Consider the following 57,378-nt stretch of genomic DNA (forward strand, 5'->3'; position numbering starts at 1 on the left):
CGTGGCGATCGACGGGCCACCGAAGCCTCCGGTCGGCAGAGCGCGAATTCGCTTCGCGACCGCTACGGCGACGCCTACCGGACTATCCGTGACCCGGCTATCAAGGAAGCCATCGAACGAGTCAAGACGCAGTACCTCCCGCCTGTGTGCCCCAGTACGTTTGCCGACCTCGCAGGGCCCGGCGTCGAACTATCAGATGGCGAGATAGTGAAACGGATGTACGACTCCAAGGGCGGTGACCGCAGGCGCCGATTGTACGAAGGCGACAGCTCGATGTGGGGGTCTCCAGACGCCGACTATCCGAGCCAATCCGAGGCCGATATGGCGATGGCTCACACTCTCGCCTTCTGGACCGGAAAAGACCCCGATCGGATGGACGCGCTCTTTCGCAACTCCGGGTTGATGCGCGAGAAATGGGACCGCCGACACTACGCCTCGGGTGCGACCTACGGCGCCGTCGCCATCGCCCGTGCGCTCCTCCGAGTCGACGACTACTACGAACTCCCCAGCGAGGAGGGTGTAACGTTCTCGAAGGCCGACGGGCCAACGCGCTCTGCCGACGAGGGTAACGAATCCACCGCCCCCTCAATGAAGTGGACCGACCCCACCAGGGAGTTCACCGGTGAGCCCGGGAACGGGGGCGGAAGCGACACCTCAACCGTCAATATCGTGCCCGGCCTCGACGACGACCAATCCGAGGCCGCTGCTCAACCAGCATCCTCTCAGGAGCCACAGGAGGCCGCTGGTGACGCCGGCGCTTCCCCTACGAATGATAAGTCTTCCCAGTCGGAGCCCGCTCCGAGCGACTCGGGCCCGCTGGACACGAACGAACGGAACGGCCAGTCAGTCGACGCCGACATCCTCACCGACCTCGCCGATGACACGGCTACAGCCACCGGCCACGACGTGAGTGCGGCATCGTCGACGACCACGCCCGACGCTACCCCCGACACCACCACTGCCGGAGACGACAGAGTGTCCAGTCTCGAGACGGGGGCCGCCCAGACGGGGACCGCGACGACGTCGACAACTACGGACACTGAGCCTGCCGCGCCGACTGGGACGGACACCAATCCTGACCTCAACGAGAGCACCCAACGGATGATGGCCGAATCCGTCCAGGCTGCCGGCCCCAAGTGGTCGCGAACTAACCCGCGTCTCGACGACGCCGAGAAACACCCCACCGATTGGACCGTCGGGCCGATTCAGGGCCGAACGCCCACCGCCCAGGCAATGAAAGTCGCTCGCGAAGACAACCGCGTGCTTGCACGGTACCAGACCCGCCTCGAAGAACGGCTCACCGACCTCGCCGATGTCGAGGACGAGCGAGACCGCTACAAATTCACTGCCGAGACCTATCTCAAGGCGATGGATGAGCTGATGGGCGAGCGCGAACGCTACCGCGCCCAGCTCAGGCGAGCCGGCCTTCTCTCACCCGAGGACGCCGATCTCCCCGAGGACCCCGTCAAACACCTCGAGCGGATTCTCGGCCCGATGGTCCGCCGCGAGGATGTCGCGACCGTGAAGGAGACCCTCTCCGGGCTCGACGCCGTCCTCCGCGAGTACGAAGAAGCGAATGAACGTATCCAGGCCGAAGAACGCGAACGCCGGCAACAGGGAGGCTTGTTCTCCTGGTTGTTCCGTTAAGCAACCTGAGCCGGGACGCATCTGCTTGCTGCTGTTTTCGGTCTGGCGACCTTGGAACGCTCTCTTATCACGAATCCGGCTCTGTTGAAATCCTCAATCTGTGATAGGTTTCAGAAGCCGTGCTGAATACAGTGCGCGAGTCGGTCACTGAGCAAGGCCGAAATCAACACTTCCCCAATTATTAGATGAAGAGGGGGAGTGCAGCACGACAGCTGCGTTCGCTTCACCCCACTGGTTGAAACAGCCGGTAGGTACACTTGCCATTTCAACAAAGGAAAACAAGTCAGTTACTCCTCATTGACCGCGTCACTGAAAGGTTTGGTTAATGAGACAACGAAATCAAACTCCGTTGACTCTGTTGTCAGGTTAGATCTACATTCCGACTTCAATATGGTGGCGAGAATTGGAGTCTCCGCTACCGGGGTCGCCATTCAATCAATCGATGGGATAAATTATATCCCCTTCAATAGTCGCCACCGGATACTTTATATCTTCACCATCATCATTCTGAATTGTCTTGTAAATTTTGCCTTCTTCAATAGTCGCCACCGGATACTTTATATCTTCATCATCATCATTCTGAATTGTCTTGTAAATTTTGCCTTCTTCAATAGTCGCCACCGGATACTTTATATCTTCATCATCATCATTCTGAATTGTCTTGTAAATTTTGCCTTCTTCAATAGTCGCCACCGGATACTTTATATCTTCACCATCATCATTCTGAATCAGCTTGTAGACCTTTTCGTCTCCAATAGTGGCGCCCATCAAACTCGCTACTGGATCACCTCCACTACCGGATGTCGACTGAGGACTACCGTACTTATCATCAATTGCGCTTCCAGAATCCAATTTCTTCACATATCCACTACCCCCACAGTGCGTGCAAGCGCCGGCCCCCACTCCCCCACCTGGTTCTCGTGCTGGTTCAGTCCCTTGCCCCTTACAGACAGGACATTGTTCTTCATCGCTATCTGACCATACCATATCGTTGAATACCCCTGTCACGTACTTAATTATTATCCGAAGTATAGACCACTCTAGTGACTCTATACTGGCACATATTTTTGCAACACTTGCACACTTACTGAGCAGTTGATTCACCAATAACGGCGTGAGATCACAGTGGCCGAGTGCTGCATAGACCCTCTATAGTCAGCACGCCGTTCCTATCAGCTACAGAGGGTTTCAACAGAGCCACGGATTCCGAAACACCCATTCACCGTTCTCTGTAATCTGTAATCAGTACCGAAATGTCCCGCACCTCAAACCAGGCGAACGGTGACCTCGTCCGCGAGTTCCTCTCCATTGCGGACCTCCTCGAGGAGCCGCGCCTCGCGCAACTCTACGCCTATCTCGCGCGTGAGGGTGACGCGACCGTCCAAGAGCTCATGGAGAAACGAGGCGGATACCCGCACCTGAAGGCGCGGGAGGAAGCCGCCACTCACGGGACACAATCCACGCACAATGGCGGGCTGACTCTCCCGAGGTTTATGAACTATCAAGGGTACATGTGACGTATGGAGGTGCGACGGACTGTCCCGATCACGCTTGCCGTGGACAGTGACGACTCCGCACTTCTCCGCGACACCGTGGATGAGTTTTTGTGGGCAGCACAGTATGTCACCGACCACGCGTTCGATGGTGAGTACGTCACCACCAGCAAGACGACGCTCAACGACGAGACGTACGACGATGTCCGAGCCAACACACGACTCCACAGCAACCATGTCCAAGCAGCCCGCAACAAGGCCGCCGAGGCCTGCAAGAGCGTCGTTACGCGGTGGAAGAATGGGAAGAAGGCATCAAAACCCCAATTCACCAGTCCACATGTCGTCTACGATCACCGCTCGGCCACGTTCCACGATGACTACGTGAGCCTTGCCACAGTAGACGGGCGTCTCGAAGCCGACTACGTGTTGCCTGCGGATTCGGATGGAACACCCCACGACGAGTACCTGTCCTCCGATGCGTACGAAGTGACGGGCGCAGAACTCCACCACAAACACGGTGACTGGCAGCTTCACGTCCACTGTAAGACGGTCGTGGAGACTGACACGCCGGAACAGGAGACCACCGAGAACGGAACGGTTCTCGGGGTCGACCTTGGCGTGAATCAACTCGCCGTCACCTCGACGGGTACGTTCTGGACTGGCGCGGAGTTCGACCACTGGCGCAGAGCGTACGAATCTCGGCGTGGTGACCTCCAACAGTGTGGGACGCGGTGGGCACACCAGAACATCCAGTCCGTCGGTCGCAAAGAGGACGGTCGGTTCAAACAGCTGCTCCACCGGATCAGCAACGAACTCGTCTCTGAAGCCCGAGAGAACGGATGTTCGGTAATCGCGTTCGAGGACTTGACTGATATCCGCGAACGGACTGGCGCCTCGTGGGGGCACAAATGGGCGTTCGACCGCCTGTACGACTACGTGGAGTACAAGGCCGAAGCATACGGTATCGACGTAGAGCAGGTTACTCCCGAGAACACGAGTCGGCGGTGTTCAGAGTGCGGGTTCACGCACCCAGACAACCGTCGTGGTGAGGCGTTCGAGTGCCTGAAGTGCGAGTACGAGAACCACGCGGACTACAACGCGGCGAAGAACATCGGTTTGCGGTAACTCCGCCGGAACCAGACTGGCTCCGGTGGAGGCGCACCCGTAGGCGTGCGCTTGAACAGCGGGATGCTGAACGCGAACGGCGACTATTCGTCTGCCGAGGAATCGGCTAGAGCGGGAGTCCACGCTGAATGCCACGGCCTTTAGGCCGTGGTAGCTTACCCTCCAAGCGCTCCGCCCAGTCGTCCACGAACACCTCGATATCGAGGAGCGCGGTGGGTCACTCGCTAACATCCAGGATGCCGACACTGCCCTCGACGAATAGACTTGGGTAACGAGGACTACGTTGCCTCCGCTACCGTGTACTGTTCCTATCTCCCGGTCCCACAGGTATTGGTACCCGAATGGGGTGAGGGATTTGAGATGAACAACATCCACCCCGACGAGCGGTGCATCGACGACAACCACGCGGACAGCGACAGCGGCGCGGTGGCCCAACGCCGGTCCCCGGTCGGCGTCGAATTCAAGACGGCCGAGGCAGTCACGTCCCCGACGCCCGACCACGACCCGCACGGCACCGGTGAGGTCTCCAGCGAGTTCGTCGTCTCGACGTGCGACACCCCAGGGTGCGAGATGTCTGGTCTCGTCTCCGTCTCGCCTCTCAAAGACGCCGACGGCTTCTACGGGTGGCCGCCGTTCGACGTCATCTGCGAGGACTGCGCCGAAGCCCACGGCCACGACGACTACACCTTCTAGTTCCTGTCCTCGTGGCCCACTGCGACGTATCGACGATTGACCAGTGCAACTCGGACGATGGAGGATCGGCAGGCGTCGATCTCCCCACTCCCAACTTCTCCCCTCGTGGGTATTGGTTCCCAAATGGGATGAGGGAAGTTGAGTCGGAGAGCGAGGAGGCGGCGACGAGCGCCGTCCAACTCCCGATCCGTCCGAAAACCCGAGGTGCGAGGCAGTGCCGGTGTGGTAGTGTGGTGACGAGGTCAACTCGTCATCCGCCGCTCTCGGTTGTCCTGCTCGCGCTCCCGAGTGTATTTGCCCCCGAAGGGGGGCGAGGGGGTGCGGGAGGGGCGAGGCCCGACTCGAGTGAGTCGGGCCTGTCCTGCCAGTACCTCGAATCCCCTCAGAGAGATTACCATGAGTGCAAACTCCAACCTCAGCGTGGAGCAGCGTGCGGCGAACATCAGCGGCGAGTTCGGCGAGATGGGTATCGACGTGCCCGCGGCCGACGTCCAGGCGGAGTTCTCGCAGATGACCGAGTTCAAAGTCCCCGTGGCGGACGCCGAGCAGTCCATCGTGCGCCGCGTCATCAACGAGAACGACCTCGAGAACAGCGACCTGGCCGAGGGCGTCGCAGCCCTCGCTGGCTTCGGCGGCAACGCGAACCCGGGCTCCCAGGCGTTCGAACCGACGCTCCTTGCCGATGTCCCCGCCCTCGGCGACGAGGAGTGGGTGGATGTCCGCGCCCAGGTCACCGACCTCTGGGAGGTCAACCACGACTCCATGCGGCAGGTCGGCCTCATCGCTGACGAGTCCGCACAGATGAAGTTCGTGGTCTGGGCGAAGAACACCGACGACCTGCCCACCCTCGAGGAGGGCGTCACCTACGACCTCGCCTCGGTCATCACGAACGAGTACGAGGGCAAGTACTCCATCTCGCTCAACAAGGCGAGTACGGTCAGAAAGTCCGAGGAAGTCGTCGAGCCCACCGACGGGAAGACCCGGGCGACCGGCACGCTCGTCGCTCTCGAAGAGGGCAGTGGCCTCATCAAGCGCTGTCCCCACGAGGACTGCTCGCGCGTTGTCCAGAACGGGCGCTGCTCGGAACACGGCGCCGTGGACGGCGTCTTCGATCTCCGACTGAAGGCCATCCTCGACGACGGCTCCCGTGCCATCCGCGCGCTGTTCAACGCCGAGATGGCCGAGCAGGTCACCGGTGTCTCCCTCGAGGAGGCCAAGGAAATGGCAGCCGAGGCGTTCGACGCCGGCGTCGTCGAAGCGGCCTTCCGTGAAGCCCTCATCGGCACGACGTTCGACGTTCGCGGCCCGGTCATCGGCGAGTACTTCCTCGTCGATGAAGCCGTCGAGACGACGTACTCGTCGGAGAACCCCGGCCTCGGTGACCCGTCCCTCGCTGATGCCGTCACACAGCGCCAACCCGCGAAGCGCGTCTTCGCCCAGGAACTGAACGCAGCCACCCACTCGTTCACCAGGCCCGAGGATGAGGGCGACGACCGTGCGCCGAAGTTCACGCTCCTGCCGAGTGGCGAGGCGGCCAACCGCGTACTGGTCGTCGGGACTCTCATCGAGACCTCGGACGTTGGCAGTGACTCCGAGTTCTGGAAGGGGCGCGTGATGGCCGCGAGTGAGGCCGTCAATATCTACGCCGGGCAGTACCAGGCCGAGGCGATGGACGTGCTCCGGTCGGCTACCACGCCCGCGTACGTCGCCGTGGTCGGCAAAATCCACCACTACGAGACGGACTACGGCGTGAACGTCTCCATCCAGCCCGAGCACATCTCCATCGTCGGTGGCGAGGCGCGCGACTCGTGGGTGGCCGAGACCATCGACGCCACTCAGCAGCGCCTCGGAGCGCTCGCCAGTGGCGAAGCCGACGCCAGTGATGCCGTCGCGACTGTCTACGGTGAGGACATCTCGGATGTCGAAGCTGCGGTCGAAGCGGCGGCCGAAGACCTCGATCCTGAACCCGAGGCCCGGGCCGAACCCGTCCAGTAAGGCGAGAGAGCCTCCCTTCACTCCCCGAACGGTATTTGACGCTCGATTCACCCAGCGAGGACGCTCATCGTACCGTGCCCGGCGGCGTGCTTCCCCCCTGGTCCGGTCGCTATCGGACCCGAGTGTTGGTCCCCGAAGGGAGGTGAGGGAAGCGAGCAGGCGCGACACTCGAGCCGCGTTTGTCAGCGGCGCGTCTGTGCGCCGCGTTCCGGTCGGACCGTCCCGATTCGGCCCGTTCCGACTCGGTCGGATTTGGTTCGCAACGCCTGCTCCGTCCATTCCTGACCTGACCATCCATGCTCCGCTACAGCACGTCCCGACTGAATGTACTGAACCTGACCATCGCCGTCGTCATCATGTTCTTCACCGCGTATGTGGGCCTCATCTTCCTCGCCACCGACCCGGCCTTCGTCGATACCGGCCTCCACACCCTCTGCATCGGCGGGTTCACTCTCTCACTCGCCTACGTCGTCCTCTCGACGACCAGTCGAGCGCTCAACGCGATATTCGTCTCGGGTTGGTAGGCCTCCCGCTCCCCCCGGCTCGACCCATACCCTGCCACCCCGAGCCTCGCGCCTTCGGCGCTCGGCTGGTTACCGTCGCCCAGCAGCGCGGCTCTGTGCATCGAGCACCTGAGACGACGGTCGAATCGCTAGCGGCTACTGAGCCGATCTAACACTCGACACTGGGTGATGAGTTGGGTATGCTCTTGAAGCTCAACGTGGAAGGGGGGTCTTCTATCCGAAATCCGCACCCTGTGTCTCCGAAATCTCGGCGGATTCGTCCACTGACTTGGTTCCTAACACTGTCAGAGGAATATCCTTCATCCGAACGCCCAACTCCCGTTTCGTCACCCGCTTACTCTCCTCATCCGACCTCGCCGCTATCTCGACAACGACCGTTAGAACGACCAACGCGAAATCAGTCGTACATAGTGCCGCATCCATCTCATAGCCGCAGGACGGACACGCGACCTCTTGAACAATGATCTCTGAGGACCGCGCCGATGTCGCGTTCACCCGCCTGCCAACCTCCGCGACCGAGATGTTGATTGCGTCCTGCACGCCTCCCGCGCCTGCTACTACCCATGGAACCGAGACTCGCACCTCGAACCAGCTATCATCGGCAGCCGAGCCATCGCTCGAGAGCGGTACCTTCATCGGTCACTTCCCCCCCGACAACGCGTCTCGGGTGACTGCTTCCGCGCTGCCCGTGTGCATCGCGTTCTCAACTGTCCGCTCAGAGTGTGGCCGTGTGTTAGCAACATCATAGTCATCGAGGCGGGAATGGAGGGACCGCCCGTGGAGGGGTGACTGTCGCGCCAGCGGGGGAGCCGCACCGCAATACCGTGCCGTCCCGCACGGCACCGTATCGTATTCGTCGTACGCTATCAGCGGATATGAGAGTTCGCGGTTTACACCCACCACATCACCCACATTCACCACATTCTGGCCGTCTCGCAGACCGCTCACGAACTAGCGGCCCCTCGCTCTGTATCGACCAGGACACAGGCCCTGGGGAAGGAGTACCGAATCGGTAGAGACTAGAGAGCAACAATATCTGAGCGGGGCCGCATCGGGACGAACACTGCTTCAGCAGTTCCGCTCGTCAGTCGACACGGATTACTCATATCGGGGGTGATGCTCGGAGAAGAACTGATTAGTTGGAAGCGTGAAACGCCGAATTACGATGGGCTTACTCGAACTGCTGCGTGGGGACACAGCGGGCCCGACCGTAACTCAGTACGAGTGCCGGAACTGTGGCACGACCCTCTCGCCGAACGCCGAGGAGTGTTCCACGTGTGGCTCCAACGAGATCGCGGAGTACACGCTCTAAGTGCCCTCAAAGCCGATAGACCTCTTACTCCGTATCGGTACGGGGAAGGCCAATCACGGGCCGGTCGCTCTGGTGATGAGCTTGATCGAGAGGTTACCCGAGAGAAACTGCATGAGGCGGCTCCCCCCCACGGGAGCAGTGCGCAATAGCACTCGCCTCCACCTCCGCAGCGACCGCCTCCAAGATGGCAGCGACGAGTCCTTTCGGGTGCGGGTAGTCCCACAGCATCGGACTGGTGGACTGCTGGCCATGCCAAGTGGCCGTTACCCCTATCCTCAACCGTGTATGGCGTCCCGGTGTTGTTTTTGCCAGCGGGACGCCGGCAGGCGTTAGCAGAGTCGGTATCGTAGTGCTCGCTTTGAGCAGTCGGCACAGACACACTCTTCTGGAATGTGGCGTTCACCAACTGTTCTTTCGGAGATTGTCTTATTACGTGGGCGGACAGGCCGCCTCCGGAGGACAGTTCGGAATCCGCTCCGTTTCGACCGATTCCTACATCATCTAGGGTGGCCTATCACTTAAACGTCAGCGTGAGAAACTCGGGGCAGGCATTTGAACGGTAGTCTGTTTCTCCGAGGGCGGCGCGAGCCTTGTTTAGGCGCTCTTGAAGACGTCTGCCGGTGATCCTATTGCCTACACAGAACCCATCGATGAGTGCTTATCCTTCCGATTTCGTTCTTTGAGCACGACCGTAGCGGACGATCTACACCGCGTCTAAACAGGGCCGACGGCGCGTATCCACGCCGTGAACGACATGGTATTGCGCCTGTTCAGCCTATAATCCTTGAGTGGCTCCGCGCCGTCGCTGTCGCTCGGGGACAGTTGGAAAGGAAGTATATGATTCTGAGTTCGATCGGTGTGAACTCGGGGGGTGCTAGGGTTCGTTACGTTTCAGTCCGACAGTACGACCGAACGTTCGGGGTAGTACCGTCGTCGAAGTCCGAGGTGGTGTCCGAATCTGAATCAAAATCCGAGATACTTCCAGCTCGAATCCGGGACCTGGACACCTGCTCATGTCGATTCACCCTGCAGACGCTTGAGCATCAGTTCGCCAAGCGTGGGGTCGCGCATACCAACGAGCTCCGCTTCGATGAGTGTCTGTACCTTCGCTGACTCAGGCCAGGAAGTCGAGACATCACCGGCGTAGTTCGCAGCAGCGCTTCGAGGCACAGCTTCACCCACATTCGACGAGCGAGACGACCGACCAACACGCTGTGGTGTGGCGGGCATCTGGCAGTCAGACGTGGGGCTGATCGGCGCACGGTCGAGAATCTCAATTTCAGACTCCCACCGCGAATCGAGCTTTGGCTGGCCCTGGTATGTCCGCTGGTGCTTCAAGTATGGGAGCTTGAAGTCAACGAGACGAACCAGGTCACCTTCGTTCGGTTCGTCGATGGTCTTCTTCGAGATGATGACGCGTCCATCGGCATCGTCCGGGTCAGCCGTGGATGCAGTCTGTTCTCTCTCACTTGATTCCCAGACAGCGACGCGGACCTCATCCTCGCGGCGATTTCCATCCTTGACGATCAGGCCAAACTTCAGGCCAGGGACGTCAGCATGGTAGACCTTCTTCACGACACCCTGTGTGGTGACGTAGCCTTTCGAGGGCCCGAGGTTCGCCGTCAGAATCGACCGGACTCTGAGGACGTTCAACGGGTCAGCCTGTACCTGCTCAACGAGAGCGAGGAAGGCAGTCGTGAGATCAGCGCCGTCCAGAACACGCTGTGCGAGACTGGATGCAATCTCGACCGGCGAGGACCGAAGGTCGTGAACCAGGTCTCCATCAATCACCCGGCGTGCTTCACGAAGAACCTCATCACGGAGTTCGGGGTCTCTCTCACCGAGCTCCCGAAGGGGCGCGGCGCGGTCGTAGATGATCTTCCGCAACTGCTGGCGCTTCTGTTCCCGACGGTCAGGAATCGTGCGCTCGTGCTTGATACGGTAGTACTCAAGCCAGGCAGTGTGGGAATCCAACGTCGCAGCGAGACCAGTCATGTGACCGTCCTCGGCGATACCAGCAGACACTCGCTTGATCTCAGCATCCAACGCTAACCGGCGTTCGATACCAGGAATCGACGAGCGCGAGTAGTCCTCGGGATTCGGAACGAGCGTGCGAAGCGGGACGATTGCTCCACTGGGGAGGGTTACTTCCAACTCCTGCGTGCTCAGACCCTCAGCCTCGCCTGGCGTCTGCTCATCCACGGGGATGACCTTCAGCTCGCGCAGGCGACGGGTGTGTTCATCGAGATCCTCGAGGGGGACGAGTTTCGTGCCTAACTGCACGGGGACGTCAGCCGAACTGACGGGAATGTACTCATCGGGGCCAGACGCCGTGCCCGTCAACTGATCGCCAGTTGGGTCGGTCAGGCGGTCGTGTCCGATGTAGAGGTACTCTCCGTGCGCGATGGAATCAGGCTCAGAGATCGCATCAGCCGGACGGCCGTGTGCGTTCATCTCAGCCCTCCGCTCGTCACTCCGAGATGCAACCATCGGCTGGCCGTAGAACCATCCGTAGTCGCTCTCTCGGAGACTGTCGTCGCTCTCGTCACCAACGAGTGCGATGCCGATGTTGTCGGCGTGTCCGTCGTCGTTCGTGTGCTCGAAGGCGTGAGCAACATCAACACCCGATTCCGTGCCAGCCGCGCGGCGCTCGTGCGTGGATTCGTCATCCAGGCCCAGCTGCCGGCGAACCATCGGTGACTCCACTCCGGCGTCGAGACGGCGGAACTCCTCTGGGGAGGACCCTGAAAGGGCCGGGAGATCATCGGTGAACGCCTGGTCGTACAGACGTTCGAGGCGGGACGGGTATTCATGTGCAGCTTCGATTTCGGTGCTACCGCTCGTCGTCTTGTGACCCACCTTGAGAGGGAGGTCACGGTCGTTGTCGACACTCATACAAAGTTCAGAAAGCGCCGTGCTTTCCACGCTCAGAGAAGCCAAAAGTGGCTATAACTGTATCGTGGCAATCCCGGGGATGTATAGCGATTTGGGCTGAAACCCCCAGAATCCCGCCCCGATTCAACGAGACGGGAGAAGGGCTGTTGGCACGGGGACAACCAGATCACCAGTCGTGCCCTCAGATCCACTTGACGCAACCAACCGAAAGCCAGCAATAGACAGCGCAACAGCTCATGAGTATTGGAGTGGAAGGCGAGTGCGCCTTCCGAACTTTGTATGATGAGCCGTTCAAGGCTCATGCCCTCCTACTTCTCCGGTTGATATAACGATATCGACCACCCTCCTTGAGGATGGTCGTTCTATAAATATGCAAGGCGAGTGCCCCGGGGTTTGTCCCTGAGGTACTTCACGAGCCGTTCACCGTTCAGGACGCGGGGCTGACTCGTAGCGCTCAATCTCGGCGGCCTTCTCTACCCGGTCGTAGATTTCTCGGAGCGTCTCTTCGGCGCGCAGGAGCTTGTGGTCCTTGAGGAATCGACGCCCCTCCTCGCTGATTCCGTAGAACGTGTACGGCAGATCGTTCTGCCGGTGGTCCTCAGGGAGTTCGACTTTCTCGACGATACCCGCGTCAACGAGTCGCTGCAGATGCTGGCGGATTGTTGTTTGACTCCGGCTCGGATTGACGTAGTCCAGCTCCTTCAGCGTCGGCAGCCCCGACGGATGCCCGAGGATATCCTGGACGAGCGAAAACCGCGTCTCCTGGGTGACGACGTTGAGTCGCTCACGGACGGTGTCAAGATCGCTCGTGGCCTCGTCGGAGGTACTCATCGTCCCTATCTTCGTGGTAATCAGGCTAAAGTGTTTCGTCAAAATACGAATCGGTCAAAAGCGATACGCTAACTGTCTCGGTCGACACATTAAAATTGGTGGATGAGACGCCCATCAAATGAGCGAGGAGACGGTCACTGCCAAAGATATCGCCGATCGGGCCGAGGCGTACCTCCACGAAGCCTCGCTCACCCCTGAGGAGTACGAGGCGCTGAAACAGAGTGTCGTCGAACTATCGCCGATCTTCTCGGCCGACCGGGCGTATTTCGTTCTCGGAAGTTACGGACAGCCGGAGATTCGTCGGCTCCAGCTCGTCAAAGACCGGCTCAACCGACGGCCCGACGCCTACGCGTTTCTGATGGTCGACATCCGCAGTGAATGGGTCAACACGTATCTCAAGTTCCGCTTGCTCGCCGATTACACCGACTACATAGTTGGTATCGCTGAACACGCACAAGGCGGCTTCCTCGTCGAACAGGGGTACTTCACCGCCCTCAAGCAGTACTTCGCAAAAACGCACGTCTATAAGCGCGAGTACGACGGCCTCGATTCCGACGATGTCGATACCGGCGTCGATGTCGAAACTCCATACAGCGGGATGCAGACGGCGATCTTCGAGATGCTTGAGGACCACGGGCGACTCTATCGGTGGACCACCGAAGACGACCTCGTTGAGTGTATCGAAAGCCTCCCGTGAACCGGGATAGGTAGCAATATCTCGGTCCTAGAAACCGCGGTGAGTCAGCTCCCCACGACTGAGGTCGTGGGCTTCCGGCCTTGCATCTATGTGAATCCGGAGGAGCGGCAGAGAGATGCTCCACTCACGGGTCCACGAAAGTGGCGTAACCAATAGATGGGTTCCTAGACTGCCGTTGAGGTTTGACTCCGTGGCTAAGACTATCCAATAGCTTGAGGGCAGCTGTTCTCAATATGCAAATATCTGAATATTCCAAAGATATATTGTGAGGATACACCTACAGTCAGATATGACCAAGTTCGATCCAGCCCCTGAATCCAGGGGGCAGCCCAAACGATGGCAGGAGGGAACAGACACGTTCGATCGTGTCTACGACGTGCTTCTGGGCGTCACCTCGCCGACGGCGTATACTGACATCGCAGACCTCGCAGACTGCTCGCCGAACGCCGCTAAAAAGCACCTTGACCGCCTCGTGGAGATGGGAATTGCCCGGGGCGAAACAGAGCGCGGTCCGGCGACGTACGAACGCAATGAGGGTTACCTCGAATGGCAGGATGCTAGCCGAATTGCAACCGACCTCTCCGTCGAGGAAATCGTTGAGCGTGTGGAGGCTCTAGAATCCCGGCGAAACGAATACGAGACGGAGTTTGGAACAACCGACCCAACGAACGTCTCCGTGTTCGACCACGAAACACACGACACCATCCACGAGCGGATGGAGGCCATCGGAGAGTGGCAGGGTGTGATTCGAGATCTTCGTCTCTATGAACTCGCTCGCCAACTCGCCCAGAACGACGGGCACCTGATTCCCGCGTAGATGAGCCAGCCATCGGGTGATTCGGGCGACCATTCGACAGGCCCTCCGGATCGGCAGACCTTGCGCCTCCTTGAGCGCCACCTCGCCGCTGACTCACTCGTCGCCGAGACCGCGTTCGACCCCGATTCGTATGAACCGAATCTCCTTCGCGGCCTCGTGGATGTCAGTGGCTACCCGGAGTCGATTGCCTCCGCCCGTCTCGACATTCGGTGGTTCACGACGGGCGACTTTTCCATCCACTATATCGAAGAACACGAGGATGGGACGCGATGGGAGTGTCGCTGGGACCGGCATCCAAATCCCCACAATTCCCGAGTACATTTCCACGAGCCACCATCTGCTACCAAAATCGCCGATCTCGAGTTCTCGTCGGTCCATCCGCTCGAAGTCTACTCCACCGTTCTCACAGCGATCGAACACCGTATCGAGACCCTGTGGGCTTCCCAGTAGTCGCTCCTTGTCCTCGCTTTGTTTCCCTGCTGCAGTTCCCGTCAGATGGCCGAAAATAAGGGGCGGATTCTGCTAGCTCACGCTCAGTTTTGGTCCCCAAAGGGGGTCGAGGGGTTCTGGAGGAGGGTGGCAGAGAGCTGCTCGCCTAACGAATCGACCATCACCGAGTGACCTACCGATGACATACTACAACGACGGCAACCACCGGCTCTCGAACAGCGACATCGAACAAGACGACCGATTCGACGAACTGAGACTTCGCGGCCTCTACGAATCTCCCCACCTCGAAAGCGACTGCCTCGGTGTCCGCCTCGACAACATGGGCGAGCTCATGATGGCTGCTCGTTCCCAACCCGAATACGACGAGTTCGGCCTGGAAATCGAAGGCACCGGCGCCGTCGAACTTGACGCCTATTGGGTCGGTGCGAGCCTCACCACCACCCAGGCCCGCGATATCGACCCGATGGACCTCGCCGACGAGGACCTCACCGGACTCCCACTCGAAGCCCAAGAACGACTCCACGGCCTCCGAGAAGAACGCAAGCGCCAGCGCGAGAAAGCCCTTGCCGCTCACGCCGCCGGCATCGACCGCGAAACACGCTGCCGAGCGGAACTCCTCACTGAATACCGCGCCCGTCGCGCCGACTACGCAGAGCGCGTCATCGGCGAGAGTATCCATTCATACGACCCCTTCGAGGCCCTCGATGACGCCACCAGCGAACGCGTTCGGGAAGCCGCCGACCGAATCACCGATCGCCTCGTCACACCCCCGAACCGCGCCGTCCTCGAACACCGCCTCGCGAGTAAGGTCGCCCGTGGGCAGGACCTTTTCACCGCTCAGTCGAACACGCTTGACGACTTCTACCAGATAGCCGGCGTCGTCCAACCCATCGCCTCCGTGCCGATTATCCCCTCGAAGTACAACGTCGAAGCTGACATCCAAGGGACGGTCACGACTCTGTGGCAACCCAAATCCCGCACCCAACAGCAGGTCGGCCTCATCGAGGATGACACCGGCACGATCAAATTCACCGTGTGGACGAAGTCCAATCAGGGAACGATTCTCCACGAAGGCGACACTGTGCGGGTCGTCGCCGGGAAAGTCGGGAAGTACCAGGGTCGAGCCACGCTCGCTGCCGATTCCGAGACACAGATCACCATCATCGAGCGCGGCGACGGGCCAGCTCCCCGAGGCGATATCCCCAATGTTGATTGGGCGAAATACACTGAGCGGAACCGCGAACACGGCATCGAGCACCCGTTCCAGCGCCACTCCGCCTGCTCGATTCCCGCACTCGGTACGCCCGGCGTCACTGAGATCTCGCGACCCGTCCACGCGCCGGTCGACCGCCTTGACGAGTCCAAGAGCAGCGGGATGGACGCCCACGAGTGGCTCAAAGCCACCGAGATATTCGACGAAGACGGCGATATCCCTCTTCCGACGTGGTGGCGCGAACAGGTCAATGTCGTTTCCATCGTCGTCGACATCGACACCGACGGCGACACCATCAACGCCGCGTTCCACGACATCATCTCGACCTCCCAACCCGAATCCACGCCCGCACCTGAATACCCCGTCCCGCAAGGACAGCGCCGGCTCTGGGCGCTCGTGCGGAACCTTGACCACTTCGGAACCGCCCTCGAAGACGAGGCCGACACGGGCACCAGCGAGGAAACAGGCGTGAATGAACTCACCGGCGTCGCCACTCCTGACACCTCCGAGACGACAGCAACCGACGAGCCGAGTCTCGGCCTTCCCACCACGACGTCCCAGTGCCCGGAGTGCGCCCACGACCGAGCACATTACCGGCTCATCCAGCTCCGCTCCATCGACGAACCGCCGACTCCTCTCGTGCACGAGTTGTGGCCAGCGATGGCGCGAAGACAGCTAGACACGGGCAGACGCCCGCTCACGCGGCCACCGACCACCAACCGCTTCTTCCAGACAATCCATGTCCAGCAGTAGCTCAAATCCCGATTCCGATCCCGACAGCAACGACTCCGACAGCCCGAGCAACGACGACCTGTTCCGGCTCGATATCGTCGACGGCGAAGATCCTTCTCGCGAAGTGTGCAACGACAGGGTCCGCACCGACCCACCAGGTCCCGGCCCCACGCCGCACACCCGGTTCGCCACCCTCCAAGACGGCTCGTTCGCCATCATCGAGCGGGCCGCCCTCGGCGCGTGGATACGCGCTGACGAAGTCCTCAGCCTCGAAGACGCCCGGTGACGGCGACCAGCACTACTCTTCCCGAGAATCCGGGCCGTCTCACCAACGTGCGTTTTTACTCCCCAAGGGGGTGAGGGGAGTCGGAAGCAGACAGAGACATCGCGTCTCTCGACACCTCCGAGTCATCCCACTCTCTGTCCGCCGCCGACCAGCGGCCAGGCAACACTCTAGAACGAGACCCAGATATGTCCACCAACGCAGACGCCAGTCAAATAGACTCAGAACCGGCTGCCGCCGTCTCCACAGACGACCTCACGGAGGCGGCGATGACCCTCTTCGACCAGTTCCCCGACGATGTCGCAGCAGACGCCGCCCCGTCCGTCGAGGATATCATTAGCCGCCTCGATAGGATGGTCAACTCCTACAAGGTCCCGCTCGAGGAGGCCACTCACGCCGCTCGTAACCACTACCTCGACGTGCTCGGCATCGACTACGACGACCTCGACCTCCCCTCGCGGAGTTCCGGTAAAATCGCACTCGACGCCATCGACACCGACGGCCAGTGGGTCACTGTCACCGTCAAAGTCGTCGACTTGTGGGACTCGACCCACGACAGCATCGCTCAGGTTGGCCTCATCGGAGACGAGAGCGGTCGAATCAAGTTCACCAAGTGGAGGAAGGCCAATCTCCCCGAACTCGAGGAAGGCGACATCTACCGCTTCGAGAACGTCGTCACCAGCGAGTACAAGGGGCGCTACTCGGTCAACCTGAACTCCAACTCCAGCATCGAACCCGTCGATGAGGATATCGAAGTCGGCGACAACACCAACGAACTCGACCTCGAAGCCCCGATGGTCGCCATCCAGTCCGGTTCGGGACTGATCAAGCGCTGTCCCCACGAGGACTGTACCCGTGTCCTCAAGGATGGCCGGTGTGCCGAACACGGGAAGGTCGAAGGCGAGTTCGACCTCCGTATCAAGGCCGTCTTCGACGACGGCGTGACCGTCCAGCACGCCATCTTCGATAAGGAGGCGACCGAAGCCCTCGCCGACATCACCATCGATGAGGCGAAGCAGCAGGCGATGGACGCCCTCGATACCAGTGTCGTCGCCCAGGACCTCACTGCCGATTTCGTCGGGCGCTACTACCGTGTTAGTGGCCGGGCCATCGGCAAGTACCTCCTCGTCGACGACGCCGAGCAACTCGCGTAACGCCTCGACTATCCACACTTCGTCTCTGACTCATAATGAGAGACTCATCATCCACATCCGCAGCTGACAGCAGGACCAACACCAACCAGCAGCAGGGCCGACAGGTCGCCAAACGCGCCTTCGCCGCCGAACTCAACGATGCCACCCACGTGTTCAAGGAATCCGACGAGGAGCGTGCTCCGAACTTCGCCCTCCTCCTGAGTGGCGAGATCGCGAATCGCTACTTCCTCGTCGGCACCATCACCGAGGTCAACGACGTGGGCAACGACAGCGAATATTGGCAGGCACGAGTCGTCGACCCGACCGGCACGGTCTTCGCCTACGCCGGCCAGTACCAGCCCGAGGCCGCTGCCTTTCTCTCCTCGCTTGAACCACCCGCGTACGTCGCCCTTACTGCGAAGCCGAGCACCTACGAGACCGACGACGGCGGCGTGAACGTCTCGCTCCGACTCGAGACCATCACCTACGTCGATGCAGCCACCCGCAATCGGTGGGTCGCAGAGACTATTGCTCGTACCGAGGCCCGCCTCGATGTCTTCGAGTCGGACGACGGGGACAACCCGTACGTCGTGATGAGCCGCGAGCGGTACGATGCTGACCTTGATACCTACCACGAGGCGCTCAACGATGCCAGAGAAGACATCGGGATGGAGGCTATCCCCGTCTCTACGTCTGTGCCCGAGAGCGGTGCCGACGCTGACTCCGATCCAGACTCAGACACCACGTCTGGCGAGCTCGACGAGAGCACTCAGGAACATGCACCCACCGACGGTGATGAGGACGCAGTCGACGAAGCGGCCATCGCAGCCGCTGTCGCCAATGCCGATCTCGAAGAGTGACTCTACATACGTAGTCCCGTCCGTTCCGACCACGTCTCGCTCGGCTAGGCTATCTGCTCGCGACGCGCTCGCCACTGGCTCGCCACAACTTCTCCTACATAACATTTGATCGTCTAAACGTAATGTAGGATACTCTTCGCTATACCCCTCGCTCCGCTCGGCTCTACCGTGTTCCGACTCCGCTACACATCATCTCATGACGTTCCACGCTCGTATCTCCGGCTACCTGACGTACCGCACGCACGCCCATCTCGACGCCGCCATCGAACGCCTCACGCGAGGCGGGTGGCTCAACGCCGACGAAGACTGGCTCCTCAAAGGCCACCCCGGACAGGTCCGCACCAGTTCCACTATCGACCACGAGCGCAACCTCCTGGTCATCCCGCCCGGCGTTTACCAGAACCTTGGACGGATCACTACCGAACTGTTCCCCGGAGCGACCGCCGGGAAGGTCGTCACGTCGTCGAGTGACAACTGTTTCGACGCGTGGATCGAGACGCCACTCCTCGACGCTGCCGACATCCCTGCCGGCGAAGGCGGTGATGTCTCCTCTATCCGCTGTATCGACCTTGAACGATTCGCGCTCTCGCACGGCCTCGGCATCAAGCGCCTCGGCGACCCCGGCCACCTCCAGTGGCAGCACGATGTCCTCGACACCTTCCACGACCACTACGACCCCGATGTCCACAGTATCCTCGAATCCCCGCACGCGCCGTCTAAGTGACCCTCACGAAGCGTGTCACCGTCGACCAGCTAACTCGGTGCTCAATTTGTCGCCCCCCCGCTTGGCTAGAGGGGCACTCTGCTCCCGCTCCTCAGCTTTCCACTCACGCTCATGTCCCACCGTACTCTCAACACCACAAACAGCGAGACCAATACCCGTATCGAGGCCAAGGATCACCCCGAAATCGGGGTTGATGTCGATACCGAGTCCGCCTCAACACGAACAGAGACTCGTGCTTGTGACCGCGAGCACACCTGTCCCGAGTGTGTCACCGACGAGCCCCTCGTCACCAACGACGAGGAAACCTACTGCGAAGCGTGCGGCCTAGTCACCACGCGTGACCTCCTCGATCGAAACCGCCGCTGGGTCGACACCAAAGATGGTGGGCGCGAACCCCAGCGCGGTGGAGCCCCCACGACTATCCGCCGACACGACAAGGGGCTACCGACCGAAATAGGCCATTACCGTGACGGCTACAGCAACCAACTCCCCGCCCGGACCAGACGCCGCTTCAATCGACTCCGAAAGTGGGACGACCGCTCGAAGACCAGTTCCACTCACGACCGCTCGCTCCGTACTGGCCTCGGAGAAGTCGCTCGCCTCGTCAGCGCTCTCGAGCTCCCCAAATCTATCCACAACCGTGCAGCGAGCGTCTATCGCGAAGCGTGGAAAGCTGACCTGCTCCAAGGGCGCTCCATCGAAGCCGTTGCGAGCGCCAGCGTCTTCGCCGCCTGCCGTCTCGAACGTCTCCCTCGCTACATCGAAGAAATAGCCAGCGTCGCCGTTATCGATGACGCTGCCATCAAAAACGCGTACAAACTCCTGAATCGAGAGCTCCAACTCGCTACGCCACCGCCACTCCCACGGGACTTCCTCCCGCGGCTCGCCAGCGCTGTCGACGCCCACCCATGCCTGGAACGACGTGCTCGCCAACTCGTCACCGCACCCGCCGTCGGCAGCATCGCGAACAGCCGACAACCCTCTGGCGTCGCCGCCGCGTGCCTCTATCACGCTTACAAAGAGAGCGAGCAGAGCAACGTCAAGCTCACCCAGGCACGACTCGCCACGGAAGGAAACACGACTCCAACGACAATCCGGAAGATCTGGCGGGAACTCCTTACCCTCGATGATGATGGCGAACTCCCCGACCCCGTTGGAAACACCGAGGACGACTGATGAGATGTTCCGAGGCGTGTCGCTATCGCTGGGAATCGGGAATGTCCCTCCGTGCTTTCTCCTACACAACATTTGACCATTCGTGAGTAATGTAGGAACAACCTCCACCTCAACCAAGATAGCCCATGCTAAGAGTGCGACTTAGAGACGTACTGAGTCGGCTACCCTGCGTCAGGGAGCAAACACGCCCACCGGCTCTGTTGAAATCCTTTGAAGTTGATATGAATCGCGTGCTGCATACAGAGCGTCGGCCTTGTTTAGACGCGGTGTAGATCGCCTTCTGCGGCCATTATCCCGTCAACGAATCCCGGGTATGAGATTCTCATGGATTGGTTCCCTTTGGCTAAAATAGCCACTAACCGACTCTTCGGGAGCGTCTAAACAAGGCCCAGAGCGTCTATTCAGCAACGACTTCAACGCCGGTGATTTCGAATCGTGCACCACCGCCAGACCCTTCAGTCACGTGGATTTCCCAGTCGTGGGCGTTGACGATCTGCTTGACGATGCTTAATCCGAAACCTGTTCCATCCTCGGCTGTCGAGTAGTCCGGGTCAAACACATCGTCACGCTCCTCGTCAGGGATTCCAGGACCATCATCCTCGATATAGAATCCGTCTGCAAGCGTATCCACAGTGATCGTTACGCCGCCACCGCCGTGTTCGACGGCGTTTTTGAACAGATTTTCTAACAATTGGCAGAGTCGATCGTAGTCCGCCTCGATAGTCGGCAACTGGCTTTCGTCGCTGCCATACCGTAGTTCGGCGTCGTCTGTCGGTTCAGAGACCATCCCCCAGGCGGATTCAATGGCTTCGCCAAGCGCAACAGGCTCTACCAATCCGATGTCTTGTCCTTCACGAGCAAGCCAGAGAACGTCCTCGATGATTCGTTGCATCCGGTCGAGCGCGGTGGCGATGGCGTCGTGGTGCTCGGTGTCACACTCTTCTTGGGCGAGTTCTAACCGGCCCTGGGCGACGTTGAGTGGATTCCGGAGATCGTGACTCACGATTCCGGCGAACTTGTCGAGACGCTTGTTCTGTCGTTCAAGGTCGCGTGCGGTCTGGCGCTCCTCTGTGACTTCTTGCGTGACAAGAGCACCATAGGTGTCCCCCTCAATCCGGACTGGTCTCGTTTCGATATGATGCACACGGCCCACGTATTCCATATCGAACGAACACGACTCGCCTGCGATTGTCGCCTGGAATTTCGGTTCTAACTGTGTAGCTGTTTCCTCAGGAAAGAGCTCATGGACCGTCTTCCCCACCATCTCGGACGCGTCACTCTGGGAGAAGGGAAGTGTTTCTGGTCCGACGATCTGGTAGCGGAACTCAGCGTCAAAGAGCACGAGAACACCGTTGGGGAAATGAGTAACGAGAGCACGGTGACCCTCAATCGGTGCATCTGAAAAGTGAGCCATGCAGGTGGTAGATCAGTTTTAAGCAAATAAGTTTCCGGATGACTGATAGGCGAGTTGAATAGTGTCGATTATAGACCGCGCCGCGACACACTTGTTGGTAGCATTTAACTAATTTCGGCATATTTATATCTAAATGTTTAGTATCCGTTCGTATGACGTACGAACATCTCGATACGGAACTCGTCAATGCGTTAATTGGGAATGGACGGGCAAGCCTTCGCAGTCTCGCTGAGGAGCTGGATGTCTCGGTCACGACGGTTTCGAATCATCTGAACGATCTCGAGGAGCGGGGTGTCATCAACGGGTACAGCCCGATTGTCGAGTACGGTGAACTGGGATACGACGTGACGGCGATCCTTCGGCTCAAGGTTGAGGGGAGTGCGCTCCCCGATCTGACCGAGCGCCTGCAAGGTCACAGACAGATGGTCTCCGTGTATGAGGTGACGGGCGAATTCGATGTCATCGGCATCGGGAAATTTGAGGATACTGCCGACATGAACGCGACGATCAAGGACCTCCTGGCCGACGCCGACATCAACGAGTCGTCGACGGCAGTCGTTCTGAACACTCCCGCCGAGAACGAGCAGTTCGAAATCGAAATCGAGTGAACGACGGCGTACCGGCGGGCAGGACGCGTCCCTCAGTGAGCCAGTCAGCAATCCGCTCGACAGGCGATACTCCGAGTAGGCAATGATACGCACGTCAGTCAGCGCCGCCGGCGCGCGTCATCCAGTATAACGACGACGAGGCGAATCCGCCGTCAGCGCCGCGCTCTGCGACGCGTATCCCACTAGTGTGTTCCGCTCGCTAGCTGACAAATACGACTTCCTCCCCGCATCCGATTCCTGAGTAAGACAACGCCCACGCGTCGCCGGGGCTTCCGGGAGCAATTCACACCGGGTTTTTGCCTCCCAAAGGGGGTGAGGGAGAAGCGGAGTACAACTCCACTACCACCAGCACGCACAGAGCGTGCATCCCTCTGCACGCCGCTCGAGAGGTGAATCGACCCGAGGCTCAAACTTGGACAGAACCACGAACCCAACTCTCCATGAGTACCAACACCGAATCCGAAACAGACGCACAGCCGCCGACTCCCACCGAACCCGATGTCGAAGACGCAGAGATAGAAATCGAGGCCGAGGTTGAAGCCGACTCCGGCACCGCCGTCGACCCCACACCCGAACTCGAGACCGACGTCGAAGTCGAACCTGCCGTCGATCCCGAGGAAGGCGAGGACACCGACGTGGAAACAGAAGCAGAGGTAGAGACGGAGAAAGACGTTGAGGTCAACGAGGATGCGGACAGTGACGCAGACATAAAGGAAGAGAAAACAGTCGTCACGGGCCCGCCTCACCAGTTCCAGGCCGCCCTCAAGGGTGGCGTCATCAAGGAATTCGTCGGAACCCTCCGTGCTATCGTTGACGAGGCGAAAATCAGCGTCAGCCCCGACGGACTCCACGCCCGCGCCGTCGACCCCGCTAACGTCGCGATGTACGACATCGAACTCTCAACCGGCGCCTTCGAGTCATTCGATGCCAGCGAAGGCGTCCTCGGGATGAACCTCGAACGCTTCGAGGAAGTCCTCAAACTCGCCAAGAAAGACGACCTCGTTCAGCTCTCGTTCAACACGACGACGTTCAAGCTCGTCATTCACATCGATGGCGTCGAGTTCACGATGGCACTCATCGACCCCGACAGTATCCGTAATGATCCTGAGATACCCAACATGGACCTCCCCATCTCGTTCACCATCGGGGAAGCACAGATCAGTCGCGGCGTCAAGGCCGCCGACATGGTCTCGGACCATATCCGCTTCCGCTGTGACGAGACCGAGCAGGCCGTCTTCATCGAAGCCGAGGGCGACACCGATAATGTCAGCTTCGAACTCGCAGCGGACGACCTCGTCGCGCTCACCGCCAGCGACGGCCGGTCGCTGTTCAGCCTCGATTACGTCAAGGACATCTCCAAGCAGTTCCCCAAGAACACGGAGATCGAGATGACCTTCGGGACCGACTTCCCGATGATGATCGAGTACGGGTTTGCAGACGGCGAGTGCAACGTCCTCGCGATGCTCGCCCCGCGCATCGAGAGCGACTAACCCTGACCAAGACCCGTCTCGACCAGCCGTCCGGCTCCGCTGATTACCCAATCGGCCTCTCTGTGCCCCGATTCTGATTCCGATGACTCAACTGTCCACTCTCAGCGACGGTGAAACGTACGCCGACATCCGCCTCGGCGATACCTTCATCGTCTCCGTCGACCGCACCGCCCACAAAGACGCCATCACCGTCCGCGTCTTCCACCCCGACCAACCGGATGTCGCTATCGGCGAACACCACCTTGACCTCACACTCCCCGAGGAAGGTTCCGCCACGGTGCCGTGGGACATCACGATGGGCGACGAAGCCCAGCAGACGTTCAAGAGTGCCATCGACACCCGGAATCGGACCAGGCTGAGCTGTGAGCGCTGCGTCATCGAAACTGTCTCGCGCTGTCCTACATAACAATTGACTAACTGAGAGTAATGTAGGAACTGTCTGCCCAGGCGGCCTTGACTCGTCCCGTTTGTCTCCCCCTGGACGGTGGGGGGACAGATGCCTGTATGGAACGATCCTGCCGTGTGTAACGTCGATTAGCGGTGACGCGAGCACGGGTTCCTTGTAGGTGCTCCAACCCCCCACCTCACCTCTTGGAACACTTCCCTCTCTTCGTTCGTCTCTCGGGAAGCCCCGATCTTACCCCATCTCATCTTTGGTTCTGTCAGAGGCAGCACTCCCCACCACCCCTTCTCGTTCTCCCGTCTCCCCTAACCCGTCGTACCGTCTCTAACCACGTGTTCTCCGTTCTCTCGGTACTCTACTGGGCCGTACTGCGCCGCCCCCAACGTGTGCCGCTCCCAACACCGCCGCTTCCCGCACGAGGAATCCACTCATGTCCGCACAATCCAATTCCACTTCCGACACCGAATCGCACCCCCCGAAGGAGAACCAGAACACTGACGAGGAAGACCTGGAGTCCGCTGCATCGACCACTGCAACCGAGCGCCCAGCCATCACACTTTCCGATCTCCTAACCCGCGAAACCGACATCAAATTCGCCGGCCTTACCGAGACAGATCCTCGCGAGTATCCCGACGAAATCCCACCGGAAACCCGGTGTCTCGCTACCAACCCCAATTCGTTCAAAGAGGCGATTCAGGTGCTCCCGAAGGCCAGTCCGGGTGAGCTCTGGGCAACCAACGACTTCGTTGAGACCACCGGTCGCGTCGATACCGACGCCATCCGCCGTGTGCATGGCCTCGATATCGACGCCCTTGAAGAACAGACCGGGCGCTCGCTTGAGGACCTCGCCTCCGCGAGTGAGACCGACGCTGTCGTCCGGGTCAGTGACCACAAGGATATCGTCGACGACCGACGGAAGGCCCTCAATGCCCTCGGGTTCGATGTCAAGTTCCGGTGGCAGATCGCCAGCGATTCCTACAGCATCATCAACCCGCAGGAGGCGTATCTCCCCATCATCAGTGCGCTCCAGCAGCGCGGCGAGACCAACGCCTTCGGGTGGATATCGTATCGCGACTGGGGTGGCCTGCTCAAGATGGTCGTTGTCTGCTCTAGCCTCCGCCACGTCGTCTCCGGCGGCCAAGAAGACCTTCGGGACGCCGTCGACGAAGACGGCATCACGAGCGTCGTCAGCGCCTCTCGGCAGGAAAGCAAAGCCAACGACGCCGAAGCGGAGGCCGACACCCAGGAGACCGTCGTCTACGGTGGGTTCCAGACTGGCTACGACTTCCGAGGTACGCAGACGTTGTGGGCACGACCCATCCTCTTCTTCCCCGACTCGGGAACGATTCTCCCCGACACGGGAGAGCGCTATACCCGACGCCACTACGGGAAGGCGACGAACGCCGCCCACGAACGCAAACAGGGCCGGGTCCCCATCAGCGAGTGGTGGCGGAACATCTACGACGATATCGACACTCGGATGATTGAGGTCGAGACCGCGCTTCGCCGGACACGAGCCATCGCCTACGACTTCGACGATCTCCCGTTCTCACTCGAGGACTGCTACACCTACTGGGGAGTGGCGTACAAGTACGCCGAACGCGCCGCCGATAGAGCGACTTCGATAGCATCGCCGGCATCGAAACCAACCGTGTTCAACGTCCAACTCTCGCTGCTCATTGCGTTGCTCGAGGAATACGATGGTTCGATGGCGTCGAACTCCTACCAGGAGTACCTCGAAGTCGCCGGTGAACTGTTCCGCAAACCATCGATGATGATTCAGCTCGCCATGCAGGAACACGATCGGCAGACGGACGACGAGACCGAGCGCGTGCTCCCCGAGAACCAACAGACGCTCTCGGACGCCCTCAAGGACATCGTCGATATCCCCGGTATCAGCGTCGACACCGAGGCCAATCTGTCCGATCAGCAAGCACAGCGCGTCCAAGACCGCCTCCAGAAGCGACTCGGAGAGATTCCTTAGTCCAAATGGAACCCTCAGCGATAGTGGCTACGGGTCACCAAATGGAGGGTCGAACCAATACGAGAGGTGAGGTCGAAATCTATTAAGTTCGCCTCCATAGCGACCGCTCTGGATGAGTCGTAGGCGACCTTCCATTCGCGACCAACTTGCGCCCTCTCTTCAATAAGCCTGAGACGGTCTGTTCAGCGGCTGTCAGATGACGACTGCTGACTACAGAGGATGGAGTCAGCAACATCCGTTTTAACCTCCCACGTCAATGCCGAAACAGTCGTTTGGTAGGGGCGTACTCAACGGTGTGATTCGATTCGGATGACCGGATTCCCGTCCACATCGGCCATGATCGTCGCCGTCGTCGTATCCGCCTCGAACTGGAGGGTCATCTTGAGATTGTGTTGCTGAAACAGTCCGTCAAGTGCGTCAGCGTTGATGTCTTCACTGATGAGCCACTTCTGATCAATCATATCCTCGTCGTGAGCCCTGGCGACCGCCGTGACGACTGCTGTGCTTAGCGTTTCCTCCTCGTCGGGTTCGTAATAGAACTCCTCTGTGTCTCCCATCGCGAGTAGGAAGGCCTCAAACCGTAAACCCGCTCTTACCAGATACAATACAATCTGTTACGTACCTTTGCTGATTCAAGGTGTTCTCCCGAAGGCGGAATTGGACATACAGTAGTCGGTTCACCCAGGGCACCAGAATCTAAATCCTCCGGGCGTAGCACTGAGACCAGGAATCTCTCTGACCGACTCGCGCCCTCTATGCAGCACGGCTTCTGAAACCTATCATCGATTGAGAGTTTCAACCGAGCCCAAGAATCTGAACTCTGTTTGTCGCCCCCCTGACGGTGAAGGAGCGGAACGAATCCGCTCGACCACCACGAATTCATGTCCTCAGAATCATCCACTACGAGTGACGGATCCGACAGCTCCGACCGGCAGGTCGTCCTTTCACACCTCGTGAACCGACTCCTCCAGCGTGAAGGAGGCGACATTCCCGTCGAACGCGTTACCCTGCGCGTCTCTGACTACATCGATCTCTCCGACCAGAAGGCCGCCGACCTCATCGACGATGGTGCCGATGCCGGTATCTATACATTGTCCCGTTCGACGAGCGGGGGTGCCACCATCGCCGGCGTCTCCCCTCAAGCCACTGAGCCGCAGGTCATCACCGACGCCTTCGGCGACCTCAAACAGGACGACGCCGCTGACTTCCGGGTCATCAGCGTCGTCACCGACTCTATCAATGACGCTCTTCGCGAATCCGGCTACGAGGATTTCACCACCCTCGCTAGCGCCAGCACCGACGACATCGCCGGTCTCACCGGGACGCTCACCGAGAGCCGCGCCAATAATCTGCTCAAAGAAGCCAAGCGACACGTCCCCGTCGGTCGCCGACTCGCCCAGCGGGCCGCCGCCTACTACAGCCAGCGGAGCAATCCCGACACCGGCCTCGGGGAACCTCGGGTCACCGACCTCTCGCTCGTCACCGAATCTGTTGGCGAACCTCGCTTTCTCTCCGAAGGCTGGGACCCCGACGACGAACGCGCGATGTATATTTCAGACATCGGCCGCAACGCCGGGACGCCTGTCCCGACGGGCCTCCACATCCTCGATGATCCCGACCATCCGAGCGTCCCCAAGGCCGCAACGCATCCCGACGCGAGCTACGACGCCCTCCCCGTCGACGAGAACGGCAAGGTCATCCCGCCCGCTGTGCCTATCGACCCGAGACTTCAGCTCCCACTCGACGAACTCATCGCGAAGAAACTCGCCCGAGGACTCGTCCCCATCAGGGTGGTCGGCCCCCGTGGGTCCGGGAAGAACTACCTGCTCAAATACCTCTGTCACAAGACGAATCGTGGCTACCAGTCCATCGACGTCGATCGATCGACCGAACCCGAGGACCTCTTCGGACCACTCGTCCCCGACGGCGATGTCATCGTACCCCGCAACGGCGCCGTGAAACAGGGCTTATTGAACGGCGATACCATCGTTATCAACGAGTTCCCCGTCATGCAAGCAGGCGCGGCCATCGCGCTCCACCGCCTGCTGAACGAAGGGACACTCCTGGTCAAGAGCCACGGCGAACTCGTCGAACCGCACCCATCGGCCCGTCTCGTCATCACGATGAACCCGCCGACCCGTGAGTACCGTGATTCGGAGCCGATGAACTCCGCCACCCGTGGCCGGTTCCGTGCCTTTGAGCAACCCTACATCCAGGATGTCGAGGAGGAAGTCGAAACGCTCGACCGGCAGGTGAACAGCGCAGATGTCGTTGTGGACCGCCCAACCCTCAGGAAGATCGTCCAATTCGCTCACCAGACCCGGCAGAACGAGTCGTGGCCGACGCTCTCGACACGGAACCTCACTATCCTCTGTGAGCACATCGAGGACGGTGCGTCTCCGAAGGCCGCGACGAAGAACGAACTCTGGGCGGTTGCTGAGCCGAACCAGTACCCCGAAGACACCTACGAGACGCTCAACGACTACCTCTAACCATTTCCTGCCGGGGTTTGTGCGCCCCGCGTCAGCGAGGGCGTCCGTCCCGCTACCACCTTCCCATGTCACTCAGCCATCGCCACCGCGACCACAGCCCCCTTGTCGACGACTTCAGCCCCCACGCCGCTGTAAGAGCCCGCATCTCTACACAGCGAGCTGACCGCCTCCGCGAGTTCATCCTTGGCCATCTCCCCGACGATGTGACCGTCGATGTCGTCATCTCTGCCGGTGTCCAGACCGCCGCCGTCCTCCCCGCCGACGTTGAGGCTATCGTCTCCTCCGACGCGACCGAAATCGAACGCTCTCAGGCCGAACAATTCCTCGCCGGCGTCGACGCCGACTACCTCGTGCTTGTCACCGGAAACGAAGCCGACCTGACCAGGATTCCCCTCAATGACCAGCTCACTGCTGACCACGCCCACCAGTTCGGCCTCGCCTTCCACGAACTCCTCCACATCCTCAAGACGGCTATCACCGCCATCGCGGAACTCCTCGACGCCGAGATCGACGAGCAGTATCACGCCCAGGTCCACGATCTCATCAACATCATCGAAGATGGCGCTATCGAGAGTGAGGCCATCCACGGTGGGAACTTCAGCGACAACGCCGGTATCCGTCTCGAACTCACCCGCCGACTCCACTCCCAGACGCCCGACGACATCCCCGACGGGCAGGAGGTTCGCTACTCGTTCTGGGACGCCGTTACCTCGTGTCTCTACGACGAGGCGATTTACCCGACAGGAATCACGGCTGTCCTGCTCGACGAGGAGGACCCACGTATCCGGTTCAAGACTGACGCCGATCGGGACGCGTTCGAGGCCATCCACTCCGAACTGTGCATCCTCGTGAGTGACGCGCTCGCGATTCGGAGCGCCGACCGCGCCGACACTACCCACGCACACGACAAGACCGCCTCCATCCGCCGGGCCCGCCGCGTCATCGAAACGTGGACCGACCACATCCAGCCCATCCTCGAGGCCAACACCGACGCTAATCAGGACGATACCACCGCTGAACAACAGCAAGGGGCTGACGAACACAGCGTCAATCAGCAGGCGTCGGGTGACGGTGAAGACGAACACCTAGACCTCGAGCAAGGAACGTCTAACCCCGGTGACAAGGGTGGAATCCCCAGTGGAAACGATGGCCCTGAATCCGAAGACACCGACAAAGCGACGGAGGCAACTCAAGCGACCGGCGTTCCCGTTCTCCCCGGTAACTTCGACCCGAGTGACATCTCCCTATCGAGAGAAGCCACCGACGACCCCCACCAGAACATCTTCGAGCAACCCCAGGTCACGCCCGATCCTAACCCGGACGACGTCGACGACAATGAGCGCGACCAGGACCCCAGTGGCGAGAGTGAGGGCAACAAAGAGACTGAGACCAACCATGACGATGGCGATAGCGACACCAACACCCGTGACAGTCCACAGGCGGCCGAGGACGGCCCTGTTGACGAGAAGATTGGTGAGGATGCCTCTACGACAGCAGACACACAGCGGGAGGCACAGAGCCGTGCAGAGGCCATCGCCCGGGCCACTGAACGAGCCCGCCAACGTGAACACTCTTCCTCTCCCGCAGAAGGGCCGGAGACAGCCTCCCCGCACGACCCTACCCCCGGTTCCATCACAGGAGATACGCCACAAAGTGCCGTCTCGAGTTCCATCACCGACCGCTCTCGCGACAACCAACTCTCGCTCGGTGACTTCGATACCTCCGGTGAGGATCCAGCCGAGGCCGATTCAGAAGCCACCGAATTAGGCGTGGAGGCGACACCCGAATCCGAGGGAGAACGCGAGGACGGGAACGAGGATCAACATGAGGACCAAAGCGGAGACGGAAGTACAGGTACGAGCGATATCGAACCCGGAGGTGGAAACGACTCGCGGGAAACGTCCGGCGGGAGGGCCCACCACTCTGAGGAGTCACTACAGAGGGATCACCCCCAGGGGCCTGCACACGCACAGAGTTCCTCGCGGTCGGCCGACGAATCCCAAGCCGCTTACGACAAAGCACTCGCCAGCGACGAACGTGCCGCCCACGACGAAGCCGACCGTGAACGAATCGACGAGCGAGCCCTCGGGGACGAACTCGACGCGCTCGGAAACCACTTCGAACGCCAACGCCGCCAGGGCCAGCGAAACGACCAGGAGGGCGAGGAGAACAGCGGACACGGTGGGAATGACGGCTACTCGCCAGGAACGCTCGAAGACCTCACCATCCTCCCCCTCTCTGACAATCTCGTCCCACCGCGTGAGTGGGGTACCATCGAAGACGGGGCTGGCCGCGTCGCCGATACGCTTGAACTCTACCTACGTCTCGATCGCCGGAGGAGCACGCGACGGGGACTCTCCGCCGGGGCGTACGACACGCGTGCTGGTCACCGGCTCGCTATCGGCGACCCTCGTGTGTGCAAGAGCCGGACGATGGGCAACGAGAAACAGTACGCTCTCGTGTTCATCCTTGATCGCTCCGGATCGATGCGGCAAGGCTCCCCCCCGAAGATCGAGGTCGCGACCCAAGCACTCACCCGGTTCGCGCTCGCCGCCGAAAACCTCGGTATCCGCGTCGCCGTCATCGACTTCATTCACGGGAACGCCCGTCTTGTCAAACCATTCAGCATCGAGGCACGACACGTCCAGTCGGCACTCCTCGACACCTCCTGCGGCGGTGGGACGCCGCTCGCCGACGCCATCGGACTCGCGAACGACCTCGTCGAAGCTCAGCGCGACGAACCACTCATCATCAGCGTCGGGGACGACCAGACTTCAACCGACGCCGTCACAGATGCCATCCGCCAGGCATACGCTCCAGTGTGTTCGCTCACCATCGCGACCGACACCGAACCTGGGAGCCTCTCCGGATCGGCCTCGGAACTCGCGACTGTATACGAGCGCCAGGAAACGGTCTATACGCCTGAGCGCCTCGACGACCGCCTCGACCAGTTCGCTAGCCTCCTCGCCGGGCTCTGAGCACAACTTACGACCAGTTTGTCGCCCCCGAGACGGTAGCGGGGCGTCCAGTCTACGCCCGCACCTTATCATGTCCTGTCGAACACTCCACACAGCAGAGGGCAACGTGCCCCACCTCTCGCTCCCACCAGGCGCGCTCGCACATACTGACCGCGAATACGACTACGACGTCGACCGTGACCCAGCTAACATCGAACCGATCGAACACCAGATCCGTCTCGATTTTATGCGGGGTGGGCCTGTCCGCCGCGATCACCTCCTCGGCAACTACAACCCCTGGAAGTACGATGCTGACGACTCCAGCACCCACCCCTGGCAGGGAATCAAGCAGAAGCCCCCCGGCCTCGCCTACGCCAAAGCCTCCTGTGTCGCTCGAATCAACGAGGAGAAACGGTTCTACACCCACGCTGACGATGACTCCGTTCTCGCGGAAGCTCCAGCGTTCCTCGCAGCGCGACTTCGCATCGCCCGCGAAGACTCCCATCCTGAACAGGCTCTTGAGGAAGAGCGCCAGCGCCGTGAAAAGTGGTATCGCGAACTCATCCCCGGCCCCAACCTCAGCCAGGTCCTCAAGGACTCGTCGTACGGGTCGTTGATCGAGAAGTGCATCGGGCCCGCACCCGACGCCGACCGCCTCCTCGAACACAACGCCTTCGTCGGGATGGTCCTCGTCGGCGACGAGACCGATCCCGACGCCTTCGCCCGCGACCACGGCCTCGATTCCGTCTACATCCTCCGAGAATCATCACTCTCACATACCCAGATCGACGCCCCCGTGTGCCTCGGCGACTACGGCATCGAACTCCCTGCACCGCTGCTCGTCGGCGAATACGGTAGCGGCAGCCAGTATCCCCTCATCCCGTGGGGCGATGCGCTGACCTGCGCCTGTCCCTACAAGCAGACGGCGCCGTGGCGGGTCATGTGCAAGCACGAACTCCTCGCGAGCGTCGTCTGCGGCTGTCAAGACTCAATCTTCCTGCCCGTCTCCCGAGGCATCGATGTCCCCCACCGAGCACGCCGCTTCGTCAGCCCCGATATCGCCGTCTCCCACCAGTCCCGAGCGGAGAACTACCACTGATGACGGCGCTGCTCAAGCGCGAACACCGCTCAGGTCGGCTTCGATGAGTTCGCATGACCGACCCATGAGCGTCTCCTGCAACCGCGACGGGTGTGACCGGACGTGGCCTCGCGACCCCGTCCTCGAAATCCGGTGTCCCACGTGCGATGCCGATATCGGCATGAAATGCAAGCGCCGCTCGGGACACGGCGGAAACTTCGTCCATCCTCACGCCGCACGCGATCGCCTTGCCGTCGCCGACGGCTACTACGGGGGGTGTGCGCTGGGTATCTGCGCGGAAACACTCGCCGATATGGAACCCGAATCCGCTCCCTACGGCCCGTCCGACCAAATCACCCTCGACTCATATAGAGTGCCGGAGAGCAAGCGACGGTGCTAGTCCGCAATTCTCCTACACAACATTCGGTTGTCGGAACGTAGTGTAGGACGCGTTTGTAGCCCCCGAAACGGTGAGGGAATCAAGAAATGACATTCGATATCGCCGAAGAAGCGCCCGAACGTACCCGATACGAGGTCGAACGACTTCACGAACTCGCCGTCAACAAATTTGGCTACGCCACCGAACACGTCCTGTTCACCGCCCACGAGGACGGAACTATCTCGGGACGAATCGCCCTCTACGTCGCCGGCGACTACGACCGGCCCGGCGAGGGCCGCGACCACGAACAAGAGCTCGACGCCGAGTTCGAGGACACCGACAAAAGTGACCCGGACCCGCCGGCCGTCGGCACTTATGTCCCCTCCTCAGCAGCCAAAACGACCGACGATACGGCGGAGGCCGGGGCGTGAAGATTCTCAACGAGCAGTCCGACGCCACGCACATTCGGGTTACCTTCCCTCTGCAGTTGTGGGTCGATAATCGGGCCGTGGCCGGCAACGACACCGTGACGTACCCCGTTCCACTCGAGAAAGCACTTACGGCCGACGGCGACCTCGTCAAGGACGATACTGACGCCTCAGACCAGTTCGTGCGGATCGAGGAAGCCCCCAAACTCGCTCGCAACTGGCAGGGCCCGTTCTACGTGACGGTCGACGAACCGGACGCCGAACGGACACCGCCGGACGCACCGTGATACCCGTGCATTCTCACGATATCCCCCGCTGGGAAGACATCGACCTCGACTCCATTGACTACGATCCTACCGAGATAGAGGCGACGGGAAAAGAACGGACACTTCGATCACTGCGGTCGCAAATCGACTCCAGCGAAGCCGTCCTCCGACGCTATCTGCGCGAACTCGGTGTCTCTCCCGGTGGGGATCCCGTTCGGGCCACCATCCCGTCGCACCTCTGCTCTCGCGACCCATTCGCGTTCGACCGCGCTCGCAAAGCCCGGAGCGCCCAGTCGAATCTCGAAAGTCGACGACGACGGTTCTGCCACGTGTACGCCGAGCACCGCATACTCAAAGACAAGGCCGAAAACAGCGGATAGTCTCAATAGGCACTCATGGAGTGGGTTAGTGACCGAGTGTATCTGTGGAACTCTTCGAGGAGAACACCGTCGGCTGTTGGCTCTGCGGACAACGCCTGGTCGACCTCTGGAATCGACGGTTCTGCCATGCCGACGACCAGACGGCTACGCGCTGACTGCAATCACAACGTACCCAAACGAGGAATGGACCTAGAAGTGGGACCTGACACCCCGTGAAATGTAGCCGCTACATTGGATGTGATCTGCGCGAACTTATGCCGAAACCCGGCCTACAACGCCCGTGAACATCCCCTCCAAGTTCCCGACACTTAGCCTTCAGTCCGAGGTTCCACTGGACTCCTATTCGATGATTACGATCATGGACGGGCCAGGAGTGAATGGCCTTGACCGATACTTCCTCGGGTACTTCAGCGAGGACCTGCACAACGACGACGGCTCCTTTCTCGCCCGTCCAGTCGGGCATCACGAACTCCCACGTCCGATGACGCTCCCCGAAATCGAAGAGTGGGCGCTCAAGCACCTCAGTATCCCCAAGGAAACCCTCTCCGAGCGTGAGGCACAACAACTCCGAGAACAGCACGCCGAACGTACCAGTACCGACTCCGAGCGAGACACTGGGATGGATGTAGGTTGCAATGCAGGAGCCAAGTAAGCCCAGGACCGACCGACCAGAAGCCCCCGCTCCCGGCGTCACTCGCCGAACAGCCCTCGCCGGCGTCGGGATGCTCGCTGTCACCAGTCTCTCCGGCTGTCTCGGCCTCCTCGGAGCCGAACCCGTCAACGCAGACGTGCCGAATACGCCCGCATCAACCACGACCCGCCAACCGACGACGCCCGGAACCGACGCGCCCACCATGCCCGTGAAGGCTGGCAATGAGAACGGCGACGGGACTGGTGACGATGACAGCACCACCCCCGACGCGACCGACGATCCCGTGACCGCTGCTGGGCTTCCCACAGGGCCCGCCGTGCTTTCCAGCGATATCGAACCGGCACTCCCATTCACTAGATCGGGAGACCGATACAGAACCCACGACCGGGTATACGTCGGCCCGATCAGTTCCCCAGCCACGAACGAGTGGATGCGCTACCGCCGTGACCCCGCTCCCGGAGCGAAACTCGCTGACGTCACCGTAACGAACTCCACTCCGGATGAGTGGATCATCAGCCATCCGTATTCAGGAGTCCACGAGAACACGCTCGGCCTCTCTGCAAACGCAGATGGTACGTTCACCCTCGAAGGCAACCTCTTCTTCCAAAACGAGGGGGCATACTACGGAATCAACCACCTCTCCGTCCAAGAACACACTGCCGAACTCGTCCTCACGTATGGCCACAATCCGATGTGGACCGAAGCTGAACTCGAAGCCGGGTACGGCTACTGGTATGGGCCTCTCACCGTCACGGGGCGATTCGACGGCGACATCGCCCAGCTCAGAATCACACTCCTCAGTGGCGAGCAAGCCTTCGAGGGCACCCCCGACAACACGCTGATGTTTAACCTCATTCCAACGTCCTGACGGTTCTCTGGAGACTCAGACTACCTCGCGAGCTGCCCTCCGTCCTCCTCACCACAGCCCGGTTTGTGGCCCCCGTCGAAGTGCAGGGTCGCACGGTAGGCGACGTCGCCTCCCACCTCGGAACGAGGCCGACGACCCGACCACTACGACCAGATTCGACCAACTACAGCCATGAGTACCGAGACATCCAGCAGCGGAGACAGCGCTCCAGACCCAGCACGCTCTTTCGACATCCATCACCAAGCCGTCTTCATCACCGAGACTGACGATGAGGCGGTCGAAAAGAACACAGTCGACGAACACGGTCTGCTCGCACTCGACGACGAACCCTTCGAGACCACGCTCTTCCACCACGGCGTGAACGTCGATACCCGCCAGCGAACCTCCCGGATCGACACCGGCGGCAGCGACGAATTCATCGACGACCGCCCACCGTCGGCTATCCGGTCTCGCAACGCCGGGGCGAAAGACCCGCTCCAGGACGCCCCTGGCCTACAAGGAACCCTCTTCGCCGATACGAACGTCGACCAGCGCACGCTCGATGGCCAGCAAGCCAGCGCACGCTTCATGTTCGAGGCCCAGCAGCGCCGTCAGACCCACGACACGGACGAACACCAGAACGCGGACGCCTCATCGTCCGAGTAGGACACACTACCTCAGAGCCGTCGACTCGCAAGAATTCCAGAATTTCGGTCCGCTCATACCCAATGACCGGCTCTGTTGAAATCCTCAATCAGCGATAGGTTTCAGAAGCCGTGCTGCATACAACGCGCGAGTCGGCCACGAGCGGACTACCTATACCGACCATTGCAAACGGAGAAAGTACTTATCCGCAGGTGACCCCGTAGCAGTATGTTTGCCCTCCAGACTACGCCAACACGGACAACGCTCGTTGTTGATGACGTGAATACTTTCGAGGCCATCGGGCCCATTTGGTGGCTTCTATTGGCGGTTGCGATAGTCTCCATCATCTACCTCCATTACAGATAGGCCCGTCCAAACGCTGTAGCGGTTCGACTCAGTTTCGAGCGAGTAAAATATGGTTCGGAGGGTTGCTGAATTCATCCTCTATAGTCAGCACGCCGTTCCCATCAGCTACAGAGGATTTCAACAGAGCCTAAGGGACAACAATTCGCTCGTAGCCCTACACTCTAGATGGCGAGGGGCACATCGGGTCCATTTGTGCCTCCCGAGTCGGTGGAGGAAGAATCCCGACATGGCAACCACCAGCAGTACCACCGATCAGCAGATCTACGAAGCAGCAGTCGTTTTCACGCTTCAGAACACGAATCGAGAAGTCGCCGACGAGTTCGTCGTAGCCCGTGATGTGCGCGAACTCGCCCCCGCAACCATCGAAGTAGTCCTCGACATCGTTGCCCCGACCAACCACGACGCCTATCGCAGCGGCGTTAACCTCGTTCGAGCCCCCCTCGACGCCGCTGGCCTCATCGATCAGTATAGCCTCGGAGACGCCCGCCTAGAGGCCCTCAGATGAGCACGAACTCGGTTACCTCGGAGTTCCTCGCCTGCCCCGAGTGTGGCGGCGAGCGGTTCTCGTGGATTATCCACCAGGTCCAGTTCGGCGGCGTCCATCGCTTCCCGAACGGACAGGTGGACGTCGAAGCATCGAAAGATGGGCCCATCACGGGGGCTGATATCGGCGAGAACGGCGTGTTCTGCGTCGGGTGCGGAAAGGACCGCACCTACGACGACCTCGTTCCTACCGACCACGCGGACACCACCACGGAGGGGCGATGATGCCCGAGTGTCTCGACTGCAGCAACTCCGTCGTGTTCGTCCACGCTGGCGACGCAACCGAACTCCGCATCTACGACAACGGCGAGTTCACCAAGAGCGAACATCAGCAGTTCGAGACCCGTTCGTGCTGGTGTGACGAGTGTGAGAGCGAGAACGTGAGGTTCGACTGATGGGTGCACACACTTTCTTCACCAGGGTCAGCGGCACTGACGCCGACACTGCCTTCCGAAACGCCGTCGCGGATGCCAAGTACCTCCACGGACACGCCGGCTACACCGGTACTATCGCCGAAAAGACATCATTCACTCAGATTCCCGCCGACGAAGTCGGTGACACCGACCCCGACGACTACGCCAGCCAGCTCATCGAGGAACAGGACCCACGCATCGATAGCAAGTGGGGACCCGCCGGCTGCATCCATATCGAGGACGACACGTACCTGTTCTTCGGCTGGGCGAGCACGTAGCACCACCCCGGAATCGTGCCCCACGGACACCCCGAGTCCAGAGTGATACGACCTCTTCGTGCCGGTGATATCGTCGCCTTCCCCTACCTCGACGCCGTCGGTCGCTATACCGGTGAGGACACCGACGACAGGATTGTAGACCGACAATGAGAGTGGAGCCACGAGCGGCTAGCTCACGCTCGTTTGTCCGGCCCTGCACGGTGGAGGCCATCCCAATATGGAATCCAACACAGACGACCAGATCGAAGGACAGCGTATCGTCGCCATCCGTGAGATGACCCCCGCCGAACTCGACCGCGAAGGCTGGATCACCCAGCACGGGAGTTCGATACCCGCTATCGAACTCGAATCCGGCATCCTGCTGTATCCCTCGGCCGATCCCGAGGGTAACGGCCCTGGGGCACTGTTCGGCATCGACGCCGACGACACCGCGTTCGCACTCTTCCTCTGACTGTCCCGACACCCCTGACAGCCCAGTCCGACGGACCCACCAACTCAGCTCAGACTACCTGATTCAAGGAGAGAGTCCCGCCCTTCAGGGGGGCGTGAATCCGATATCTCCAGAACAACCACAGTCGCCGCTCTGTCTGGGGCATCTCCCAGCGTTCACTTTCACCCCGGATGGCGAGTATATACTTACCGCTACGCCCTCCGTCGGTTCGATGAAGCGGACCAGCACGTTCGAGGTGGTTCCTCAGTCCGACGCGGACGCGGAACTCCTCCGACGGCTGTTGGACGCTTCTGCCGCGCTCTGGAACGAGATCACCTACGAGCGCCGCGAGAATTACGCCGACCCGGACGGCGACGTCTGGGACATCAGCGAGTATCGCGGGCGCTACGGCGGCGTTCTCGGTGCCTCGACTGTGCAACAGATCGAGCGCAAGAGCCGCGAGGCGTGGCGGTCGTTCTTCGCACTCCAGAAGAAGGGCGAGGCCAACGGCAAGCCCGGATACTGGGGCAACGCCGAAGATGGCCGCGACCTCCGCACGTACATCCGAAACACGTCGTACTCGGTCAAGTGGGGCGAATATTCCCGCCTCGAAATACTCGTCGGGCAAGACCTGAAAGACGAGTACGGACTCGGCCAACGGGAACGCCTCCGACCCGAAGTCCGGGGTGACCCCAACTGGAAGGAGTACGACAAGCAGGGCCGGTTGGAGTTGTTCTACGACGAACACGCACAGATGTTCAGGGCCTTTCAGCCGGTCACCATCGACGATTCTCGACTGGCATACCCACTGGCGGGCGAAACCGCCGCCCTGGATATCGGTGCGAACACCCTCGTCGCCTGTACGACCACGACCGGTCAGCAATACCTGTACGAAGGCCGCGACCTGTTCGAGCGATTCCGTGCGACGACGCGAGAAATTGCTCGGTTGCAGTCGCTCTTGGAGGATGGGCGATACAGCAGTCACCGGATACGCTCGCTGTACCGACGCCGAACGAAGCGGCGCGACCACGCTCAAGATGCGCTCTGCCGCGACCTCATCGAACGGTTGTACGACGAGGGCGTCTCGACGGTGTACGTCGGGGCGCTGACCGACGTGCTGGAGACGCACTGGTCGGTTCGAGCCAACGAGAAAACGCACAACTTCTGGGCGTTCCGAGCGTTCATCGACCGGCTGGCGTGTACCGCCGAGGAATACGGTATGACCGTCGAAATCCGGTCAGAGGCGTGGACGTCCCAAGAGTGTCCACAGTGCGGGTCAACTGACCGGACGACGCGCCACCGAGACTCGCTGACGTGTCCGTGTGGCTTCGATGGCCACGCGGACCTCACGGCGTCGGAGACGTTCCTGAAGCGGCAGACGACAGCAGCACGGCCGATGGCACGGCCTGTATGCCTCAAGTGGGACGACCACAACTGGTCAGAGTCATCACGCTCAGTTCCCAACGAGGAGCATACGAACCCGCAAGTTGCCTCCGTGGGTCGGTAACCGATACCCCCAGCGCGAGGAAACCCCGGCGTTTACGCCGGGGAGGATGTCATTACCTCTACGACGAGTACGGAACGGCCATCCGCACCCCCTCGGAGTACGACCAACTCCTTACCAGTAGTTGGTAATACGATTTCTTTATTCACGTCTGATACTGAATGATTAGCCGGGGATTCGCCTGTGGTCGTGGTGTCCATTAGTGGCTCGTTGGCCCTCGGTTATCTAGTTTCTGTCAGTCTCATCAACGGGGATGACACGCAGTTCGCCGAAGCCGAAGCGCGAGTGTGAGCCGACTCGTGCCAGCCCGTTCCGCGCGGTCTCGACGGGCCGGTCCCCGAGGTATTTCAGCGACGTGTAGGGGGACGGCGACGGCCTCGCTGAACAACGCCGCCACGTGCTGGTGAGCCACCGCTCGTGTGCTGTCTCGGCGGTCGTGCTCTTGTGGTCGCCGTTGTAAACAGAGAGATTGGTCCGCGGGTATCATCGCGTGGTCACGACGGACGCACACGCGGACCTCGGAGACGTGGAGGTGGTCGGTGTCCCGGTAGCCAGTGGCTGGCAGACTCTCACCGAGTAGAGTGTGTGAGTCTTCCGTTCGGGGCCGGTCCACTCGTCGTACTCGATTTCGAAATATCGCACATTAACCCACTCTCCCGGCTCAATCCCCGCCTTCCCGTCCCCGTCGATATCTGTCCCGTCCGAAACGATGAGAACACTGTCCCCAGCGGAGGTTTGGTTCCGAATCGCATCTTCGGCGTCATCCACCCATAGTCCCCGGTCAGACGTGCGTTCGCCGCCTGTGATCCTGGCTCGCCGCTCACGGTCGCCGGGGCCTTCAACCACGATATAGAGTTTAGCGCGCTGTTTGCCGGTCACGCTCGTTGGCCTGATACTATCGTTCCCAAGATTCGTCAGTCGCAGCGACTCGTTCCCCGGGTAATACTCCGGCTGGAATCCGATTTGGGGGGACGTGGTAGACCCTTCAGACAGTTCCGCCACGTACAGCATGCCACCACCGGCTACAGAGGCAACGGCTACGCCAATCACCGCTAGAGTTACCTTTTGCATGGTTCGGTGCCTGTGTGTTATTACAAGAGTTTGTGGAATTTTCACGTCAGGAAGTAGCCCGGGACGCCGTTCCTGACCGCTTCTGCAGTGTTCCCAGCACACCCGCCGAGGTAGAGATTCTTGTCGAGGAGGCCAGCGACGCACGCATCGCTGTTGCCGCCATCGTACTTGAACAGCGGGCCGCCCGAGGAGCCGTCTCGTACGTCGGTGGAGACGCGCCGCTGGTGCTGCTGGTGCTTCCGGTGAAGGAGATGTCGAACGTCCCGTACTACATCCGGCGACTGCTCCGGCTCGCGGATCACTACGTCACGGTCGACCGGGCGTACCTCGATTCGGGGTTCTATCAGGGGAACGTGGCGAGCGTGCTGGAGCAATTCGGCGTGACGTTCGTGATGCAGGCCCGGCGCGGGGCTGAGGACGTGGACCAGTTGATGCGGCAGGTCGCCGAGGGCGGCGCGGACTCACCACAGATGCGCTACGGCGTGGCCGACTACCCGGACGATGCTCACTGGATGGTCGCGCTTCCGAAACAGAAGGCTGAGCGGCTTCAGCAGTCCGAACCGGACGATCCGACGGACATGGTGAACCTGCTCTACACCAACGCGCCGATGACGCGAGAAACGGCCGAGTCAATCGCCGAGGACTACCGTTCGAGGTGGGGCATCGAGACAGGCTTCCGCGTCATCAAGGAGGACTTCCTTCCGAAATCACGGTCTACGACGGCGACGATGCGAACGTGGTACTTCAACTTCGCCGCGCACCTCTACAACCTCTGGGTGACGGCGAACGTCGTCCGCGCTCACGACACTGGGAAGGAACTGGCTGGGGACCACCCGTTCACCGCTGGGCGGCTGATGCAGGCCATCGAAGACGACCCGTACGAGGCGAACATCCGCGCCGAGCCCTCAGAAACCTTAGACTTCTTCGACGGGTTGTTCTTGTAGCAGATGTATCGGGGAAGAACCGAGTCAGTTGCACTCGGGACACTGAATAAAGAAATCGTATTACCAACTACTGTTACTGAGATTTCGACCGGCGAGACCACCGACCACGACCAGGAGTGGTTCGTCACGCCCGTCGATGTCCACTACTGATCAACACTCGATTCTGTCCTTTACTCTCTTGCTTTCCCCGCATACTTCGTCGTTACCTCGCCTTTGGTATCCCGGAGAACGACGAAGCGATACGGCCCATGCGGACAGCCATCGCAACGAGGCCCACACGGAACTTTCCGAATCTGAACGTGCCCATATCGCGCCAACTGGTCGTCCGAGAGCGCCTTTCGCTCATCCGAGCTCATCTCCAAGAACTCTTCTTTGGCCTCCCGCTGCTGCTCGCGAGCGAGATCCTTCGCCGGCTTCTCCGCCACGGTCTTCCCCGCATCTGACGTCGAGGACATCGCTACCGGCCGCTGCTTGTATTCAAGGAGTTCCTCCGCGTACTCGATAGCCGACTCCAATCCACCGATGGTCTGTTTCTGTAGCGGCTCCCACAGGTACTTCGGCATCCCCTCCGGGGGAGGCGGCAGCTCCTCGTCATCCCCACCGTCCGTGAGGAGGACGACGGCCCCCTCGGTTGCAGTGTCGTCGACTGTCGCCACCTGGTCCGGCATACGCTTCCTACATTACATTCGAGCGGTATAATGTTATGTAGGACAAGCAAGCCACGAACCGCCCGTTTGTCGCCCCCGAGTCCGCGGAGGGAATCTCCCGATGAATACAACCACTCGCAGTCACCCTGTCCTGGAGGAACAAGCCGCCGACAGTCTTGATGAGAGCATTGCTGCCGCTCGCCGCGTGCAACACCTCAGCGCAATCGTCGCCAGTCGCCTCACTAACCCCGACCAACTCAAGCCGAACGCACTCGCGAAGGCCGTTGTCAAAGCACTCTACGAGATACACCCACACATCCGGCTCGACGACGGTCTTGAACTTGCCACGCTCGTCGAGACGCCACCCGACACCGTCTCAACTCGCCGAACAATCGAACACGTCGTCGACGACGCCTGTACACACCTCACCGAGTGGGGACGCTTTGAGACACCCCGGCAGAAGACTCCACAAACGGAGGTCGCTGCCGCCCTCGGAGCTGACATCACCCGCGAAGCTGATGGCGAATCCAACGTCGACTCATGAGCCACGACGAACCCCTGCTCGAACAGCTCCCACCTGAGAAACTTCTCGACACCGCAAATTTCCGGGTAATCACACCCGCAATCCCGATGATGGAAGCCATCGAGACCGTCGAGCAGTATCTCGAACACGAGCGGGCGAATCGGAATCGGGCAGGAATCATCCGCCGTCTCACCGATCGAATCGATGCGATCTACGAGGAGACTGGCGAGCGTCCATCCGAGACAGGATCAAAGCCGGAGTCAACACCCGAGCTAGGGCAGACCCCGCCGGTTGAGCCCATGACATCAACGACTACGATGACCGATACGCTCTCTGTCTGGACACCGTCGAGGGGACTGCTAGACCTTGTCCATGACCACGAGCCAGGCGGTCTCGCCGGCCCGTCCATGCCGCTTGCGTGGGAAGAGCTGTGAACTACCCTACCCTACTCGCTCACGGCTGACGCCGTTCGCTCCTTGAGGGTAGGGCTTCCTGCTTCAACGACGCGCTTTGCAGACACAGGTGTATCCCCAGGGAGCGCAGTCTCCACAGGCGTTGATTCGGAGTATCCCACTCCTACATCTTCGAGGCCGCGAGAAAGAATGTTCCACGCCGCGTTCGCGTCCCTGTCCGCTTCAAACCCGCAGGCGGGACAGGAGTGTTCACGGACCCACAACGGCTTCTCCGTCGAGACACCGCACGACGCGCACTCCTTGGTCGTCCCTCGCGGGTCCACCGCTACGAAGTGCGTCCCCCCTCGTTCACACTTGTATTCGAGCAACGAGAGGAACGTCCGCCACGCCGCAGACGCGGTGTTGCGGCTGTTCGACGGCGACTCCATTATCCCCTTCACATTCAGGTCTTCGACCGCCACGAGGTCGTACTCCCGAGCGTAGTACGCCGAGAGTTTGTGCAAGAAGTCGCGGCGCTTCCGTCGGAGGTCGGCATGACACTCTGCGACCCGCCGCCGTTGCTTCTCGTAGTTGTTCGACCCTTGTTCCTTCCGCGAGAGCGTCCGTTGCTCACGCTCCAAGCGTTCGCGCTCGTCGGAGAGGTCGAGCGGCCCAACCGCCGTGCCGTCGGTGTCGTGGGCGTACTTGAGTATCCCCACGTCGATGCCAACGACTCGCTCGGGATTCTCAGGCGGTTCGGGTGGCTCGCGGTCCATTTGGACGCCGAACGTGGCGAACCACTCGCCGGTCGGTTCCTTCTTGACCGTGACCTGCTTGAGTTTCGCGTCGTCGGGGATGGCGCGGTGAAGCCGAATCGGTATGTCCGCGAGTTTTGAGAGTGACAGGACAGTCTGACCGCCCTTCTTGTCGAGCTTGAAGCCAGACTGACTGTACGTGAAACTACGGAACTCGCGCGGTGGCTTCCACTTGAGCCGACCGACGTTGTAGCCGTTCTTCTTGAGTTCTCCGAGAGACTTGATGTTCTGCTCGATTCGCATAACGGTGGTCTGAAGCACCGTCGAATACACGTCCGAAAGGTCGTCCCACCACTCTTTCAGGGCAGGAAGTTCGTCCCGGATGGAGCGGACACGTTGGTTGAGGGTCCCCGCGCTCTCCGGAATCTCGTTGAACCGATAGCGAGCGTGGTTGTAGAGTTGCCTACAAATGTCTCGGTGGCGGTCCAGCTCCTCACGCTGGGCGTCGGACGGCTTGAGACGGTACTTGTAGGCGTAGTACATTCTACTCGCGTTGGTTCTCGACATACTGTTTCAGCACATCCAGCGATACCTGTCCCGTCGAGATGAGGCAGTACGAATCGTTCCAGAACGAGTCGCCCCACAGTTCAGTCTTCAGTTCGTCCGCGTACTCGTTGCGGATACGGCGGGCTGTCGCGCCTTTGACCGTGTTGATGAACTTCACGAGGTCTGTGGTTGGTTTCGCTCGAAACAGGATGTGTACGTGGTCGTCCTCGCCGTCGAGGTTCGTCAGTTCGACGCCGTAGTTGTCCGTGAACCCGCTGATGACCTTGTGAATGAATTGGGTTCGCTCCTCGGTTAGCACTCCGCGCCGATACTTTGTGGCGAGTATCAGGTGGTAGTGCAGGGAAAACGTCGAGTGCGCTCCCGAGTCGAGATCGTATTCCATTAGGTTCAGACAATACTCTGCTACCCTACTACAATAACGTTGTGACTGCGTGGGTCTGTGGGCCTGCAACCGTAGAGTGTATGGAAACCCTGTGGCGCTGTATCCCCTCCCTGCTCGCGCCTTCCCTTCGGTCGGCGCTCGCTGAGGAAGGGGGCTTAGCGCCTCAGTTCAGCTAACGAAACCGGTAGTATCGAGATTGGAGGCTTCCCTCCCTAGCCGCTTTTGTGCACTCCCCCGGACTCTCCAGCGAGGCCATACCATGCCGTCAACAATGTGTTCTCACTGTGGTGAAGAGGTCGATGCTCGTCGCTACGGTTCGAGCGATACCATGTTTGACTGGCAGTGCCCTGCGTGTGGCAAACTCATCAGTATCGACGGAAATGCCCGCGAACAAATCTACCGACGAGAAGTCCGCCGAGACCTCACCGAGGACATCATCGCGCTCGCTGACGAACTCCACACCGGTGGTGCCGAACCACCACCACTCTCTGTCGAACAACTCCAGACGCGTCTCGGAGAAATTCTCTCGGACGTCAACGAAGAACTCGACCGCCGAAACCCCCGTTAGCCTCGACGAACAGCCAATACCAGATCCTCGCGACTCTCTTCTACTCCTACACCATCTCCCGGTGAGAGGAGAGCATGCTCGTGCTGTCCGACATCGGTTTCTCAGCCGACGCATCCACCTCGGGCGTCCCGAAGGGCGTCTACAAACACCCAGCCTACAATCTATTGTACCAAATCAAGGGTTCTATTGGCCCAAGAACTCCATCTAATCAGCAGAAGCGGTCCCCTCGTAGAGTGTTTAAGTAGCCGGTTATCTGCCAATAGAATAGAGTGAATCGGTGTCGTCGGCGACGACCTTCGAGACGCTTGTCCCCCACGTCGACGACACGTGGCCCCAACCGGGTCTGCTCGCCCCCCAGGTGGTGGTCGGCGGCCGTCGCGACTGGCTCGGTTGATTCGTTTTGTTCGTTTCGTTCGTTTCTCGTAACGAGCACCGGATTGTCGCACCCATTGGCGTAGGTCGTTAACCGGGCGAGGGTTCGGGCCTGGAGGGTTTTCGCGTGGGGCTCGCCAAGGGTATCGTCGACGCGGTACTGGGTGTCGACCGCCGGCGCGACGATGACGGCGGGCGTGTGGGGTACCGTATCCTCGTTCGGCCTGGGGCCCGTCGACCGGCCGCCCCGGCATCGGCGGTGGCATCCGGATTGCTTTGTTCACCGCTGCCGGGAGATCACAGACGGCGCCGTAGTGCTGGTAGGCGGTGAATCCGCGTGCCACGTGGATTCGATCGAGCAACCGTTGACTGGGCGCGATCTGGCGAGTGTCGTCGTCGTCACGTGCCCGTTTGCGTCGACCCAGAAGGCGGGCCCATCGTGCAGGAGGAGGTGGTCGAGCACGAGCGACTGCAGGATAGGGACGCCGCGGCTCCCCTCGACGTCGAGCAGCGTGATGCCGTCGTCGAGCTACGGCAGCAGCATCTCGTCCGTAGCCGGATCGGCCTGGTCAGCAAGGGACCGATTGCGGTCTGCGCCCCGAGTTGGCTGGTCCACCGCCAATCGGTTCGACATTGAGTGTTCCTTCCATACTCGACTAAAGGTCTACATTCCCGATAAGCCGCGGCGTGTTGCTTCCGCGTTTCAGGGAACTCGACTTGATTCCCTCCAATCCCGGCACAGCCCCGAGTAGTCTCTGTTTGGATCCCGCTTCCGAGAATAGTTCCTGAATCGAGCGTTGTTCGTGTTAACCAACATCCGGCCGTATTGACGGCGGCGTGTTGGTTAAACCCACACGGCTGCAGTCTCGGGCCTGACTGCTCGGAATGTTAATGCTAAACGCCACGTTGGAAGAGGTGCTCTATGAGCTACCCACGAACCCACGTCGACCACCGAAACCCCGATCACCACGAGTCAATGCACCCAACTCGAAATATCGTGAACGCCCACGTTGTTGCCGGGGAATTCCTCACTTCACGGTACCACGATGCGCTTCAAACTGTTCTCCATCCCCTCGGCGAGTCTCTGGACACCAAAGACCAACATGCGCTCAACGACCTTGGCATCGTCCATGCTACTGGTTCCGTGAACGAGCTTTCCCCTATCGTTCGCACATACGTCAAACTCGACGAGTATTGGACACGCACCCATCGTACTGCGCTCAACGAACTATTCGCTGATCGACGTGCTCACGTCCTGAGTTGCTGTACGCGGTTCCTTTCTGAGTTCTCTCGACACACGCTCGAAGTCGAATCTGGCCGTTCCGGAACTGCGCTGGATACTACCCTTGCTCCGCTTCTCGAGTGCGGATTTCTCTCACACACAGATGATGAGAAAACGCCATATTCTGTTGATGAACACCACGCGCTGTATCGACCGACTGAACGGCTCTTCGACGCACTTCTTGACCAAGCAGCTGTTCTCTGTGAGCTTCTGCTACCGACAGAGCTCTAATCACACGATTCAGAGCTGGCTCTGTAGAAATTCTCCCGGTCACCAACCTTCTGCGGTGAAACAGTCGATAAGTAGGCTTGCGAATTGGTCACAACTCAGTCGTCATCTTGCGTGGACTCAAATTGGTAAATACTCCACGAAGACGGCGGTGAAATCCCTGACGAGCCAGGGGTCTTCTTCGAGGATGAAAATGTATGATCGTTCTGGGCGCCTCTACGATAGGTCCGTTAGCAGCGTTGTAAGGAACTGGACCTTCTCTTGATATTCGACCCCGTGTTTGAGAAAAGAGGACATGTCATTGAGATCCCACTGCCCGTATTTGTCGATGTATAGGAGTAACAACCCGTCCAGTAGTAATTTCGCACCATTCCGATGACCTTGATGAATCTCGGTCTTTAGCCCTTCATGAACGAGTTCGTGGCGTTTCTCTTCTATCTCTTCGATGGCTCGCTTCAATTCGGGACGAAGCGAGTCGTCCATGTCGTGGTGATAGGAAAGCGCGAATTCACCACGGTCAACCATCTTGTCGAAGTCACTGGCGTTCGAATAATCGCTGGTATTCGAAAGAATTTCGATGCCTCTCCAGAAACTAAAGAAAGATTGCCGAACAGATCGTTCGGTTATACCGTCTTGGTACGCGAGTAGCGCACTGACAATATATCCCTCGTAGGTTCCCTTGTCAGCATCATAGTCGAACGTCGGAATGTCGCTGATCTCATCAACATCGTCTGCGTGGTTAAAATGGAACCGACCAACCGACCGCCGATAATCGAAATCCATCGGACGATACGTAACGAAATCCCCGTCTTGGAATATGAGGTAGAACGGTGGTTCTTGATGACGGGTCCATTTCTCGTAGGGAGCACGATCTGAACTCCCCGGTTGCGGCATACCTGCGGCCCAGAGCTGATCGAAGAAGTTTATTTCAGCGAAGCGGGATTCGACGAGTTCCGAGACCCTGTGTAGGGCGTAGAACTCGTCTCGGGCTTTCATTTCGACCATCAAGAAGGTCCACTCACGCCGTTTCAACGGGTGGTCCGAGTAGTCATTCGGAAGTTCATCCAGAAAGGAATCGAAACTCGAATCATCGTCATTTTCGGCCACTATGAGATGATTTTCCCATTGATCTTCGTCGATTTGCTCTGCTTTCGACTCGTAGAGTTCGACTTCATCTGGAAAATGCTTGCTCCGAATCATTATCGGGAATACAAGCTTGTACGTGTCCGGTGGAGTCCCTAACCAATTCGAGAAAATGCCACTCTTTTTGGTCTGAAAATGACCGCTCAACTCGTCTTCGGTGAGGTCTGTTCCGTGTGTTTCGGCTATCTTGATGAGTCCTTCGTGAAATTTCTTGTAGAGACCTCTATTCGTGATTCGGTGGTGGTCTCTGTCGAGTCCGAGATCCCGAATGGCTCCGAAAAGGTTCTTTTTGAATGCAGATTCTTGTCCCATTTGGACACGTACTTCGCCGGTCCTTGGTAGCTCCCAGATTCGCTGATATGCGTCGTAGAACCGCTCGTCCATGATATAGGTCCTGTCTGGTTCTTATATTAAGTTGGTGCGGGTTCCTTATCAGTGCGTTCGGTCCCTCCAGCGAATAACAGCGGCGAGTTGCTGTATACCTCCTCTGGACTTACCGACCATACCCAAATCTACAATCAAACGAGGGTGCAACAGAACCAGCCCTTCACATTTCCAGATACGTTGAAGATTCTCCCGGTCGGACCCGGATGTATGTGTGGCCGAAACTCGCTTTTCATCGACCAGGCCGACCTCGAGGCTCGCTTCGACGCCGAGGTCGTTGCGGACGGCGGGTACACACCCCGATACAACATCGCGCCTGGCGACGACCTCCACATCATCACGAACGAGGCTCCAGACGAGATCGACGCCTACTACTGGGGGTTGATTCCGTTCTGGGCGGACGAACCCGAGGAGGGCATCATCAACGCTCGCTCCGAGACTGCCGACGAGAAACGCGTCTTCGAGCGGGCGTGGGAATCACGTCCCTGCCTCGTCCCCTCGTCAGGCTTCTACGAGTGGAAATCGCCGAACGGCGGGTCGAAACAGCCCTATCGGATTTTTCGCGAGGACGACCCCGCGTTCGCGATGGCGGGGCTCTGGGACGTCTGAGAGGGCGACGACGAGACGATTTCGTGCGTCACGATTCTCACGACGGAGCCGAACGACCTGATGGAGTCCATCCACGACCGGATGCCGGTCGTCCTCCCGAAGGACGACCTAGACGCCTACGAGATATCGACGCGGGTCAACAACCCCGGCAACGACGATCCTCAGGTCATCGATCCGCTGGACCACGAGCGATCGGGTCTCGGTGAGTTCAGTTCCGGATAGCTGACGAAGTCACGGTCACTGCATCGGCGACGCAGCTGCCGGATCGACGAGCGAGTACTCTCGATCCCAGATGGTACCTTCTGCCGTGAGGCGGTCTTCGAGATGCTTACGCTCGGTCTTGTCCAATTGTGCCTTCCGCTGAGAGAGAATCACTTACTATGCGACGATGACCCGTCTGTTATCAGGCTAGCAACTATCCTGATCATCTGTTTCCGCGTCAGATGGCCACGTTGGGCCCTCTGGGCGGGGGATCTCCTCTACCAAATCCTTCTCGAACTTCGAAGCTCTCCAAGCTATCACGTTCTCCTTCCGCTGGACGTACTTTTCGTCAGTCTCCAGCCAGCGGGCAATATCCTCGTAACTGTGACCAGCACAGAGCAGCACCATCAATGCGAAATCGAAGCGATTGAGATTGCTCTCGTTCGCATCGGCATCAATACGGTCGAGGAACGCCTTTGAGGCATCACCGACGAACTCCATCAGTATCTCATACAGCTCCTCGTTATCAAATCCATCAAACGTGAATCCCTCCGTGATGTTGTTCCCAGGGTCACTCTCTTCGGTATCCCAGCGAATCTCTTCGAGGGCCGCTCTTTCACAGTCGTGAAGTCTCGATAGGCGCTCTGGATACTCCTGTTCCCAGGTCGTGATTGTGTCGGCTACAGCCTCAGATTGAGCGTGTTCGATATAGGGATCACACCCTCGCTTAGCGATGACTGACTCGATGTTCTTTCCCGAGATTGTCAGTAGCACGGACGCACATCGATCAGTCTTCTCGAGGATCTGTGCGACTTCACGACGCGATTCGAGTTCGTCAAGGCCTGCACGTTTCTGCGCGTCGTGGACGAGGTTGTTTCTACGTTCTTTGACCTCGACAAGCGATCCGTGATCACCCCCGGTCAGTATTTGGATATCACAGAGTTTCTCTAATCGCTTAGCGTGCCCCATACTCCGAACGTGCTCTGTGATGCTGTCGAGACGAGATTCTTCACGAAAGAGTTCGTTGAGGACAGTTTCTGTCGTTAACTCTTCGATGAGTGCCGAGGCGAGGAGTAGATACGAAAAGAATGACCGCTCAACGTCGCTGTCGATCTCGTCGGTGGAGCGGAGTTTTTCAGCGATTTCAGCACGCTGTTCGAGATAATACTCGAGGACGTTGTCTGAGTGCCCGACTAGAGAGTTTTGGCGTTCTACGTATGCAACTTGGAGGAGTAATTCCTTATCGAAAGGAGTGCTCTCACTCAGCTTCTGACACTTCTGGAGCGAATTTGTGGGGAGATGGCGAGTCAAATAATCGATGTCGTCGTAGACGAGCGGCGTATTCGTCGGACAATTGTCTACGATTGACTGAAAGTCGTCGTTATCAGCGAGCTCGCTGAGTGCAGCACGTATCTCGTCGACGCCAAGTTCCCGGACATCTTCTGACAGGTCTGATTTTTCACCGACCGGAACAACGCGGTACGACGCATCTCCAACGATGACGACCGGCCCTTCCAGATCGAGAACCTGATATTCCCCGATAGGGCTCAGAGAGACTGTCTCTGCGTCTATTGCGAACGATAAGTCGAGATCAGTATCGTCGCCCACGCGTCAAAAACTGCAAAGGGCTCTATTCGACCTGGGCTTCGTACTCGTCCCAAAGCGTGTCGATGTCCGTGCCGGTCTCCTCAGAGATATGGCGCAGCAACTGCGCCCTGTTCTCGAACCGACGGAGCTGGCCCTTTGCGCTCATAGTAGGACATAATCGCTCCTGCAGTAATAAATCACGGGGTGCATTCTCTCGGTCAACAAAACACGACCTACCAATTCTTTAATCACCTCGCAGAAGACGCGCTGGTGCGGCATGATCGAGTCGATGCTCTTCTGGTAATGGGCACTGATTTGCTATTGATCTTCTGAGGCGGTGTCTGAGCCGTCTGAAAGTGAATGATTCTGTAATCGACCAGAGGGATAGTATCGGCCCTCGTCTTTGCTGTAGAGGTAGGTCTGGATCGGTCTAAGAGTGTTTGTGTTTCGCCCGAAGAGAAAGGCGAGCCCCATCGGGCCAGCTATGAAGAGATGAATAGTCGATGTTTTTGGCAGTTCTTTGATTGCGTCTCGTACCTTGGTACGGAAAACATCTGCAGCATGGGCTGCCTGTGCCGGGGACAATTCCACACCAGGCCCATCTTCCGGTGTTAATCTGATAATACCGTTGAAATCCGGAAGGTCGTTATGCATTTGGTCTATCTCCGGTTGCACATCGGCAGCGATGTTGACGAGCACCGCCAGCTCCGATCCGTGATTCGGTTGTCGCTGGAGCTCTCCTTCTAACCCGCTTTCCTCTTGGTCGATATCGAGTGTCCATTCTGCCATCCCGGCAGGGCCGGTGGGTTGCATCCACGTTGCTTGGATACGACGTGTGGTTGGAAGACAGTAACCGGCCGCGAACGCAGCGGGAAGATGCGTTCGGCCACGGAAGCGGAGTGGGCGGCCCGATGCGTTTTGAATGAGACAGTCCGTTACCGTGGTTAACGCCGGGAGTAGACGTTGGTTCCATACTTCTTGGGATGGTGGACCATGTTCGAAAGATCTTGACCAGTCAATAGCAATCGCTGGATCGATGTCGTGAGCCGGCGATTCGTAGGTGTCAAGTGAACATTCGAGAGGCTCACCGTCCGGTAAATACCCATCTATCCGCTCGATCCGCTCTGATAAGACGGCCTGGACGATATCTGTAGCTTTGTCAGACGTGGCCGCCTCTAGGGGGAGCATTTTCCAAGCGGAAAAGTCGTGGAGGATCGGTGCCTCGTTGAGTATCGATTTGGCTTCTCCAACGCTGATATCGGGACATGGCACCACGACCACGAAAAACTCGTCATCACTGTCCCATCGTTTGTTGAACCCCGGCAACTCGTCGTTGAGAATGATATCGGAGTCGGCTACGCCCTCACTAACGAGCGCAATTCCACTGGCTGTTTCCGGGTTCTCCAACTGGTCGATGATTTCATCTCTGAGTGGCTCCGGCTTCAAATCGAAGATATCCCGCCAAATCGGCACCCCGTGTCGCTCCAGTTCCATCTGCAGGAAGTTGGCGACGTCCGTCTGTTCGTGCTTATAGCTGAGAAATACACGGCCAGTTGGATCAGTCATATATCGTCACCGACGTTGAGAGTTGAAGCAGCATCTGGGTTGTCAATCCGTTCTAACTGCTCGTATTCCTTACTATCGTGGAATAGATAGGCGTTAATCGAGAACTGACCCTCTTCGTCCTGACCAACGATGAAGAGTAGCGGATGCGGACAGTCGTAGCCGTCGTCGTTGGCGATTTCATTCATCGCAGTTCGATCGTCCCGACTGATATCGGGTGAAGCGCCGGGATGGTAATGCCATTCACCGAGATAGTCGATACCGATGCTCTCCCTGGCATCTTTGAGCCACTCCTCGACTTTGTCGGTTCCTCGGAGGAATCGAGTTGGTTCTTGAATGGAGTCCCGCGGTGGGTCTCGGGCATTAACCACCAGTGCTGGTCCATCGAGACGGTCGGTACCAGCCAGAATTCCGCCCGTTTCACATGGATGTTCCTTTCGACAGCGATCATACATCGCTTCAAGACACGTAGCCGGAATCTGTACGGTGATTGGCGATTCCGGCGCTCGCCATATTATTCCGTCCTGGAAGGGAGGTGTGGCCTGTGAAATGGTCGGCAGCTCGTCGTCACTACCGGTCTCGAGTACGGTGAAGTGATTCTCGCGCAGACTCAATGCCGTCGCCTGATCAAGAAGCCGTGTCACTGTCCCAGCCCACGTCATCACCCGGTCCGTTCGGATAACTGATGCTGGGTGCCAGCAGCCCACTCGTTCGGGGATGGCATCCTCGTCTTCGTCCCATTCGATCTGTTCTTGCAACCGCCATGGATCGAACGCTTCGTTGTAATCGCTGTACGGAAAGGTATGTGAGTAAGCTGTTAAGCAGAACAACCGGTTCGCTCGCCGACCCATAGCCGCAGAACAAAACACGACCGGGTGATTCCATCTAATCGCATCAAGAGCGCGACGAACTCCCCGTGACGCGGTACAGTCAATTACTACCTCCGCTTCTCTAATTGGCTCCGGCACCTCACCGCTCGGTGGAAAGGCGCTATCCACATCAAGCACCTGAGCGTACGGTGCAATTGATTCAAGCCGGTCCGCGATTGCTGTCGCCTTGTTTCGCCCCACCTCATCGATTGTTAGTGTGTGGCGAGCCACGTTGCCGATCTCATACGTGTCGTTGTCGACGATGGTAAGCTGCTGACAGCCGGCTCGAACGAGATTCTCGGCAACCGTACTGCCGAGCGCTCCCGCTCCGATGAGCACGATGTTGCGATCCAGAAACCACTCCGTCATATGTCCGCGTCTGGTGAGTTGCTCATGCGACCAGTTGTCCGAGTCCAGCCACCGGATCTGTTCCTCTCCAGCTTCCCGCCGTTCGGCTATCTCAGGCCCCTTTCCAGTATCTCGAAATCCGCCGGAGAGGTCATTCGGATCTTTGAACTCCCGTATCTCGATTGGTTGCCAATAAATGATCTCGGGGTCGCCGTCGACCGTAGCTGGGATGGGGAACCCGATTAGAAGAATCTTGACCGGTTCATCGTCCAAGACGGGCTTGATATTCGCCCGTAGTTCGTACGGGTCGGTCTCGGTGCCCTCGAAAACCCCTTCCAAATCTTCCCACGTCTCCGGGGCCTCCCACGGGGGTTCAATCGGAACCTCTTCTAACAGTGCCCACGCCCCGGAAACAGAGACATCAGGATTCGAATCGACGTATCCGCCCCATTGTGGCCGATAGACGACTTCATCGTCGCTGTCTTTGAACGTTCCAGTCGCGTATGTCTCTTCAGCGGTCGGCAACGAGCAGAGGTTGACCGTACCCCACTGTCCATACGTCTCCCTCCAGTCTGAGAACGACTCCTGCGTCTCGTTGAATGCGATGGTCGGGGCCGACCCCGAACTCGTATCGAATGCCGGGATTTCAAACGGTTCGTCCGGTTTCCGAAGATCCCCTTGCGCAGCATTACTCAACCACTGCAATGCTCGGTCCATTTGCCAGCAGAGTCGATCACGGCTTGTGCTGGGTTCGCCGGTGGCTCCCGTTTGACTGAGGGTGTGTCCATACCGAGCAACACAGATATCGCCTCTTCGCCATGGAGTATCGTTGCTCCCAGCCACGTTCAGCTTCTGGTGGGGGAATGTGGCGGTAATGGTGTTCTCTTCTTGATCCGCAGGGTAGATCCCAATTGAACCGGCGGGGTACGTATCCCGTAGATGGAGATACCAGTCTGTCTTGCGTGGCACGTCCGGATGGGGTTCTAAGTCGTCTGGAGAAAGCCTGATCTTGATAATCCACCGTCCGTTGCTATCGTCTCGATATGGGTCTTTGAGGACGGTGACCCCATCCCGTTCGGCAATGGCTGCGATGGCTTCTGTAATTTCGTGGGGAGGCATTTATGACGTCAGCTGTCCGACTCGGCGAACTGGTGGTCCGATGGATCCTCTACCTGCGAAGACGACCCTACTGACATGGCTTTCTCTCCTCCATCGTCAGAATCGTCGTCACTTCCGAATGGAGGGAATTTCTCGCCGAAGAGCTGGTACCAGTATTCTCTCGATGTTTCTTTGTCCTCCTCATCCAGTGCTGTCCGTGCAAGCTCTGCGGCATCCTCTGCCTCATCATAGAACGCCGCGAAATCTTCCCCGTCGATTTGTTTGAGGACGTTATTCTCGGGGGTTCTCTGGAGACCGTGAGCAGGCAGGGTAGGGGTTTCCGCAGCCATTGCTTCGGTCTTGAACTTCCGTGTAAGTTCTTCGAGCGTCCTTGTCACGCCCTCGGCGACGCTGTCGATATCATGAGGACAGCACTGACCAACGATGTGCTCGAGGGGATAGCTCGTCGGCCCCTCAACGTCGGAAGTCTTCGTTCGCCGCCACCATTTGATGGCCTTGACGACGTTCACGTAGTGGCCATCCGTGATATCGTTTTTATTAACGGTGAAGGCGATAGTCGCGAGGGGATGGGTATTCTCCCACTCATTCTCATCTCGATGGGGAATCTTGAGCGGTTCGTCCTTCCACTCGTCGTCGCCATCTGCCGAGATATTGAGGGCCTCTGCCACCGTCGAAAGGTCGTCCGGAGTCAGGGCTGTGCCTACGTCCAGTGAACCCAGTGATTTGACGGCTTCACGTGTTGCTTCGCTGGGTGCCGCTGTCAAGACGAGATCGATTTCCACCTTCTCTTCCTCGATCTTGTAGGAGTGGGCATTCGGTTCCCACTGCCCCTCATAGTGTTCCTTCAGGAACGATTCGCATTTCTCCAGCGCTACGTCGGTATCAAGGTCACTGCTGAGATCAGAAACAAAGACGACGTCAACGTCGGATTTCTCGTCTTCCTGCGGTCTGAGTGCCGTCCACCGACGGTAGCTCCCCTGTAGAAAGTCTGCAACGTAGAACTCGTCGATGTCCTCGTCACTCTGCAAGTGATCGCGGAGGGTTTCGTGGCCCTCCTTGTAGGCATCATTGTGTTCGTCCTGCGGGCGGATGTCTGACAGGAAGGTCTCGAATAGTGTGGGGAGTGTGGTCATAGTGTATCGATGTTCTGGAATGTTTTAAGTGGTCGTTGCAGCAGGGGGTGACTCAATGATCGCGTATTCTCGATCCCGGCTCGTGCCCTCGGCCTCGAGGAGGTTGTACTGAGCCATCTTCGAGAGATAGGACCGGACTGTCCGTTTCGTCCGGGGATCGTCTACCTCGTCCGTATAGTGGTCGTGAATCTCGCTCGGGCCGAGCGGGCCGTGCTCACGAACGATGTCGTAGATGACGCGCTGGTGTGGCGTGAGTGAATCGATGCTCTTCTGCTTGATCTGGGCCCGTGCGTCTTCGGCTGAGTCGAGAAGAATGCCGTCAGTAATTCGCTCGCGATTTTCGCGGTCGGCTTTGCTGGCGGCCGTCCGAAGAATACCGATTGCGAGGCGGGCGTCGCCAGCGGCCGCGTCGGCGATGCGATAGAGCTGGTCGTCGGTGATGACGTCCTCGTCGAGGCCCCACTTCGCCCGCGCACTCAGAATGTCGTACAGCTGCTCGTCGTGGTACTTGTCCATCCGGACATGCTCGCTCGA

General features: G+C 59.3%; 56 protein-coding genes and 6 pseudogenes (2 of these 62 running past the window's edge). 43 read left to right on the forward strand and 19 right to left on the reverse strand.

The window, feature by feature from the left end; all coding sequences use genetic code 11:
* On the forward strand, nt 1-1,647 hold the 3' portion of the coding sequence (locus NL114_RS21205; RefSeq protein WP_254824938.1) for a phage NrS-1 polymerase family protein. The gene continues 627 nt to the left of window position 1, outside the view; 1,647 of the gene's 2,274 nt are visible here — the last part of the coding sequence; its start codon lies beyond the left edge, outside the window; the stop codon is at nt 1,645-1,647.
* Nucleotides 1,648-2,082: 435 nt separating this feature from the next.
* Here the strand turns inward: NL114_RS21205 and NL114_RS21210 are convergent, their stop codons facing one another.
* Complete coding sequence (locus NL114_RS21210; RefSeq protein ID WP_254824939.1) at nt 2,083-2,634, reverse strand: hypothetical protein; 552 nt, start codon at nt 2,632-2,634, stop codon at nt 2,083-2,085.
* 266 nt (nt 2,635-2,900) lie between these two features.
* Here NL114_RS21210 and NL114_RS21215 point away from each other — a divergent pair.
* From NL114_RS21215 to NL114_RS21235, 6 genes and pseudogenes are all read left to right on the forward strand, one after another.
* Nucleotides 2,901-3,044 (forward strand): annotated as a pseudogene (locus NL114_RS21215) (ArsR family transcriptional regulator); the annotation flags it as partial.
* Between the two features lie 123 nt (nt 3,045-3,167).
* Nucleotides 3,168-4,409: pseudogene (locus NL114_RS21220) on the forward strand (RNA-guided endonuclease InsQ/TnpB family protein).
* Nucleotides 4,410-4,419: 10 nt separating this feature from the next.
* Nucleotides 4,420-4,527, forward strand: a pseudogene (locus tag NL114_RS21835) (ArsR family transcriptional regulator); the annotation flags it as partial.
* A 98-nt stretch (nt 4,528-4,625) separates the two neighbouring features.
* Nucleotides 4,626-4,958, forward strand: a complete 333-nt coding sequence (locus NL114_RS21225) for a hypothetical protein (protein ID WP_254824940.1) — start codon at nt 4,626-4,628, stop codon at nt 4,956-4,958.
* Nucleotides 4,959-5,354: 396 nt separating this feature from the next.
* Nucleotides 5,355-6,953, forward strand: a complete 1,599-nt coding sequence (locus tag NL114_RS21230) for a hypothetical protein (RefSeq protein ID WP_254824941.1) — start codon at nt 5,355-5,357, stop codon at nt 6,951-6,953.
* A gap of 296 nt (nt 6,954-7,249) precedes the next feature.
* Nucleotides 7,250-7,477 carry a hypothetical protein gene (locus NL114_RS21235; RefSeq protein WP_254824942.1) on the forward strand — a complete coding sequence of 76 codons (228 nt, stop codon included), beginning with the start codon at nt 7,250-7,252 and terminating at the stop codon, nt 7,475-7,477.
* 213 nt (nt 7,478-7,690) lie between these two features.
* Here the strand turns inward: NL114_RS21235 and NL114_RS21240 are convergent, their stop codons facing one another.
* A complete protein-coding gene (locus NL114_RS21240; protein WP_254824943.1) occupies nt 7,691-8,113 on the reverse strand; it encodes a DUF555 domain-containing protein in 423 nt (140 codons plus the stop codon).
* Nucleotides 8,114-8,642: 529 nt separating this feature from the next.
* Between NL114_RS21240 and NL114_RS21245 the strand changes: the two genes are divergently transcribed.
* Entirely contained in the window at nt 8,643-8,789 is a 147-nt protein-coding gene (locus NL114_RS21245; protein ID WP_254824944.1) for a hypothetical protein, read from the forward strand.
* A 24-nt stretch (nt 8,790-8,813) separates the two neighbouring features.
* Here NL114_RS21245 and NL114_RS21840 read toward each other — a convergent pair.
* From NL114_RS21840 to NL114_RS21255, 3 genes and pseudogenes are all read right to left on the reverse strand, one after another.
* Nucleotides 8,814-8,984, reverse strand: a pseudogene (locus tag NL114_RS21840) (universal stress protein); the annotation flags it as partial.
* A gap of 816 nt (nt 8,985-9,800) precedes the next feature.
* Nucleotides 9,801-11,684 carry a hypothetical protein gene (locus NL114_RS21250; protein WP_254824945.1) on the reverse strand — a complete coding sequence of 628 codons (1,884 nt, stop codon included), beginning with the start codon at nt 11,682-11,684 and terminating at the stop codon, nt 9,801-9,803.
* Nucleotides 11,685-12,104: 420 nt separating this feature from the next.
* Nucleotides 12,105-12,515 carry a helix-turn-helix domain-containing protein gene (locus tag NL114_RS21255; RefSeq protein ID WP_254824946.1) on the reverse strand — a complete coding sequence of 137 codons (411 nt, stop codon included), beginning with the start codon at nt 12,513-12,515 and terminating at the stop codon, nt 12,105-12,107.
* 118 nt (nt 12,516-12,633) lie between these two features.
* Between NL114_RS21255 and NL114_RS21260 the strand changes: the two genes are divergently transcribed.
* The 9 genes from NL114_RS21260 (at nt 12,634) to NL114_RS21795 (ending at nt 20,600) form a co-directional block, all read left to right on the forward strand.
* Nucleotides 12,634-13,212, forward strand: coding sequence for a DUF8170 family protein (locus NL114_RS21260; RefSeq protein ID WP_254824844.1), 579 nt, complete (start codon nt 12,634-12,636; stop codon nt 13,210-13,212).
* Between the two features lie 289 nt (nt 13,213-13,501).
* Nucleotides 13,502-14,029, forward strand: a complete 528-nt coding sequence (locus tag NL114_RS21265; protein ID WP_254824845.1) for a helix-turn-helix domain-containing protein — start codon at nt 13,502-13,504, stop codon at nt 14,027-14,029.
* Nucleotides 14,030-14,479, forward strand: a complete 450-nt coding sequence (locus NL114_RS21270) for a toxin-antitoxin system TumE family protein (protein WP_254824846.1) — start codon at nt 14,030-14,032, stop codon at nt 14,477-14,479. It abuts the gene before it with no gap.
* Nucleotides 14,480-14,657: 178 nt separating this feature from the next.
* The gene (locus tag NL114_RS21275; protein ID WP_254824847.1) at nt 14,658-16,445 is read left to right on the forward strand and encodes a hypothetical protein; all 1,788 of its coding nucleotides are present in this window, start codon (nt 14,658-14,660) and stop codon (nt 16,443-16,445) included.
* Entirely contained in the window at nt 16,432-16,710 is a 279-nt protein-coding gene (locus NL114_RS21280) for a hypothetical protein (RefSeq protein WP_254824848.1), read from the forward strand. The genes NL114_RS21275 and NL114_RS21280 overlap by 14 nt, the downstream gene beginning before the upstream one ends.
* A gap of 266 nt (nt 16,711-16,976) precedes the next feature.
* Nucleotides 16,977-17,861, forward strand: a complete 885-nt coding sequence (locus NL114_RS21285; RefSeq protein WP_434084122.1) for a replication factor A — start codon at nt 16,977-16,979, stop codon at nt 17,859-17,861.
* A gap of 35 nt (nt 17,862-17,896) precedes the next feature.
* Nucleotides 17,897-18,700: a DNA-binding protein gene (locus tag NL114_RS21290; RefSeq protein ID WP_254824850.1), complete on the forward strand. Its 804-nt coding sequence runs from the start codon at nt 17,897-17,899 to the stop codon at nt 18,698-18,700.
* Between the two features lie 196 nt (nt 18,701-18,896).
* Nucleotides 18,897-19,424: a hypothetical protein gene (locus NL114_RS21295; RefSeq protein ID WP_254824851.1), complete on the forward strand. Its 528-nt coding sequence runs from the start codon at nt 18,897-18,899 to the stop codon at nt 19,422-19,424.
* Between the two features lie 111 nt (nt 19,425-19,535).
* Nucleotides 19,536-20,600: a transcription initiation factor IIB gene (locus tag NL114_RS21795; protein WP_350355446.1), complete on the forward strand. Its 1,065-nt coding sequence runs from the start codon at nt 19,536-19,538 to the stop codon at nt 20,598-20,600.
* A gap of 397 nt (nt 20,601-20,997) precedes the next feature.
* Here NL114_RS21795 and NL114_RS21305 read toward each other — a convergent pair whose 3' ends face one another.
* On the reverse strand, nt 20,998-22,014 hold the full coding sequence (locus tag NL114_RS21305; protein WP_254824853.1) for a sensor histidine kinase: 1,017 nt from the start codon (nt 22,012-22,014) through the stop codon (nt 20,998-21,000).
* A gap of 152 nt (nt 22,015-22,166) precedes the next feature.
* Here NL114_RS21305 and lrp point away from each other — a divergent pair, with 152 nt between their 5' ends.
* From lrp to NL114_RS21325, 4 genes are all read left to right on the forward strand, one after another.
* Entirely contained in the window at nt 22,167-22,622 is a 456-nt protein-coding gene (gene lrp / locus NL114_RS21310) for an HTH-type transcriptional regulator Lrp (RefSeq protein ID WP_254824854.1), read from the forward strand.
* Nucleotides 22,623-23,062: 440 nt separating this feature from the next.
* A complete protein-coding gene (locus NL114_RS21315) occupies nt 23,063-24,112 on the forward strand; it encodes a DNA polymerase sliding clamp (RefSeq protein WP_254824855.1) in 1,050 nt (349 codons plus the stop codon).
* An 82-nt stretch (nt 24,113-24,194) separates the two neighbouring features.
* Nucleotides 24,195-24,518: a hypothetical protein gene (locus NL114_RS21320; protein ID WP_254824856.1), complete on the forward strand. Its 324-nt coding sequence runs from the start codon at nt 24,195-24,197 to the stop codon at nt 24,516-24,518.
* Between the two features lie 427 nt (nt 24,519-24,945).
* Nucleotides 24,946-26,499, forward strand: coding sequence for a hypothetical protein (locus tag NL114_RS21325; RefSeq protein WP_254824857.1), 1,554 nt, complete (start codon nt 24,946-24,948; stop codon nt 26,497-26,499).
* 287 nt (nt 26,500-26,786) lie between these two features.
* Here the strand turns inward: NL114_RS21325 and NL114_RS21330 are convergent, their stop codons facing one another.
* On the reverse strand, nt 26,787-27,056 hold the full coding sequence (locus tag NL114_RS21330; protein WP_254824858.1) for a HalOD1 output domain-containing protein: 270 nt from the start codon (nt 27,054-27,056) through the stop codon (nt 26,787-26,789).
* A 396-nt stretch (nt 27,057-27,452) separates the two neighbouring features.
* Between NL114_RS21330 and NL114_RS21335 the strand changes: the two genes are divergently transcribed.
* The 15 genes from NL114_RS21335 (at nt 27,453) to NL114_RS21400 (ending at nt 40,160) form a co-directional block, all read left to right on the forward strand.
* The gene (locus NL114_RS21335; RefSeq protein WP_254824859.1) at nt 27,453-28,991 is read left to right on the forward strand and encodes an AAA family ATPase; all 1,539 of its coding nucleotides are present in this window, start codon (nt 27,453-27,455) and stop codon (nt 28,989-28,991) included.
* A 65-nt stretch (nt 28,992-29,056) separates the two neighbouring features.
* The gene (locus NL114_RS21340; protein WP_254824860.1) at nt 29,057-31,969 is read left to right on the forward strand and encodes a VWA domain-containing protein; all 2,913 of its coding nucleotides are present in this window, start codon (nt 29,057-29,059) and stop codon (nt 31,967-31,969) included.
* A 70-nt stretch (nt 31,970-32,039) separates the two neighbouring features.
* On the forward strand, nt 32,040-33,047 hold the full coding sequence (locus tag NL114_RS21345; protein ID WP_254824861.1) for a hypothetical protein: 1,008 nt from the start codon (nt 32,040-32,042) through the stop codon (nt 33,045-33,047).
* A gap of 160 nt (nt 33,048-33,207) precedes the next feature.
* Nucleotides 33,208-33,426, forward strand: a complete 219-nt coding sequence (locus tag NL114_RS21845; protein WP_434084123.1) for a hypothetical protein — start codon at nt 33,208-33,210, stop codon at nt 33,424-33,426.
* 86 nt (nt 33,427-33,512) lie between these two features.
* A complete protein-coding gene (locus NL114_RS21350; protein WP_254824862.1) occupies nt 33,513-33,836 on the forward strand; it encodes a hypothetical protein in 324 nt (107 codons plus the stop codon).
* Nucleotides 33,833-34,120, forward strand: coding sequence for a hypothetical protein (locus NL114_RS21355; protein ID WP_254824863.1), 288 nt, complete (start codon nt 33,833-33,835; stop codon nt 34,118-34,120). Before NL114_RS21350 ends, NL114_RS21355 begins: the two co-directional genes overlap by 4 nt.
* Before the next feature lie 639 nt (nt 34,121-34,759).
* Nucleotides 34,760-35,131, forward strand: a complete 372-nt coding sequence (locus tag NL114_RS21360) for a hypothetical protein (RefSeq protein ID WP_254824864.1) — start codon at nt 34,760-34,762, stop codon at nt 35,129-35,131.
* Nucleotides 35,115-35,999, forward strand: coding sequence for a hypothetical protein (locus NL114_RS21365; protein WP_254824865.1), 885 nt, complete (start codon nt 35,115-35,117; stop codon nt 35,997-35,999). Before NL114_RS21360 ends, NL114_RS21365 begins: the two co-directional genes overlap by 17 nt.
* Nucleotides 36,000-36,170: 171 nt before the next feature.
* Entirely contained in the window at nt 36,171-36,644 is a 474-nt protein-coding gene (locus NL114_RS21370; RefSeq protein WP_254824866.1) for a hypothetical protein, read from the forward strand.
* A gap of 571 nt (nt 36,645-37,215) precedes the next feature.
* Nucleotides 37,216-37,494 (forward strand): hypothetical protein, encoded by a 279-nt coding sequence (locus NL114_RS21375; protein ID WP_254824867.1) that lies wholly within the window; start codon nt 37,216-37,218, stop codon nt 37,492-37,494.
* Nucleotides 37,491-37,757 carry a hypothetical protein gene (locus NL114_RS21380; protein WP_254824868.1) on the forward strand — a complete coding sequence of 89 codons (267 nt, stop codon included), beginning with the start codon at nt 37,491-37,493 and terminating at the stop codon, nt 37,755-37,757. The genes NL114_RS21375 and NL114_RS21380 overlap by 4 nt, the downstream gene beginning before the upstream one ends.
* Nucleotides 37,754-37,927 carry a hypothetical protein gene (locus NL114_RS21385; RefSeq protein ID WP_254824869.1) on the forward strand — a complete coding sequence of 58 codons (174 nt, stop codon included), beginning with the start codon at nt 37,754-37,756 and terminating at the stop codon, nt 37,925-37,927. Before NL114_RS21380 ends, NL114_RS21385 begins: the two co-directional genes overlap by 4 nt.
* Nucleotides 37,927-38,223: a hypothetical protein gene (locus NL114_RS21390; RefSeq protein WP_254824870.1), complete on the forward strand. Its 297-nt coding sequence runs from the start codon at nt 37,927-37,929 to the stop codon at nt 38,221-38,223. The genes NL114_RS21385 and NL114_RS21390 overlap by 1 nt, the downstream gene beginning before the upstream one ends.
* Before the next feature lie 217 nt (nt 38,224-38,440).
* Nucleotides 38,441-38,674: a hypothetical protein gene (locus NL114_RS21395; protein ID WP_254824871.1), complete on the forward strand. Its 234-nt coding sequence runs from the start codon at nt 38,441-38,443 to the stop codon at nt 38,672-38,674.
* A gap of 211 nt (nt 38,675-38,885) precedes the next feature.
* Nucleotides 38,886-40,160, forward strand: a complete 1,275-nt coding sequence (locus NL114_RS21400; protein WP_254824872.1) for an RNA-guided endonuclease InsQ/TnpB family protein — start codon at nt 38,886-38,888, stop codon at nt 40,158-40,160.
* A gap of 480 nt (nt 40,161-40,640) precedes the next feature.
* Here NL114_RS21400 and NL114_RS21405 read toward each other — a convergent pair whose 3' ends face one another.
* Nucleotides 40,641-41,228 (reverse strand): hypothetical protein, encoded by a 588-nt coding sequence (locus NL114_RS21405; RefSeq protein ID WP_254824873.1) that lies wholly within the window; start codon nt 41,226-41,228, stop codon nt 40,641-40,643.
* 32 nt (nt 41,229-41,260) lie between these two features.
* Here NL114_RS21405 and NL114_RS21410 point away from each other — a divergent pair, with 32 nt between their 5' ends.
* Nucleotides 41,261-42,172: a transposase gene (locus NL114_RS21410; protein ID WP_254824874.1), complete on the forward strand. Its 912-nt coding sequence runs from the start codon at nt 41,261-41,263 to the stop codon at nt 42,170-42,172.
* Between the two features lie 170 nt (nt 42,173-42,342).
* Here NL114_RS21410 and NL114_RS21415 read toward each other — a convergent pair whose 3' ends face one another.
* The gene (locus NL114_RS21415) at nt 42,343-42,840 is read right to left on the reverse strand and encodes a hypothetical protein (protein WP_254824875.1); all 498 of its coding nucleotides are present in this window, start codon (nt 42,838-42,840) and stop codon (nt 42,343-42,345) included.
* Between the two features lie 184 nt (nt 42,841-43,024).
* Here NL114_RS21415 and NL114_RS21420 point away from each other — a divergent pair, with 184 nt between their 5' ends.
* Complete coding sequence (locus NL114_RS21420) at nt 43,025-43,363, forward strand: hypothetical protein (RefSeq protein ID WP_254824876.1); 339 nt, start codon at nt 43,025-43,027, stop codon at nt 43,361-43,363.
* The gene (locus NL114_RS21425; RefSeq protein ID WP_254824877.1) at nt 43,360-43,776 is read left to right on the forward strand and encodes a DUF8129 domain-containing protein; all 417 of its coding nucleotides are present in this window, start codon (nt 43,360-43,362) and stop codon (nt 43,774-43,776) included. The genes NL114_RS21420 and NL114_RS21425 overlap by 4 nt, the downstream gene beginning before the upstream one ends.
* Before the next feature lie 11 nt (nt 43,777-43,787).
* Here the strand turns inward: NL114_RS21425 and NL114_RS21430 are convergent, their stop codons facing one another.
* On the reverse strand, nt 43,788-45,032 hold the full coding sequence (locus NL114_RS21430; RefSeq protein ID WP_254824878.1) for an RNA-guided endonuclease InsQ/TnpB family protein: 1,245 nt from the start codon (nt 45,030-45,032) through the stop codon (nt 43,788-43,790).
* 1 nt (nt 45,033) lies between these two features.
* Nucleotides 45,034-45,438: an IS200/IS605 family transposase gene (gene tnpA, locus NL114_RS21435; protein WP_254824879.1), complete on the reverse strand. Its 405-nt coding sequence runs from the start codon at nt 45,436-45,438 to the stop codon at nt 45,034-45,036.
* Nucleotides 45,439-45,766: 328 nt separating this feature from the next.
* Between tnpA and NL114_RS21440 the strand changes: the two genes are divergently transcribed.
* The gene (locus NL114_RS21440) at nt 45,767-46,006 is read left to right on the forward strand and encodes a hypothetical protein (protein WP_254824880.1); all 240 of its coding nucleotides are present in this window, start codon (nt 45,767-45,769) and stop codon (nt 46,004-46,006) included.
* A 319-nt stretch (nt 46,007-46,325) separates the two neighbouring features.
* Here the strand turns inward: NL114_RS21440 and NL114_RS21445 are convergent.
* Nucleotides 46,326-46,895, reverse strand: a pseudogene (locus NL114_RS21445) (hypothetical protein); the annotation flags it as partial.
* Between NL114_RS21445 and NL114_RS21450 the strand changes: the two are divergent.
* Together NL114_RS21450 and NL114_RS21455 are read left to right on the forward strand one after the other, a co-directional pair.
* A complete protein-coding gene (locus NL114_RS21450; RefSeq protein WP_254824948.1) occupies nt 46,782-47,015 on the forward strand; it encodes a hypothetical protein in 234 nt (77 codons plus the stop codon). The pseudogene NL114_RS21445 and the gene NL114_RS21450 overlap by 114 nt on opposite strands.
* Before the next feature lie 285 nt (nt 47,016-47,300).
* Nucleotides 47,301-47,891, forward strand: coding sequence for a hypothetical protein (locus NL114_RS21455; RefSeq protein WP_254824881.1), 591 nt, complete (start codon nt 47,301-47,303; stop codon nt 47,889-47,891).
* Between the two features lie 213 nt (nt 47,892-48,104).
* On the opposite strand, the gene NL114_RS21460 is transcribed toward NL114_RS21455, so the two are convergent.
* A complete protein-coding gene (locus tag NL114_RS21460; protein ID WP_254824882.1) occupies nt 48,105-49,415 on the reverse strand; it encodes a hypothetical protein in 1,311 nt (436 codons plus the stop codon).
* A 210-nt stretch (nt 49,416-49,625) separates the two neighbouring features.
* Here NL114_RS21460 and NL114_RS21465 point away from each other — a divergent pair.
* Nucleotides 49,626-50,246, forward strand: a pseudogene (locus NL114_RS21465) (SOS response-associated peptidase).
* A 186-nt stretch (nt 50,247-50,432) separates the two neighbouring features.
* On the opposite strand, the gene NL114_RS21470 reads toward NL114_RS21465, so the two are convergent.
* The 6 genes from NL114_RS21470 to NL114_RS21490 form a co-directional block, all read right to left on the reverse strand.
* The gene (locus tag NL114_RS21470; protein WP_254824883.1) at nt 50,433-51,833 is read right to left on the reverse strand and encodes a hypothetical protein; all 1,401 of its coding nucleotides are present in this window, start codon (nt 51,831-51,833) and stop codon (nt 50,433-50,435) included.
* A 22-nt stretch (nt 51,834-51,855) separates the two neighbouring features.
* A complete protein-coding gene (locus NL114_RS21710) occupies nt 51,856-51,978 on the reverse strand; it encodes a hypothetical protein (RefSeq protein WP_008528531.1) in 123 nt (40 codons plus the stop codon).
* Between the two features lie 152 nt (nt 51,979-52,130).
* On the reverse strand, nt 52,131-53,378 hold the full coding sequence (locus NL114_RS21475; protein WP_254824884.1) for an SAVED domain-containing protein: 1,248 nt from the start codon (nt 53,376-53,378) through the stop codon (nt 52,131-52,133).
* A complete protein-coding gene (locus NL114_RS21480) occupies nt 53,375-55,711 on the reverse strand; it encodes a ThiF family adenylyltransferase (RefSeq protein WP_254824885.1) in 2,337 nt (778 codons plus the stop codon). Before NL114_RS21480 ends, NL114_RS21475 begins: the two co-directional genes overlap by 4 nt.
* Nucleotides 55,712-55,719: 8 nt before the next feature.
* Nucleotides 55,720-56,844, reverse strand: a complete 1,125-nt coding sequence (locus NL114_RS21485) for an SMODS domain-containing nucleotidyltransferase (RefSeq protein ID WP_254824886.1) — start codon at nt 56,842-56,844, stop codon at nt 55,720-55,722.
* A 24-nt stretch (nt 56,845-56,868) separates the two neighbouring features.
* On the reverse strand, nt 56,869-57,378 hold the final stretch of the coding sequence (locus tag NL114_RS21490; protein ID WP_254824887.1) for a Cdc6/Cdc18 family protein. Its footprint extends 519 nt past the window's final position; only the last 510 of its 1,029 coding nucleotides appear in the window; its start codon lies beyond the right edge, outside the window — the gene reads right to left on this strand; its stop codon occupies nt 56,869-56,871.

Source organism: Haloglomus halophilum (assembly GCF_024298885.1).
Taxonomy (GTDB): domain Archaea; phylum Halobacteriota; class Halobacteria; order Halobacteriales; family Haloarculaceae; genus Haloglomus; species Haloglomus halophilum.

Bases quoted from the DNA above. Each gene is read 5' to 3' on its own strand.
- NL114_RS21485 (WP_254824886.1), bottom strand. From the start codon at position 56,844: ATGACCACACTCCCCACACTATTCGAGACCTTCCTGTCAGACATCCGC.
- NL114_RS21345 (WP_254824861.1), top strand. From the start codon at position 32,040: ATGTCCTGTCGAACACTCCACACAGCAGAGGGCAACGTGCCCCACCTC.
- NL114_RS21365 (WP_254824865.1), top strand. From the start codon at position 35,115: ATGCAGGAGCCAAGTAAGCCCAGGACCGACCGACCAGAAGCCCCCGCT.
- NL114_RS21275 (WP_254824847.1), top strand. From the start codon at position 14,658: ATGACATACTACAACGACGGCAACCACCGGCTCTCGAACAGCGACATC.
- NL114_RS21290 (WP_254824850.1), top strand. From the start codon at position 17,897: ATGAGAGACTCATCATCCACATCCGCAGCTGACAGCAGGACCAACACC.
- NL114_RS21475 (WP_254824884.1), bottom strand. From the start codon at position 53,378: ATGACTGATCCAACTGGCCGTGTATTTCTCAGCTATAAGCACGAACAG.
- NL114_RS21305 (WP_254824853.1), bottom strand. From the start codon at position 22,014: ATGGCTCACTTTTCAGATGCACCGATTGAGGGTCACCGTGCTCTCGTT.
- NL114_RS21390 (WP_254824870.1), top strand. From the start codon at position 37,927: ATGGGTGCACACACTTTCTTCACCAGGGTCAGCGGCACTGACGCCGAC.
- NL114_RS21430 (WP_254824878.1), bottom strand. From the start codon at position 45,032: ATGTACTACGCCTACAAGTACCGTCTCAAGCCGTCCGACGCCCAGCGT.
- NL114_RS21795 (WP_350355446.1), top strand. From the start codon at position 19,536: ATGTCCCACCGTACTCTCAACACCACAAACAGCGAGACCAATACCCGT.
- NL114_RS21245 (WP_254824944.1), top strand. From the start codon at position 8,643: ATGGGCTTACTCGAACTGCTGCGTGGGGACACAGCGGGCCCGACCGTA.
- NL114_RS21460 (WP_254824882.1), bottom strand. From the start codon at position 49,415: ATGGACGAGCGGTTCTACGACGCATATCAGCGAATCTGGGAGCTACCA.
- lrp (WP_254824854.1), top strand. From the start codon at position 22,167: ATGACGTACGAACATCTCGATACGGAACTCGTCAATGCGTTAATTGGG.
- NL114_RS21230 (WP_254824941.1), top strand. From the start codon at position 5,355: ATGAGTGCAAACTCCAACCTCAGCGTGGAGCAGCGTGCGGCGAACATC.
- NL114_RS21385 (WP_254824869.1), top strand. From the start codon at position 37,754: ATGATGCCCGAGTGTCTCGACTGCAGCAACTCCGTCGTGTTCGTCCAC.
- NL114_RS21320 (WP_254824856.1), top strand. From the start codon at position 24,195: ATGACTCAACTGTCCACTCTCAGCGACGGTGAAACGTACGCCGACATC.
- NL114_RS21255 (WP_254824946.1), bottom strand. From the start codon at position 12,515: ATGAGTACCTCCGACGAGGCCACGAGCGATCTTGACACCGTCCGTGAG.
- NL114_RS21395 (WP_254824871.1), top strand. From the start codon at position 38,441: ATGGAATCCAACACAGACGACCAGATCGAAGGACAGCGTATCGTCGCC.
- NL114_RS21845 (WP_434084123.1), top strand. From the start codon at position 33,208: ATGAAATGCAAGCGCCGCTCGGGACACGGCGGAAACTTCGTCCATCCT.
- NL114_RS21250 (WP_254824945.1), bottom strand. From the start codon at position 11,684: ATGAGTGTCGACAACGACCGTGACCTCCCTCTCAAGGTGGGTCACAAG.
- NL114_RS21455 (WP_254824881.1), top strand. From the start codon at position 47,301: ATGAGCTACCCACGAACCCACGTCGACCACCGAAACCCCGATCACCAC.
- NL114_RS21340 (WP_254824860.1), top strand. From the start codon at position 29,057: ATGTCACTCAGCCATCGCCACCGCGACCACAGCCCCCTTGTCGACGAC.
- NL114_RS21330 (WP_254824858.1), bottom strand. From the start codon at position 27,056: ATGGGAGACACAGAGGAGTTCTATTACGAACCCGACGAGGAGGAAACG.
- NL114_RS21270 (WP_254824846.1), top strand. From the start codon at position 14,030: ATGAGCCAGCCATCGGGTGATTCGGGCGACCATTCGACAGGCCCTCCG.
- NL114_RS21260 (WP_254824844.1), top strand. From the start codon at position 12,634: ATGAGCGAGGAGACGGTCACTGCCAAAGATATCGCCGATCGGGCCGAG.
- NL114_RS21210 (WP_254824939.1), bottom strand. From the start codon at position 2,634: ATGGTATGGTCAGATAGCGATGAAGAACAATGTCCTGTCTGTAAGGGG.
- NL114_RS21425 (WP_254824877.1), top strand. From the start codon at position 43,360: ATGAGCCACGACGAACCCCTGCTCGAACAGCTCCCACCTGAGAAACTT.
- NL114_RS21350 (WP_254824862.1), top strand. From the start codon at position 33,513: ATGACATTCGATATCGCCGAAGAAGCGCCCGAACGTACCCGATACGAG.
- NL114_RS21415 (WP_254824875.1), bottom strand. From the start codon at position 42,840: ATGCCGGACCAGGTGGCGACAGTCGACGACACTGCAACCGAGGGGGCC.
- NL114_RS21710 (WP_008528531.1), bottom strand. From the start codon at position 51,978: ATGAGCGCAAAGGGCCAGCTCCGTCGGTTCGAGAACAGGGCGCAGTTG.
- NL114_RS21375 (WP_254824867.1), top strand. From the start codon at position 37,216: ATGGCAACCACCAGCAGTACCACCGATCAGCAGATCTACGAAGCAGCA.
- NL114_RS21265 (WP_254824845.1), top strand. From the start codon at position 13,502: ATGACCAAGTTCGATCCAGCCCCTGAATCCAGGGGGCAGCCCAAACGA.
- NL114_RS21315 (WP_254824855.1), top strand. From the start codon at position 23,063: ATGAGTACCAACACCGAATCCGAAACAGACGCACAGCCGCCGACTCCC.
- NL114_RS21280 (WP_254824848.1), top strand. From the start codon at position 16,432: ATGTCCAGCAGTAGCTCAAATCCCGATTCCGATCCCGACAGCAACGAC.
- NL114_RS21480 (WP_254824885.1), bottom strand. From the start codon at position 55,711: ATGCCTCCCCACGAAATTACAGAAGCCATCGCAGCCATTGCCGAACGG.
- NL114_RS21440 (WP_254824880.1), top strand. From the start codon at position 45,767: ATGTTTGACTGGCAGTGCCCTGCGTGTGGCAAACTCATCAGTATCGAC.
- tnpA (WP_254824879.1), bottom strand. From the start codon at position 45,438: ATGGAATACGATCTCGACTCGGGAGCGCACTCGACGTTTTCCCTGCAC.
- NL114_RS21285 (WP_434084122.1), top strand. From the start codon at position 16,977: ATGACCCTCTTCGACCAGTTCCCCGACGATGTCGCAGCAGACGCCGCC.
- NL114_RS21380 (WP_254824868.1), top strand. From the start codon at position 37,491: ATGAGCACGAACTCGGTTACCTCGGAGTTCCTCGCCTGCCCCGAGTGT.
- NL114_RS21295 (WP_254824851.1), top strand. From the start codon at position 18,897: ATGACGTTCCACGCTCGTATCTCCGGCTACCTGACGTACCGCACGCAC.
- NL114_RS21225 (WP_254824940.1), top strand. From the start codon at position 4,626: ATGAACAACATCCACCCCGACGAGCGGTGCATCGACGACAACCACGCG.
- NL114_RS21240 (WP_254824943.1), bottom strand. From the start codon at position 8,113: ATGAAGGTACCGCTCTCGAGCGATGGCTCGGCTGCCGATGATAGCTGG.
- NL114_RS21235 (WP_254824942.1), top strand. From the start codon at position 7,250: ATGCTCCGCTACAGCACGTCCCGACTGAATGTACTGAACCTGACCATC.
- NL114_RS21405 (WP_254824873.1), bottom strand. From the start codon at position 41,228: ATGCAAAAGGTAACTCTAGCGGTGATTGGCGTAGCCGTTGCCTCTGTA.
- NL114_RS21370 (WP_254824866.1), top strand. From the start codon at position 36,171: ATGAGTACCGAGACATCCAGCAGCGGAGACAGCGCTCCAGACCCAGCA.
- NL114_RS21325 (WP_254824857.1), top strand. From the start codon at position 24,946: ATGTCCGCACAATCCAATTCCACTTCCGACACCGAATCGCACCCCCCG.
- NL114_RS21400 (WP_254824872.1), top strand. From the start codon at position 38,886: ATGAAGCGGACCAGCACGTTCGAGGTGGTTCCTCAGTCCGACGCGGAC.